Raw genomic sequence first — 52845 nt, 5'->3', positions numbered from 1 at the left:
GCGGCAGGGCGGTGAGGGTCCAGCTTGAGGACGAGGCCCAAACGGTGGTGATCATCGTGTCACCCACGGGGCGCGTCGTGAACAGCTCCATCCCGACCCAGGCCACGCCCATCAGGGCAAGACCGACCCAGACACCGGTGCCCAGAAGCAGGAACAGGACGAAGAGAAAAAGGATGATCGCGTAAATCTCGGTCATGGCGTCACTCCCCGTGCGACTGGTCGACGAGGTCGCGCACGATGCGGTGCTCGCCCTTTATCACGACCTGGATGAGGTTGTCGGTCAGCGCGATGGCCATCAGGCCGCCGCCCAGCACCATTACGGATTGCGGAATCCAGAGGTGGATGGCGTCCTGTCCCTGGCTGACTTCCTTGAACTTCCACGACCAGTAGACAAACCAGTAGGCGTAATAGGTGAAATACCAGGCGATGGCGGCAGCCAGCGCGAAGCACCAGATTTCGAGCAGGCGTTTCGGGCCGGGTGGCACCGCGTTGAGCAGGATCGACACGCGGATATGCGCGCCACGTTTCAGCGCATTGGCAAAGGCGAGGAAAGAGGCTGCGGCCATGGCATAGCCCGCGTAGTTCGGGGCGCCGGGAAAGATCTCGCCTGTCCAGCGGGCGATCATCTGTGCCACGATCAGCGACAGGATCGCGATCAGGCAAAGCGCGGCGAGCACCCCGGCCAGGACGTAAAGAAAATCAAAGAACTTGCGAACGGCACCCATGCCAACCCCCCAGCCTGCAAACAAGGGCGGCCCCCGGGAGGGGCCGCCCGGACTTCTTACTGCATCGCCTTGAAGCCATCGACGATGGCCTTGCCGTCCTCGCCCGCCGCTTCAAGCCATTCGGTGGTCATGGTCGCGCCGATCTCGCGCAGTTCGCCCATCAGCTGATCGCCTGCGGGCTGTACGGTCATACCGCCGTCACGCAGGCCGTCCATGGTGAACTGGGTGTAGTCCTTGGAGGCTTGCAGGCCGCGCGCGGCGGCTTCCTCGGCGCAGGTGGTGATGGCGGCCTTGTTCGCGTCGGAGACACCGGCCCAGACATCGTTGTTCACCATGACGTAGTTGTAGGGCAGCCATGCATCGACCTCGTAGAAATGCGTCAGGCTTTCCCAGACCTTGCGGTCATAGCCGGTGGCGCCGGAAGAGATCATCGACTCGGCCACGCCGGTGGCGAAAGCCTGAGAGATTTCCGCCGCCTCGATCGTCACGGGCAGCATGCCGGTCAGCTCGGCCAGACGCGAGGTGGCGTTGTTGTAGGAGCGGAACTTGACGCCCTTCATGTCCTCGACGCTGTTCACTTCCTTCTTGAAGTAGAGACCCTGTGGCGGCCATGGCACGGCATAGAGCATGGTCAGGTTCTGCTCGGCCAGGACTTCTTCCAGCTTCGGTTTGGCCGCCTCGAACAGCTTGGAGCTGTCATCGAAGGACGGCGCAAGGAACGGCACGCTGTCGAAGCCGAAGATGGCGTTCTCGTTCTGATGGCCCGACAGCAGACGCTCGCCGATCTGGACCTGCCCGGTCTGGATCGCGCGCTTGATGTCCGCACCGGCAAAGAGCGAACCGCCCGGATGCACGGTGATGTCGATCTCGCCGCCGGTGCCTTCGCGCACGCAGTCGGCAAAGGCAACGCCGTTTTCGGAATGGAAGTTGGAGGCGGAATAGGCCATGGGCATATCCCACTTCTCGGCTGCCATGGCGGGCAGCGCGCCGGTCACGGCGATGGCAATTGCCGCCGCGCCTGCCATCAGTTTCTGTGTCGTTTTCATCTTCTTTTTTCTCCCGGTTGGTTGTTGTGCAGCGCTCAGGAAAAGCGCTGCGGGTGATAGGGGGCAAGGTCGGTGTTGACCTGCGCCCCGGTGATCAATCCGGCCACCAGACGGCCCGTTTTCGGCCCACCGGTCAGCCCGATGTGATGATGTCCGAAGGCCGTGTAGACCCCGGTCTGCCCGATCTGTCCGATCAGGGGGAGGCTATCGCTGGGGGCGGGCCTGTGCCCCAGCCATTCGATTTCATTGGTGGCGGTCATGTTCGGGAAGGCCTTGGCAGCCTGTCGGCGCAACAGCGAGAAAGGTGCCTTGGACGGACCTGCGTCCAGCCCGCCGAATTCCACGATACCGGCGCAGCGTACGCCCTGATCCATCGGTGTCGCGACGAACTTGCCCGAGGCGACCATGATCGGGCGCGACGGTCCGCCCGTCGCGTTCTCGAAGACGATGTGATAGCCGCGCTCGGTTTCCAGCGGGATGTTGAGCCCGAGCTTCTGCATCATTGGTTTCGACCAGACGCCGGTGGCCAGCACCACGCTGTCGCAGGCGATGCTGCCCTGGCTGGTCTGAACCGCGCGCAACTTGCCGCCCGAGAGGTCGAAGTCCTTGACCTCGGCCTCCATCAGCGTGCCGCCCATGTCCTCGAAAGCACGCGCGAGGGCCTGCACGTAGCCACCGGGGCTGCGGATGAAGCCGTGGTGCTTGAGGATTGCCATGCAACTGATGTCGGGACCGAGTGCGGGTTCGTATTCCCGCACCGCTGGCCCCTCGATGATCTCGGGGACAAAGCCCGCCGCGCGGCGGATGGCCCAGGTGTAGCTTTCGCTGTCAAAGACCGAGCGGTCACGGTAGGCGAAGCAATAATCGCTCTCGTTCACCCAGGACCCAAGGCCGAGGTCGTCGCAGAGGCTTTTGTGCTGCTCTACGCTATCGGTGACAATCGGGATAAGTCCCTGCGCAATACGCCTCGTGTCCGTGTCATTGGCATGCGCAAGGTACTTGCGCAGCCAGGGCAGCAGCCGAGGCAGGTAGCTCCAGCGCAGAAACAGCGGGTAGTCGCGGTCCATCAGCATGCCCGGTGCCTTGGCGATGAGGCCGGGACCGGTGACCGGGACCATGGCGCAGGATGCCAGAACGCCCGCGTTGCCGTGCGAGGTGCCGGTGCCGGGCTTGCCGCGGTCCACGATGGTCACCTCAACACCCGCCCGCCGCAGCCAGATGGCGGCCGAGACGCCGACGATACCTGCGCCGATCGCGACGACATGGCGGGTCATGGACGACTTCCTTCCCTGATTCCGATCACCTTGGGTGATTCTTCTCCGGCATCATTGCACGAATAACAAAAACATCAACGAAATGTTTATAAATTGTCATCGTAAGGAGTGGGGTTGCCTAAAGCTATTGCGGTGGCAATGATTTTGCATGGTGCATGAGGCAGGGAACACGAAGAAGGCGCGGTTGGGCATCCTGATGCTCGACACCCGTTTTCCACGGGTGCCGGGGGATGTGGGCAATGCCGCGACCTGGCCCTTTCCGGTGCGCTTCGGCGTTGTGGCGGGGGCCACGCCGCAGGCCATCGTCTGCGAGGACATCTCGCCTTTTGTTGATGCCTTCGTTGCGAAGGGAAAGGAGCTGGTCGCCGAGGGGTGTACCGGGATCGCCACGACCTGCGGCTTCCTTGCGCCGATCCGACCACGGCTGGCCGATGCGCTGGGCGTGCCCGTTGCCGCCTCGGCACTGGAGCAATTTGCCCAGATATCCGCGAACCTGCCGCCGGGGGCATGCGTCGGCATCTTGACCATCTCCAAGACCAGCCTGACGGCGCAGCATCTGGAGGCTGCTGGCGTGGCGCCGGACGCACCCATCGCGGGGATGGAGGGCACAGGCTTTGCGGATGCGATCCTGAACAACCGTGAGAGCCTTGACGTCCCGGCGGCGCGGGCCGAGATGGTGGCAGTGGCGGAAGGACTGGTGCGCGCGCATCCAGAGGTCGGCGCGGTCCTGCTCGAATGCACGAACATGCCGCCCTACGCACCGGACATTGCCCATGCAACGGGACGGCCGGTGTTCTCGATCGTGAGCTATCTCAGGTGGTTTCAGGTGGGTCTTCTGCCCCCGCGGTTCGGCGACTGACCGTCGCGGCGGTGCTCATCGGCGAAGCCTCTTCGCGGTGACGCGCTGGGGGCACGGGGTTTGGGGTGGCTGGCGTTCAGGCTTCAGGCTCACCATCCCGGAGGGGCCGGACCCACCTTCGCTTGATCCCGTTCATGGCAGAAGGCCATCCGCTTCCCAAGAGAATTAGCCGTCTCCCGGCAGAGCCGGTTCCCTCGGCGAATTCTTTTGGCAACCGGCTGTCCTCCCGCTCTCACGTGCTCAAGCGAAGGCGGCTCCAGCCCGGAGGACGAGGTGTCTGCCGTGGGCCGGTGGTAGGGTTTTCAGCCGTTCCTCCAGCGGTCGAGGATGTAGAGCGCGGTCATCAGGTCGAGGTGTGCGCCGCCGCCGTTCTTGAAGAGGGTGATCTCGGTATCGCCTGCGCGGGTGAAGCGGTCGAGCGCGTAGTAATCGGCAATCAGGTGGTCGCGCGGGATCGTGCCAGCCTTGAGGGGGATGTCGATTTCGCCGATGTGGCCCACGGTCGTGTCGAAACTGTCGACGAAGACACGGGCGCGCAGCAGCGCGGTGTCGTCCACCTCGCGCATGTCTGGCCGGTAGGCGCCGATCAGGTCGATGTGCTGGCCGGGGCGCAGCCAGTCGCCCCGGATCAATGGGTCGGTGGACATGGTGGCGCAGGTGACGATGTCGGCTGCGCGGACGGCGTTTTCCAGATCGTCGGCGATCTGCAGTCCGGGGATTTCATCGGCCATCGCCTCGGCGTTGGCGCGGGTGCGGTTCCAGAGGGTGAAGCGGGCGTCGGGGAAGGCGGCGGAATATGCGGCATGGAGGGCGCGGCCCTGGTTGCCCGCGCCGACGATAAGGATATCTCGGCTGTCGGGCCGGGCCAGGCGACGGGCCGCCAGGAGGCTGTCGCCGGCGGTCTTCCACTTGGTGACGAGGTGGAAGTCGACGATGGCCGAGAGCGTGCCGTCCGCATCGTCGTATAGGTTGAGGCCGCCGTTGATCATCGGTGCGCCTTTCGAGGGATTGCCGGGAAAAACGGTGGCGGACTTCACCGCGATGCCCAGTCCGTCGATCCAGGCGGCGCGGCTCAGGAGCGTGTCGTCGCCCCGGTAGAGGAAAGTGTCGCCGATTTCGGCTTTCGGCAGATCGTGGCCCGCGGCGAGCGCGTCCGTGAGGCCGATCCAGTCGAGCAGAGCCTCACCTTCGGCAAAGGGGATCATGGGGATATCGGTCATTCTGCCTCGCTTTCCGTCAGGAGACCGGCGGAAACGAGGCGCGCCGCCCAGCCTTCGGGTCCGGTGAAGTGGTGGGTCTGCCAGCCGCGTTGCGCGGCGGCGGCGATGTTGTCGGGCCGGTCATCGGTAAAGAGGAGCGACGGGCCGGACAGGCCGCTGCCGTCTTCGAGTGTCGCGTAGATGGCAGGGTCCGGTTTGATCGCGCCGATGTGGCCCGAGATGAAGTCGCGGTCGAATTGTTTCAGGAAAGGATAGCGGGTCTCGGCGAGCGCATAGGTTTCCCGTCCGAAGTTGGTGAGCGAGAAGACAGGGATACCCCGGCGTTGCAGTGCGGCCATCAGGCGGACGGAACGGGGCACCTCGGGGCTGGCCATGTCGAGCCAGCGGTCGTGCCAGAGCAGGATTTCCGCGTGCCATCCCGGGGTGGCGGCGGCGGTCTCTTGAATGACATCGCGGAAGGGTTCGCCCCGGTCCACACGGTCGTTCATGGCGTGGAGATCCACGGCGGCAAACATGGCGCGGCGGCGCGCCTCGCCGATGACACTGTCGAAAAAGCGCTCGGGCTGCCATTCTATCAGCACGTTGCCGATGTCGAAGACGACGGCCTGGGGCGTCATGGCCGGACCTTTGCCGCTGCGCGCAACGCGCGTTCCAGTGCGTCGAGAAAGCGGGAGCGGTCGGCCTTGGTAAAGCCCTTGCCGCCGCCCTGGCGGAACGGGTCGGCTGCGCGCAGGTCTGCCATCAGGTCGCGGGTGGCGAGGACGTTGCCGATGTTGGCCTGGGTCAGCGCCTCGCCGTTGTGTTTGAGGACCTGCGCACCGGCCTCGACGCATTTCGCGGCCAGGGGAATGTCGCCCGTGATCACCACGTCGCCGGGGCCTGCGCGCTCCGCGATCCACATGTCGGCGACATCGGGGCCGTCGGGGACGATGACGGTCTCGACCAGCGGGTTCTGCGAGGGGCGCAGCCCGCCGTTGGAGACCACGTACATCCGGACGCGGTGGCGGGTGGCCACGCGTTCGGCCTCTGCTTTGACCGGGCAGGCGTCGGCATCGATGTAGAGCGCGGTCATCCGGCGTAGAGCGCTTCGGCGTGGAAGGCCACGTGGTCCTCCATGAAGGTGGAGACGAAGAAGTAGCTGTGATCGTAGCCCGGTTGCATGCGGAAGGTCGCTTGCTGACGGCGGGCGGCGATGGCTTCGGCGAGGGCTTCGGGTTTCAGCAGGTCGAGGAACTGGTCGGAGGCGCCCTGGTCGATGAGGATGGGGCCGTCGAAGCCTTTTTCGCGCATCAGCAGGGTGGCGTCGTGGGCTGTCCATTTGCTTTCGTCGTCGCCGAGGTAGGCAGAGAGTTGCTTGCGGCCCCAGTCGCTTTGCGTCGGGTGCGCGATGGGGGCGAAGGCGGAGACGGAGAGGAAGCGTTCGGGCAGGGTCATCGCGAGGGTCAGCGCGCCGTGGCCGCCCATGGAATGGCCGGTAATGCCCTGGCGTTCCTCGTCGATGGCGAAATTGGCGGTGAGGATGCGCGGCAGTTCCTCGGAGATATAGTCCCACATCTGGAAATGCTGCTTCCACGGGTCCTGCGTGGCGTTCACGTAGAAGCCCGCGCCTTTGCCGAGGTCATAGGCTTCGTCATCGGCCACGTCGTCGCCGCGCGGGGAGGTGTCTGGGAAGACGAGCGCGATGCCGTGCTCGGCCGCCCAGCCCTGTGCGCCCGCCTTGGTCATGGCGTTCTCATGCGTGCAGGTCAGGCCGGAGAGATACCAGAGCACCGGGACGGGGCCGTCCTTGGCCTCTTCGGGCAGGAACAGGCCAAAGGTCATCTCGCAGCTGCAGGCGTCGGAGGCGTGGGCGTAGACTCCCTGGGTGCCGCCGAAGCAGGCGTTCTCGGAAATTGTTTTCATCATCTGGTCCTTTCCATTTCGGGCCGTTCAGAAGGCAGAGACCCAGCCGACCACGAGGCTGACGCTGACGATGCTGATCGCGGTCGACATCAGGATCGCGGTGGAGACGCGGGCCGGGGCAACGCCGTAGTGCTGTGCCAGCATGTAGACATTCCCGGCGACGGGCAAGGCGGCGGCGGCGATGACCACGCCTGCCTTGAAAGGATCGACGACAAAAAGGAAGAGCGCAGCGAAGCCAACGAAGAGAGGATGCAGCACCAGTTTGCAGAAGGTAAGCCAGCCCGCGATGGGCAGGCGGTCGGGCTGGGTGAGGGCCAGCGATGCACCGATGGCGAAGAGCGCGCCGGGCGTGGCGGCGCCGCCGAGGATGGCGAGGAATTCGTTCATCGGTGCGGGGATGGGGATGGCGAGGCTGGACCAGAGGAAGCCCAGCGTGATGGCGACAATCATCGGGTTCTTGAGAAGGCCCAGTGCGATAGAGAGGAAGATGCGCAGGGAGGGCTGGCCGTCGCGGGCAACGGTGATCAGGATCACGATCAGGCTGGAGAAGACGATGAGGTCGGTGGAAAGGGCGAGGATGATGGGGCCGATGGCCTCTGGCCCGAGCAGCAGGGTCAGCATTGGGACGCCGAGAAAGCCCGCATTGCCGATCACGGCGCATTGCGCCTCGACCGCCGTGGTCTGCACGTCGAGGCCGCGCAGGAAGCCGACGAGGGTGGCGATGCCGTAGACGAAGGCGGTGCCCCAGAGGTAGGCTACGACGAGCCGGGTGTCCCAGACCTCGGCCAGCGACAGGTTTGCGGAAAAGCGGAAGAGCATCGCGGAGAGGGCGAAGTAGAAGACGAACTTGGTGAGATAGGCGGTGGCTTCGGCGCTGAAGAAACGCGACCGGCCCGCCCAGTAGCCAAGGCCGATCAGCGCAAAGAAAGGCAGCGTTTTCAGAAAGATCGGCAGCATGGGACAGGATTAGCCAGTCCCATGCGCCGGGGCAAGCCGCTATCCCGATCCGATCAGCACGCCCGCCGCAAAGACGAGCGCGCCGCCCAGCACCACTTGCAGCGTGGCGCGGAAGAAGGGGGTGTCCATGTACTTGTTCTGGATCCAGGCGATGGCCCAGAGTTCCACGAAGACGACGATGATGGCGGTGATCGTCGCGGTCCAGAAATCCGGGATCAGGTAGGGCAGGGCGTGGCCCAGACCGCCGACGGTGGTCATGATGCCCGAGGCGAAGCCGCGTTTCACCGGGGAGCCCCGGCCGGAGAGTTCGCCATCATCGGAGGCGGCTTCGGTGAAGCCCATGGAGATGCCCGCGCCCACGGAGGCGGCGAGGCCCACGAGGAAGGTGGTCCATGTGTCCTGCGTGGCAAAGGCGGTGGCGAAGATGGGTGCGAGGGTCGAAACGGAGCCGTCCATCAGGCCGGCAAGACCGGGCTGAACCCAGGTCAGGATGAACTGACGGTGCGCGCGGCTATCTTCCTCCGCCTGCGCGTCGCCGTCAAGGTGGGTTGCTGCGAGGTCGTCGGCGGTGCTTTGGTGGCCCGCCTCGGCGGCGGCGAGGTCGCCCAGAAGTTTGCGGGTCTCTGCGTCTGAGGTCCTGGCGGCGGCGGCGAGGTAGAAGCGTTCGGCATCCGCCTCCATCGCGGCGGCCTCGGCGCGGATGCGGTCGAGGCCGAGGTTCTCGATCAGCCAGACGGGGCGGCGGGCATAGTAGCCCGAGACATGTTCGCGCCGGATCAGGGGAATAGTTTCACCAAAGCGCTTCTGGTGCAGGTCGATGAGGCGCTTGCGGTGCTGGTCCTCTTCTGCGGCCATGCCGTCGAAGACAGCAGCACTCTTGGGAAATTCCGCGCGCAGGCGTTCAGCGTACATGCGATAAATCTGCGCGTCGTCCTCTTCGGACGAGATCGCAAGTGCCAGCACCTCTTGTTCGTTCAGGTCGCGGAACCGCTTTCTGTTGAGTGAAAATCGCATTGCTCACCTCTAGTTACTTAGAACGATTCTAAGCATTGGATTGCGGTATCGCAACCGGCATCCTGTTGCGTCAGTGTAATAATGTCTTGGAACTGAACGAAACGGTTTATATCCTGCTTGACGAATGTTGGAGCCTCTATGACCGCCACCGCCCAGAAGATCCGCAAGGGCCGCAAGTATGACCAGGTGCTGGAAGGCGCGCGGCAGGTGTTCATGGTCGATGGCTTCGAGGGGGCGAGCGTGGATGACATCGCGCGGGCGGCGGCGGTGTCCAAGGCGACGCTCTACAGCTATTTCCCCGACAAACGACTTTTGTTCATGGAGGTGGCCAACGCTGAATGCGCCCGGCAAAGCCAGGAAGCGCTAGACAGCATCGACATGGCTGCCCCGCCGCGCGAGGTTCTGTCCCAGGCGGGCCATCATTTCCTGCGCTTCATCACCTCGACCTTCGGGCAGCAGATTTTTCGGATTTGCGTGGCCGAGAGCGACCGTTTTCCCGAGATCGGGCAGCGTTTCTATGCGTCGGGTCCCGCGGTGATGCGGGCCGAGATGGCTCAGTATTTCAGCGAAGCTGTCGCGCGGGGGGAGCTGCAAATCGACGACTACGTGCTGGCCGCCGACCAGTTCGGCGAGTTGTGCAAGGCCGATATCTGGACGCGGCTGATCTTCGGGGTGAGCAAGAACGTCAGCGATGCCGAGATCGACAGGGTGGTCGAGGGTGCGGTCGAGATGTTCATGGCGCGATATGGTGTCGAGGACGCGTGCAAATGAGGTTTTTGATGATTCTGGGCGTGCTGGCATTGGCCGGGTGTGGCGGGCCGCGGGTGCTGCCGCTGACACCGGGGCCCGATACCTGCAACGCGGCGGCGTACCAGTACCTGCTGGGTCAGCCGCGCGCGGCGGCGGATGTTCTGCCGCAGCCGAAGCGGATCTATCACATCACCGATGCCATCACGATGGATCACCAACCGGAGCGGCTGAACGCGGTACTGGACGACAGCGGGACGATTGGGGCGATCACCTGCGGGTGAGGCGCCTCTTCGTGCCCCTTGCGGGACCTCATCGGCTGGGTTGGCCCATTGTTATCGTGTCTGCGCGGGATTTCTGATGGTGTCATGTGCGCGCAGATAACATGCTTCGCGCAGGCTGTGAGCGGGTATGAGTTGTATTTGAAAGATGAAGCTTGGGTGGTGCGCTGTCCCCCGTCTTCATCTTTCCAATACAACTCCTGCACCACGCCCGCACCAGATGCTACGAAAGGATGGCGCGCGTCCGATGCGCTTCAGGTCTTGGGGCGTTTGTCGACGATGCGTACCGCCTTGCCTTCGGAACGGGCGACACCGCCGACGTCATGAACCTCGACCTTCACGCTGATCCCAACCGTCTGCTTGATCCGGGCCGAGAGCGCTTTGGCGGCGCCTTCTCTCACGTCGACCGTGACGCTTGCGTCGGCGCATTCGCAGAGGACGCGCATCTGGTCCATGCGGTCCGGGCGCGAAAGCTCGATCTGGAAATGCGGGGCGAGGCCTTCGGTCGCCATCAGGGCTTCCTCGATCTGGGTGGGGAAGACGTTGACGCCGCGCAGGATGATCATGTCGTCGGAGCGACCGGTGACCTTTTCCATGCGGCGCATGGTGCGGGCGGTGCCCGGCAAGAGGCGGGTGAGGTCGCGGGTGCGGTAGCGGATGATGGGGAAGGCTTCCTTGGTGAGCGAGGTGAAGACCAGCTCGCCCTGTTCGCCTTCGGCGACGGGCTCGCCCGTCTCAGGATTGATGATCTCGGGGTAGAAGTGATCTTCCCAGATGTGGAGGCCGTCTTTCGATTCCACGCATTCCATGGACACGCCGGGGCCCATGACTTCGGAAAGGCCGTAGATGTCAACGGCGTGCATGTCGAAGGCTTGCTCGATCTCCTGCCGCATGGCGTTGGTCCAGGGTTCGGCGCCGAAGATGCCAACCTCGAGAGAACTGTCGCGCGGGTCGAGACCCTGCTTGGCGAATTCGTCGAGGATGGAGAGCGCGTAGGAGGGGGTGACGGTGATGCCCTTGGGTTTGAAATCCTCGATCAGACGCACCTGCCGGGGGGTCATGCCGCCGGAGATCGGGTAGGTGGTGAGCCCGAGTTCGTCCGCGCCGAGATGGATGCCGAGACCGCCAGTGAAGAGACCGTAGCCGTAGGCGTTGTGGAGCATGTCGCCGGGGCGCAGACCGGCGGCGCGCAGGCTGCGGGCGACGACGGTGGCCCAGTTCTGGAGGTCCGTTTTGGTATAGCCCACCACGGTGGGCTGGCCGGTAGTGCCCGAGGAGGCATGGATGCGGGCGACCTTTTCGCGGGGCACGGCGAACATCTTGAAGGGATAGTTGTCGCGCAGGTCGGTCTTAACCGTGAAGGGGAACTTCGCGAGGTCGGAGAGGTTCTGCAGGTCGTCCGGGTGTACGCCTGCGGCGTCGAAGCTTTGCCTGTAGAAGGGCACGTTTTCGTAGGCGTGGCGCAGGGACCATTTCATGCGCTCAAGCTGAAGCGCCGCGATCTCGTCCCGGCTGGCGATCTCGATGGGGTCGAGGTTGTCCTTGGGCGGTGTGAGATCCTTCATGTGGCGGTGTCCTCTTCTGGAAAATGCTGTCCCTTGATCGTCCGCGACAGACCCCGGAAGAGGGCAATCGTGCGGCCGTCTTCGCCAGTCACCGTGACATCATAGACGCCCGAACGGCCCGTGCGGGAGACCTCTTGCGCGGACGCCGTCAGCACCTCGCCCCCCTTGCCGGGGGAAAGATACGTGATCTGGTTCTGCTGCGCGACGGTGTTCTGGTTGTAGGTGTTGCAGGCAAAGGCAAAGGCGCTGTCGGCCAGGGCGAAGATGAAGCCGCCGTGGCAGATATGATGCCCGTTCAGCATATCGTCCCTGACGGACATGGTCAGAACGGCCCTTCCCGGAGCCACACTCTGGACCGCCATGCCGAGCCCGGGCGAGGCCCGGTCGGCGGCGAACATCACCTCTGCGCATCTGCGCGCGCGCTCGTCCGGTGTCATGGCCTCTGGCTTTCATGTTTCATAAATCGGGACGTTTACACTATCTTGTAACGCTTTCAATACGCATCATGCGCATCCACACTTGATTTGCGCGTGCAAGGGCGCAACTGTGAGGCCATGACGATGCACATCCCTCCGTCCGTCACACCCTTCGAGCGCCCGCCCGAGCAGGTGGCGTTCCACCGCACCGAGCTTTCGGTGATCCTGTCGCTTTACGGCCGCATGGTGGCGGCGGGCGAATGGCGGGACTACGGTATATCGTGCCTGCGGGAAGTCGCGGTGTTCTCGGTCTTTCGCCGCACGGCGGAAATGCCGCTGTACCGCATCGAGAAGCGCCCCAAGCTACGCAGCAAGCAGGGGATGTACGCGGTGATCGGCACCAACGGACAGGTCTTGCGCCGAGGGCATGAGTTGAAAGCGGTTCTGCGGGTGCTGGAGAGAAAGCTCATTCGGGCTGTCGAGTAGCGGGTACTACGCCGGGAAGCGGTCTCTGCCCCCCCCCTCTTATCGAGGCAATCGGCGACTGCCGGGCAATGGGCGGGCAATTGATCTAGCCAGAAAGCGAGGCAATGCGACGGTGGGCTGAGATTGGGCCGTCACCGCTGGCCTGGATGCGGTCGATGGCGTCGACAATGGGTTCATAGCAGGTTGACATCGTATGCGCGTTTGCGTGGATCAGCGTGTCAGCGTCGGTGACGAGGGCCACGTGGCCTTTCCAGAAGAGCAGGTCGTTACGGCGGTAGGGACCGGTGGCGTTCTGGCCGAGGCTCGCCTGCAGATCACTGTCGCCGGGGCAGGGGATGCCGCAGGTGAGCAGCGCGGCCTGGACAAGGCCCGAACAGTCGATGCCCCAGCGGGAATTGCCGCCCCAGAGATAGGGCGTGCCGAGGTAAAGCGCGGCGATGGCAGCGGGGTCGGCGGCGAGCTCGGTGACGGGGGTAAGGTGGACGCTCGGGATGTAGCCGAGTGATGTGCGCGCGAAGGTGCCTAGGGTTTCCGAAACCGTGATGCGACTGCCGTGGCTGAGGCCGAGGCGGTCGGGTGACTTGATGTCGGGGCGCGCATAGGCGTGGGTGGCGGGGGCGCTGACGCGGTGGGTCGGTGCAGCCAAGGGGCCAAGGTCGCCGCTGCGGATATGGCCGCAGTAGCCGTCCTTTTCCGCCTGGATGTAGGACCAGCCGTCTGCCTCCGAGAAGACCGTGACCGCGTCACCGTAGAGGAACTGACGGTCACGCGGGCCCTCGGGTGTGCGGCAGAGATCGGTCAGCGGAACGGCGATCTGTGCCGGGTCGCGGCGGACGACACGCGCCGGGTCCGGTGTGAGGCGGGGGTCGCTCACAGTTTCAGCAGCGGTCCGAGGGCGGCGTAGAGCGCGCGCGTGCCCTGGCCCACGCCACCTTTGGGTCGGGCGGGGGCATCCGTGGGCTGCCAGCCGTAGATGTCGAAATGCGCATAGGCGCTCTCCGTCACGAAGCGGCGCAGGAAGAGCGCGGCGGTGATCGACCCTGCAAACCCGCCCTTGGGCGCGTTGTCGAGGTCGGCGATGCCCGGTTCGATCATCGCCTCGTAAGGGTCGTGGAAGGGCATGCGCCAGACCGGATCGGCCTGCGCCGCTGCCGCCTTTTCCAGCGCGGCGACGAATGCGTCGTCGTCGCTGTAGTAGGGCGCAAGGTCCGGGCCGACGGCCACGCGCGCGGCACCGGTGAGCGTGGCCATGGAGATGATCTGATCGGGCTTGTCTTCGTCCGCGAGCGCCAGCGCATCGGCCAGCACCAGCCGCCCCTCGGCGTCGGTGTTATTGATCTCGACCGTCAGTCCCTTGCGCGAGATCAGGATGTCCTGCGGGCGGAAGGCATTGCCGGATACCGCGTTCTCGACCGCCGGGATCAGCACCCGCAAGCGCAGCTTGAGCCCGGTCGCCATGATCATATTGGCAAGGCCCAGCACGGCGGCGGCCCCGCCCATGTCCTTCTTCATCAGGCCCATGGAGGCCGCGGGCTTGAGGTTGAGCCCGCCCGTGTCGAAGCAGACGCCCTTGCCAACAAGCGTCAGTTTTGGCCCGCTGTCGCCCCAGCGCAGGTCGATGAGGCGTGGCGCGCGGTTGGCGGCGCGGCCCACGGTGTGGATCATCGGCAGGTTCTGGTCGAGCAGCGCGTCGCCGGTGATCACCTCGATGGCAGCACCGTGTTCCTTGGCCAGATCGCGGGCAGCTTTCTCGAGGTCCGGCGGCCCCATGTCCGATGCGGGTGTGTTGATCAGGTCACGGGTCAGCACCTCGCCCGCCGCAATCGCCTCGATCCGGGCCGCGTCGATCCCGTCCGGCGCCACAAGGCCTGCGACCAGCGGGGTCTGCTTGCGGTAGCGGTCGAAGCGGTAGCCTGCGAGCAGCCATCCCAGCGCCTCGCTTTCCAGACCGTCGACCGGCTGTGCCAGCCGGTAGCTTCCCTTGGGCAGTTTGGGCGCGGCGGCAGCGAGGTGGAAGCGCGCACGTTTGCGGCTGGCGGCGGTGCCATGGCCGACGGCGGCCAGTGCCGGGCGCCCGTTTGCGTCTGGTACCGCGACCGACTGACCGAGGGCACCGGTGAAACCCAAGGCGGTGATCCAGCTGCGCGCGGTTTCGGACTGCTCCGCGAGCCAGTCGGCGAGACGATCTTCGGCGACCACGTGCAGGGGGATGGCATCTTCGGAAGCGGGGGCGAAGGCAGGGGGCATGAGATGACCTGATAGGCTGGGAAAACTGCCCGCAGCCTAGCGGTTTCGCCGGGACCCGCAACTGCTCAGATCGAGAAGTCCTGAATGTCCCAGACCGCCGTGAGTGACCGTTCGCCGACCCGGATCAGCCGCGACAGGGTGGCTGCGGTTGCCGTGGCATCGCCCCGGTCGATGCAGCAGGTCACGTCGGCGGCCACCTGGCCGAGTGCCGACATGCCGATCTGCTCGGCGATGGCGATGAGCGAGCGGGTGTTCTTGCGCAGGTCGCTCCAGGCTCCTTCCCGGAACATCCGTTCCGCCTGCGAGAGCCTGAGCGCCAGTTCTTCCAGCGCGCGGCAGACGACATCCTCGGCCCCCGAAGCACCGAGCTGGGAATAGAGCGCGCCCAGCCGATCCTGGTCGAGCACCACGCGTTCCACCGGATTGATTTGCAGCACCTGCATGCACCTGCACCCCTTGATCCACCCCCACGGCCCGTGCGCACAATGGCCGGGCAGGGTGATGAAATGGTTGAAGGGGAGCGGTCTTTTCTCTCGAAACCGCCAGAAATTTGCGTTACCCCTGCCCCGCAACGCAACGGAGTGCGAGGGACAAGATGTACAGGGTGCGGCCTCTGCCGAATTATCTGGTGCAGCGGTACCATGGCTGGAAGGCCACGGGATATGCCGACAACAAGTCGTTCTACAAGCGCCTTGCGACCGAAGGTCAGCACCCGCGCGCCATGGTCATCGCCTGCTGCGACAGCCGGGTCAACGTGATCCCGATGTTTGGCGCGGACCAGGGTGAGTTGTTCATTCATCGCAACATCGCGAACCTCGTGCCGCCCTACGCGCCCGATGGCGACCATCACGGCACCTCGGCGGCGGTGGAATACGCCGTGCGGGTGCTGAAGGTGTCGAACCTCATCGTCATGGGTCATTCGCATTGCGGCGGAATCAAGGGCTGCATCGACATGTGCAAGGGCAAGGCCCCGGACCTCGAAGCGAAGGGCAGTTTCGTGGGCCGCTGGATGGATATCCTGCGCCCGCGCTACGACCGTGTGGCGGATATCGCGGACGAGGACGCGCAACAGCACGCGATGGAGAAACAGGCCATCGTTACCTCGCTCGAGAACCTGATGACCTTTCCCTGGATCGAGGAAGCGGTCAGCGCGGGTACGCTGACGCTGCACGGGCTCTGGAATGACATCGGCGAAGGCGAGTTGGAACATTACAACCCGCAGACCGATTCCTTTCACCCTGTCTAGGCAGGCCTGCGCATGGACCAACTTCTTTCGCTCGCCGGGGAGAACCTGATCTCGCCGATCATCCTTTCCTTCGTGCTGGGTGTGGCGGCATCGCTGGCGCGGTCAGACCTGAGCATTCCGGAGGCTGTGGCCAAGGGGCTGTCGATCTACCTGCTTTTCGCCATTGGTTTCAAGGGCGGGGTCAGCGTGGCCGCGCATGGCATCGACGGGACGCTTGGACTGGCACTTCTGTCGGGGGTGATCCTGTCCGCCGGCCTGCCGCTGATCGCCTTTGCGCTGCTGAGGGTCATGACGCGGATGGACCGGCTGGATGCAGCGGCGGTCGCGGCGCATTACGGCTCGATCTCGATTGTCACCTTTGTCGCCGCGACCTCGGTGCTGGAAAGCCAGGGGATCGGCTCCGAAGGCTACATGGTCGCCGTCGCGGCGGCGATGGAAGCACCAGCGATTCTGTCGGCACTGTGGCTGGTCGCGCGGGGTGGTTCAGGTTCCGATAGGGGCATGGACGGTGCCCTGATGCGGGAAATCATGCTGAACGGCTCCATCGTGTTGCTCATCGGGTCCTTTATCATCGGTTGGGCCACGGGTGAGGACGGCCTGCGGGAAATCGCACCCTTCATCGTGTCACCGTTCAAGGGCGCGCTTTGCCTCTTCCTGCTCGACATGGGTCTGGTCGCGGGCCGGGGCCTGCGCGAGGGCGGGCGCATCCTGCGTCCCGGCGTTCTGGCCTTCGGTGTGGTGATGCCGCTGATCGGGTCGGTCTGCGGGCTGGGCTTTGGGCTAATGCTGGGGCTGTCTGTGGGTGGCGTGGCGCTTTTCATGGTGCTGTCGGCCTCTGCCTCCTACATCGCGGTGCCCGCCGCGATGCGCGTGGCCCTGCCTGAGGCGAACCCGTCCCTCTATCTCACGCTCTCGCTTGGCGTGACCTTTCCGTTCAACCTGACCCTTGGCATCCCGCTTTATGTAGCGGTAGCGCAAGTGGCGAGTGGAGGCTGATCCATGCAGACACACAAGGCAAAACGCGTGGAAATCACCATCGAGGCGGTGATGGAATCGCGCCTGACCGATGCGCTTAAGAAGGCGGGCGTGACGGGCTATACGGTTCTGCCGGTCCTGGGCGGCTCCGGGCGGTCGGGGGCCTGGAACCGGTCGGGCCAGATCAGCCGGGCGAGCGGCATGGTGCAGGTGGTCTGCATCATCAAGCCTGAGCGGTTGGATGCGCTGCTTGATGGGGCCTTTGCGGTTGTGGAACGGCACATCGGCGTGGTTTCCGTGGTCGACTGCGAGGTTCTCAGGGCGGAACGGTTTTAAGGTCCCGTTAACCGATTCGCGCTCACGGTTCCGGGATGGAGACCGTGACGCTGAGATTGCCGGAAAAGCTGTTGCGCGATGCGGCACGGGTCGCTGCGGGTGACGCGGTGACCGTGGAACATATGGTGCGCTTTCTTTTGGCGAAAGAGGTGGCGGCGGCTTGATCCCAAGGCGCGGCAGGTGGCTGACGAGGGGCTCCTCGCTGCCTTGCAGGCGCTCCTCGCCCGGGACATGGCGGAGGCGGCAGGCTAGGAAGAACTGGCGGCGTGACTGCGGCGGCATGGGTACGAGCTTGTCCCGTCTGGCGGCGGTTTGGTGCTGGTCAAGGCGTCCCGCGGGACACGGGTGTGCAAGGGATCGGAACTGGGTTTTGCCTACCGCTCCCTGGTGGAACGTTTTCGCGAGGGCATGCCAGGACATCCACAGGGGGATCTTGGCTTGGGTCTTGCGCGGGCAGCTTCGGATGTGAAGCCGCTGACCTCGACAGAGAAGGGACGGATTCAGCGGGCGTTGGAGCCGGTATTCAAGACGGCGACCGACTGGGACAGCCTAATCGCGCGGCTGGCCCGACGGAAGTACGAGTTGCGGCCGATGGGGACGGAGCTGGCCATCTATGCGCTGTCGCAGGGGCGGCATGTCTGCAACACGGCGACGGTAGGGTACCGGTATCTCGCTTTGGTCAAGAGGTTCGGTGGACCGATGCCGGGGCATCCGCATGGGGCGGATTGGGCGAAGCCTGTGCCGCAAGAGCCGTTTGAGGTGATCGAAATGGACTGATCATGGAGGCGCTGCGGGCTCACCAAAACCAGCGAGGTTTCGGCCCCACCCTTGCGCGCCGCCTGCCTGACAGGACGCTGTCCGCTTTCCAAGGGAAATCAACGTATCCCCTGAAGGGGTCCCTCGTGGATTTCCCTTGGCAACCGGCCATCGTCCCGTCCGACCGGCCGCACGCAAGGGCGGCTCCGAAACCAGCGGATCGAGGGTGGATGTGCGCGTCGATGAAAGGACAAACCCCGGCGGTTGGCCGGGGTTTGTGCTTGGTGTGACGCCGTTCGTTCAGCCTTTTTTTAGGACTTCGCGCCCCAGAAGCTCCGCAATCTGAACGGCGTTCAGTGCTGCCCCCTTGCGCAGGTTGTCGCTGACGCACCAGAGGTTCAACCCGTTGTCGATCGTGCTGTCCTGGCGGATGCGGCTGATGAAGGTGGCGAAGTCGCCCACGCATTCCACCGGCGTGACGTAGCCACCGTCCTCGCGCTTGTCGATGACCATCACACCCGGAGCCTCGCGCAGGATATCGCGGGCCTCGTCCTCGTCGAGGTGGTCTTCGAACTCGATGTTCACGGCCTCGGAGTGGCCCACGAAGACCGGGACGCGCACGCAGGTCGCGGTGACCTTGATCTTGGGATCGACAATCTTTTTTGTCTCGGCGACCATCTTCCATTCTTCCTTGGTCTGGCCGTCCTCCATGAAGACGTCGATATGCGGGATCACGTTGAAGGCGATCTGCTTGGTGAATTTCTTGGCGGGCTTGTCATCGGTGGGGTTGTAGATCGACTTGGTCTGGTTCCAGAGCTCGTCGATGCCCTCCTTGCCCGCGCCGGAAACCGACTGGTAAGTCGAGACCACCACCCGCTTGATGGTCGCGCGGTCGTGCAGGGGCTTTAGCGCCACGACCATCTGCGCGGTGGAGCAGTTGGGATTGGCGATGATGTTGCGGTTCTTGACCTGGTGGATCGCCTGGGGGTTCACCTCGGGCACGATCAGCGGGATGTCGCTGTCGTAGCGGTAGAGCGAGGAGTTGTCGATCACGACGCAACCGGCCTTCGCGGCGGCAGGCGCATATTTCTTGGTCGCTTCGGAACCCACGGCCCAGAGCGAGAGGTCCCAGCCTTTGAAATCGAAAGCCTCGAGGTCCTTGCATTTGAGTGTCGTGTCCCCAAAGCTGACCTCCGTGCCCAGCGAACGGCGGCTGGCCAGAGCGACCACTTCGTCCACGGGAAACTGGCGCTCGGCCAGGATGTTCAGCATTTCGCGGCCCACATTGCCAGTGGCGCCCACGACGGCGACGCGATAACCCATCTGAATTCTCCAATCTGCATGGGGTGGTGCGGGCCCTTTAGCGCACCTGTGGGGCAAGGGAAAGGGCATGTGCGGCGTTGCTGGCCCGGCGGGCCTTGCGGGTGTAGGAAGGACTTCAGGGATGCGGGGGACTGGCGTGTCGGACGAGGACGGATTCTACGAAGGCCTGCCGCTTGTCGACAGTTTCGGTGCGCTGACCGAGCGCGCGCGCTTTGCCTCCCTGCCCGAAACCTGGTGGATCGGTGTTGCCGACATCATCGATTCCACGGCCCTGATCGAGGCTGGCCAGTACAAGACCGTGAACATGGTGGGTGCCGCCGTGATCTCGGCGATGATCAACGCGCTAAAGGGTCATGCCTTTCCATTTGTCTTTGGCGGGGACGGCGCGGGGTTTGCTGTGGCCCCCGGTGAGGTGGAGATCGCGCGCGACGTCTTGCCGAAAGTGGCGCGCTGGGCCGAGACGGAATTCGGGATCTTGCTGCGCGTGGCGCTGTTTTCCGTCTCGGATGTCCGCGCGGCCGGACATGATGTGCGGGTGGCACGGCTGAAGGTTTCCGATGGCGTGGATTACGCCATGTTCGACGGTGGCGGTCTGAACTGGGCCGAAAGCCGGATGAAGGCGGGCGAAGGAACGCTCGATCCCGCGCCGGAGGGCAGCCTGCCGGACCTGACGGGGCTGTCCTGCCGCTGGTCTCATATGCCCGCGCGCAACGGCACCATCCTGACCCTGCTTGCGGCGCCGCTGCCGGGGGCGCAGCCGGAGAAGGTGTCGCGGGTCTACGAACGGATCGTCACCCTGACCCAGCAGCTTGAGCGGGGCGGACACCCCGCGCCGGTATCCGGACCGGGAGCGGACTGGCCCCCTCGGGGGGCGCGGCTCGAGGCGCATGCGGCGCGGGGGCAGGGCTCGCTGAGCCGGGCGTGGGCGAAGGCGCTTTTCGAATCGCTTATCGCCTGGTTCCTGATTCGCACCGGTCTTCGGCCGGGTGGCTTCGATGCCCGCCGCTATGCCCGCGTCGTGGGCGAGAATGCCGATTTCCGCAAGCTCGACGACGGGCTGAAGATGACGCTGGACTGCGATCCGGACACGCAGGCCGAGATCGAAGCAATTCTGTCGGCCGCGGCGGAAGAGGGGCTCATGGGCTACGGTGTTTTCACGCAGGATGAAGCGATGATGACCTGTATCGTGCCCTCGATCCTGACGGACGATCATGTGCACTTCATCGACGGTGCTGCGGGTGGTTACACGCAGGCTGCGCGGAAGATGAAAGCGTCTCAGGCCTTCTGATCCCGGCTGAACAGGTAGATCGCGAAACCGACGGCGAGGGCCGCGGTGAACAGCACGAAGACGGCCACATATGGGGCGGATGCGGTCTCGGCGGGCAGTGCTGCGCGGTAGACGCGGCCGGACAGGAATTGCGCCACGCCGACGCCGCCGATGCTGAAAAGGTTCAGCATGGTCACGCCACGCCCGATCAGTTGCGGCGGCAGGAAACTGCGCCCGTGCGCCATGATCACCGGGTAGGTGGCGCCAAAGAAACCCACCGCGCAAAGGGCCGTAACGCTCAGCCCGTAGTTTGCGGCGGGCAGGACGATCAGCGTCAGCGCGGCGGCCAGCGTCAGGCCGGTGCCGCCTGCGATCAGCCACTTGCGCGAGGGGCTGGCCCTGTCCGCAGCACCGTAGGCCAATGCGCCCAGTACCATGGCGAGGCCCATCAGCAGGCTTGCCTGACCGATTGTCGCGGTGTCGGTATCAAAGACATCCGCGAGATAGGGACCGATCCAGAGACCACGTGCGGCACCCGGAAAGGCGTAGCTGGCCCCCATCAGCGAAAAGATGAACCAGAGCGCGCGGATGCGGAACAGCTCGAGCAGGGAGCCGCGGTTTTCACCGTCGACCTTCGCGGGGTCCCGGACCAGGGCGAGGGCGCCGAAGGCGACCAGGGCGGAGAGCGCCGACAGCCCCCAGAGGGACGCGCGCCAGCCGAAGGTTTCGGCGGCCAGGGCCATCGGGTAGGAGGCGACCAGATTGCCGAGCGAGCCAAGCCCTACCATGACCGAGGCGAGAACGCCGAATTGCGCGGGCGGATGGTCGCGCGCGAAGATGTAGTAGGAGGCCATCAGCACCGGTGCGCAGCCGACGCCGATCATGCCCATGGCCAGGCTGATCTGCCAGGCCGCATCTGCCGTGGCAAAGACCGCCGCCCCGCCCGCGCCGCCGAGGAGCAGGAGCCATCCTGCCGTGCGGCGCGGTCCGATGCTGTCCAGCGCGGCACCGATGGGGATCTGGCAGGCGGCGAAGGTCAGGAACCAAAGGCCCGAGGCGAAGGCGAGGTCGTCGGGTGTGGCGCCGATATCTGCCTTGAGGATTTCGGACAGCACCGCAAGGAAAGCGCGGAAGAACTGACTGAGCACATAGGCCAGCCCCAGAACCAGAATGCCGGTGTTCACGGTTGTTTCAGCCCATCCATTTCTGCGCCAGCGCCCGGGCAGCACCCACCAGCAGCAGGGAATCGGCGCCGACCGCGACGAATTGCGCGCCCGCATCGAACGCGTCTTTTGTCATCCCTTCCTGGGTCGCCAGGATGCCTGGGGCCTTGCCTGCCGCGCGGATACGGCGGATCGCGTCCATGATGGCTTTCTGGACGTCGGGATGGTGCATGTCGCCCATGTGGCCCATATCTGCGGCAAGATCGGCGGGGCCGATAAAGACGCCGTCGATGCCCTCGACGGCGAGGATCTCGTCGAGCGCGGCGAGACCGGCGCGGTTTTCCACCTGCACCAGCAGGCAGATCTCGGCATCTGCCGTCTGGCCGTAGTCCGGGATGCCGGAAAAGCGCGAGGCGCGTGCGAGCGAGTATCCGACACCGCGGCGACCCTTCGGGGGATAAGTGACGTCGCGCACGAGTTCGCGGGCCTGTTCGGCGGATTCGACCATGGGCACGAGGATGGATTGTGCGCCCGCGTCTAGCATCTGCTTGATGATCCAGGTCTCGCCCAGTGGCACACGCACGATGACATGGCTGTCGCTGGCTTCCAGTACCTGAAGCTGCTGCATGGTCGAGCGCAGGTCGTTGGGAGAGTGTTCGTTGTCGATGAGCAGCCAGTCGAACCCGGCAGTGCCCATCATCTCGGTCGTGTACGGGTTCGCGAGGCTGACCCAGCAGCCGATCTGTGTCTTGCCCTCCTTGAGGGCTTTCTTGAACGGGTTCGTGGGGGCGGGCATCGACGTTTTCCTTTGCGTGAGTCGCTGCACCCTAGACGCGGTTCCCTGCCCTTGACCAGAGGGAGGCGGGTTTCGCATCGCGGGGACCGCGGGCGTCATGGGGCGGGCCGGTGGCATGGCGCGTCGGAGGCGCCCGATGTGCGGGGTGGAGAGGGTGGATGAGTTGTATTGGAAAGATGAAGCCCGTGTGGGGGCGCGAGAAGGGCAAGCCGGGTTGTCGGGGCGGAAAACCTGAGGCTCGGTCCGGATCAGATGACCTTGATCACGTCCTTGTCGATGGCCAGCATATAGCCGCGCCGCGCAATGTTCTTGACCAGCAGCTCGCTGACGATCTGATTGCCGAGCGTGTCGCGCAGGCGCTTGATGCGGGTGGCGCCTGCGGCCTCATCGCAGTCGGCGGCATTGCGGCCCGATATGACGCCCTCGATCTCCGCACCTGAAAGCACGTCGTCATCCATCCGTGCCTCGGCCAGAACCGACATGGTTTCCATCGCGGCGGCTGTGAGCTTGAAGCCGAGGTTATTGAGATAGACGGTGTTTTCCTCGCGGCTGATCAGCAGCGAGTTCACCTGAATGCCCGCACGTTCGATCTGGGCCATGCGGCGGTTGAAGGTGATGAGCATGATCACGAAGACAAGCGCCGCGATCAGCATGGCGGCGGAAAAAACCAGCAGCACGAAGATCACCATGCGGTAGCTGGCGAGCGTGTCGGAAAAGGCCGTGCCGGATTGGGCGAGGATCTCCAGGAGCTTGATCTCGGCCCCTGAGGTGAGGTCGTCATTTTCGACGAATATGCGCGTGACCCGTTCGTTGAAGAGATTGGCGTCAGGCAGCGTCCAGAACAGGACAACCGCCCCGGTGACAAGCAGGGCGGCGATGGCGGCGATGCCGAAGCCGACGAAGCGGCGGATATCAGAAGCGGAGGTAATTTGGTCCGGCACTGTCTTTCCTTGAGGCAAGTCCGTCCTCTCCGAAAACGGAGACGACGTTGAGAAGGGTCCAGCCCTGGGCGGCGAGGCGCGGGGCCAGTTCGGCGGCGGCGCTGCGCGCGTCGCAGGGGCCGTTGATCTGCGCCACACCGTAATGGAGGCGCAGGGGATTGTCCTGTTTGGCCTTGTAGTCGGCGAAACAGCCCGCCGCCTGGGCGGGGAGGGCCAGCATGAGCGTCAGTGCGGCGGCGGTGAAGAGGCGTGCGTGTTTCATGCCAAATTCATGCGCCTTTGCCGCGGGTTATTCAATATCTGCCGGGGTCTGGCAGGGCTGCTATCGGATAACAGGGGGGTGTTATTGCCTGTCTCTCAGGGGTGGTCCGATGTTGATGGCATCAACGCCGCAACCGAAAGGATCACGCCATGCATCGCAAGTTCATCGCCACCATCGCCGCCGCCTCGATCGCCCTGACCGCCCTTGGGGCAGTCCCTGCCAGCGCGGGCGAGCGCGAGACCGCGCGCGCCATCGCCACGATTCTCGGCCTTGCCGTGGTGGGCAAGCTGATCCACGACCGGAACGAGCGCAAGAAAGAGCGTCGGCAGGAATACCATGCGCCGGTCTACGACAAGCATGGACCCAAGGTGCAGCACCACACACCCAGGTACACGCCCCCCGCCTATCACCATTTCGAACCGCGCCCGCTGCCGCAGCGGGTGAATCGCAAGCTTCTGCCGCAGGAGTGTTTCCGCAGTTTCGATACCCGGCGCGGCAAGGTGCGCATGTTCCCGGCCCGGTGCCTGCAGCGCAACTATGCCTTCGCCGACCGTCTGCCGCGCCAGTGTGAATATGTCTTCAGAACGCCCAATGGTGACCGCCGCGGGTACGAGGCACGCTGCCTGCGCGATCAGGGCTACCGTTTGGCGCGGGGATAACACCCGTGCCTGATCCGGGCGGTGCCCCCGCTGCCTGGAAACCTTGGGAGGATGTTCGGGCATCCTCCCTTTTTTCGTTTGCGCTTGGACAGGCTTTGCGGTCTGCAGGGGCCATGGGACCGGATTTCAGTTTGGAGCACGCCCTGCAGGCGCGTGGGTATCTGCGCATCGCGGGCGTTGACGAGGTGGGGCGGGGGCCGCTTGCCGGGCCGGTGACGGCGGCAGCGGTTGTGCTTGACCCCGCCCGCATTCCCGAAGGGCTGAACGATTCCAAGAAGCTGACCAAGCGGGCGCGCGAGAGGTTGCATGAAGAGATCATGCAGATGGCGGAGGTCAGTATCGCCCATGCGAGCGTCGAGGAGATCGACAATCTGAACATCCTGCGGGCAAGTCATCTGGCGATGATGCGGGCGCTAGAGGGACTGAAGGTGCCTTCCGACTATGCGCTGATCGACGGCAACATGCTGCCGCGTGATCTGACGCTTCCGGCGGAGGCAGTGATCAAGGGCGACGGGCGGTCGCAAAGCATCGCGGCGGCCTCAATCGTGGCGAAAATTTGTCGAGATTGTGTCATGTTGTCCCTCGCGCAACAGCATCCCGGCTACGGCTGGGAGACGAACATGGGATATGGATCAAAAAGCCACATGGAGGCGCTTCGAAATCTTGGGGTGACCCCACACCATAGACGTTCGTTCAAACCCGTACACAATATGTTGTGACAAGGTTTTTTCTTAACCGATTGATTCAAAAAAGAAATTGACCGCGAATCGCCTTTGACTCATCCTCAGTCCCAACCAACGAGCACAAAATGTGCCGGGGACAGAGGCAGACATAATGACGACCATGACGAAGAGCGCCGCGGCGCTTCCTTTGAATACTATTCTTGACGGTGATTGCATCGAAGTGATGAACGCGCTGCCCGAGGCGAGCGTTGACCTGATCTTTGCCGATCCGCCCTATAACCTGCAATTGCGTGGCGATCTGGTGCGCCCGGACAATTCCCGCGTCGATGCGGTGGATGACGAGTGGGATCAGTTTGCGAGCTTCAAGGCCTATGATGATTTCACCCGTGCCTGGCTCAAGGCCGCGCGGCGGCTATTGAAGCCGAACGGGGCGATCTGGGTCATAGGCAGCTATCACAACATCTTCCGCGTGGGTGCCGCGTTGCAGGATGCGGGCTTCTGGATTCTGAATGACGTGGTGTGGCGCAAGTCGAACCCGATGCCGAATTTCCGGGGCAAGCGGTTTACCAATGCCCATGAGACGATGATCTGGGCGGGCAAGGACGAGAATGCCAAATACACCTTCAATTACGAGGCGCTGAAGGCGCTGAACGAAGGTATCCAGATGCGCTCGGACTGGGTGCTGCCGATCTGCACGGGACATGAGCGGCTGAAGGACGAAAAGGGCGACAAGGCGCACCCGACGCAAAAGCCTGAAAGCCTGTTGCACAGGGTGCTGGTGGGATCGACCAATCCCGGCGATGTGATCCTTGATCCGTTCTTCGGTACCGGGACAACCGGTGCCGTTGCCAAGATGCTGGGCCGCGATTTCATCGGGATCGAGCGCGAGGAAGCCTATCGCAAGGTGGCAGAGAAGCGGATTTCCAAGGTGCGCAAGTTCGACAAGGAGGCGCTTGAGACGAGCGTATCAAAGCGTGCCGAGCCGCGCGTGCCCTTCGGCCAGCTGGTCGAGCGGGGGATGCTGCGGCCGGGCGAGGAGCTTTATTCCATGAACGGGCGTTTCAAGGCCAAGGTCCGTGCCGATGGCACGTTGATCGGGTCTGACGTCAAGGGCTCCATCCACCAGGTCGGCGCAGCCTATGAGAAGGCGCCGAGCTGTAATGGCTGGACCTACTGGTGCTTCAAGCGAGAGGGTAAGAAGGTGCCCATCGACATCCTGCGCCAGCAGATTCGCGCTGAAATGAATACATAGTTTTTCCGAACACCGCCGGTGCCTGCGGCCTTCCAGATGAAGGTTCGCCTTCAAGGGCACTTACCTATGCCCCGCCCTTGTGGCGGGGCCTTTTTTTGTTTGGCTTGATTGCGATTTCATAGCGCCCCCGACCGGTTCGAATAAGCAGACCTGTGTCACAAAGTTCCCGCAGTGCGCGGTAGCATGCCTCGTGCGTGAGGCCGATCCGATGGGCCATTTCGGTGACTGAGCCGGAAAGATAGCCGAGTGAGATCGCCGCGAAGGTGCGGTCGCGGGCGGAACGGATGGAAGTGAGTTCGATCGTCTGTCGGTAGCCCTGAACCTGCTGGGCAAGTAACCTATTAAAAGCGAGGGAAAAGCCCTGATCCGAAGCGAGACGGTCGAGGATATGCTTCTTGTCGAGACGTAGCACTGCCCCCGGCCGGACGCAGACCGCATCGCAATGGTAGCTGTCCGAGAACAGCGACGCCTCGGCAAAGAGCGTCCCGGCGCTCGCACGGTGCAGGGTGATGATGTGGCCCTCTGGAGTGATGCGCTGCAGGTTGACCTGGCCGGTCTCGACCCGAAAGAGACCGCGCGTCGGGTCGCCCTGCCGAAAAAGATGGTCGTCTTTTTGCATCCTGATATTGAGCAGGGCTGTGGGGGAAATCTGGCCGAGAAGATCGCTGATCATATGATCGAAATCATATATCAGGTTCGGTCTCTGCGCTATCCTTTTGCTTCAAATGGAGGTCATTCATCATGTTTCGCACAGTTTCACTTATCGCGGCGCTGCTCGTTTCATCGGGCGCAGCCGCGCAACATGCCCAACATCAGAGTGGGCATCATTCGGGCCATTCCGAACATCATCAAGGGGTGCAGCATGGACAGCACCAAAGCCCTGGAAACCTATCTGCCCCCAGAGAAACAGGTCAGGATGCGTTTGCTGCGCTGTCGGAGGTCGTGACCTTGCTGAGTAACGATCCGGATACGGACTGGAGCAAGGTGGACATGGATGGTCTGCGCGCGCATCTTCTGGACATGGACCGCCTGACAATGTCGGCACAGGCCGATACCCTGGTCGAACCTGACAGGGTGCGCTTTGTCGTAACGGGTGAGGGCGATGTGGCCGGGTCTGTGCAGCGAATGGTGAGCGCACACGGTGGCATGCTCGCGGAGGAGACCGGTTGGGAGGTTACGACAGAGATCACCGTGAACGGCGCAGAGATGGTCATCGTGCCCGGCGATGCGAGCGGTTTGGCACGCGTGAAGGCGCTTGGATTTTTTGGTGTGATGACAGTGGGCGCGCATCATCAGGTTCATCATCTGGCCATTGCACAAGGCAGGGACCCGCATCACTAGGCGGCCGCGGGAAACATCATGGGTCCCAAAAACTGTTCTCCCGGAAGTCGCGCCAGATTTTTTCGCCTACCATACAGTCGGTCGGATCGCGGCGCGATGACTGCGCCCTGATCAGTTGCGGCTGGGCGGGCAGTCCCGCGATTTCCAGGACGAGCTTGCGTTTGACGGCAGTCGCAAAGTCCGGCCAGTCATAGACAGGTATCACAAAGGCACCGGGACCGCCGATCACACAGCTGGTATAGTAAAGGTCCAGCCGGTCGAGATGGAAGAAAGTGCTGCTGCCTTCATCGGTCATCAGCGGCAGTCCGTTGATGGTGATACCCTTGGCGAGCGTGCGGTCACGGGCGCGGGTGACCAGGGGCCCAAGATTGTTCGGGCCGTCGCCCGATATGTCGATCACCCGCCGCAGCCCTGCGTAGCTGTTGTTCTTGATCAACGTCGCCGCGTAGTCGAGTGCGCCCGAGATTGAGGTGCGCCGCAGTGCGGGGTCGAAACGTGTGGTCAGCTGTTCCGCGAAGGCGTCGAGGTCCTCGCGCGTCTGGATCAGGCTCCAGTCCACGATGATCTGTTGCGTCCCCGCCCATTCGACGTAGGTGAGCGCGAGGGTCTGCAGAAGGCCGGATTGTACGGCCTGAAAGACCTCTTCTGACATCAGCGCCTCGGCGTATCCGCGCCTTTGTATCTCAAGTTCGTTCTCTGTCATTGAACGCGAGACATCGACAAGGAGCACCAGTTCGAGATCGACCTCGGTCACCTGTGTCTGCGCGGATGCGGTCGTCGCCCATGTGGTGAACACAAGGAAAAGGGCGAGAAGCGGATGGAAGAGGCGGGAGCGCAGGGGCAGGGGAGCGTCCTCGGGCTGGGAAAAGCGGGCAGGTTCAGACTAGGGCGGCGTAGGAGACCTGTAAATCCGGCAGCTTGGCTGTAGGCGGGATCAGGCCCTCACGATGCCGTGTCTGTGTTCAATTTAACTGCCTTGCGCGTTTGCCCTCCAGGGCGGCGCGCACGTAGCGGCCATCGAATTCTGTCTTACTGAGAACGTAGGCCACGCCCGCCGAGGCGGCCTTTTCCCACATGAAGGGGGAGGGCCAGTCGCTGACCATGATGACGGGAATCTTGCAGAGGTCAGGATCGCTTGCCAATTCCTGCGCGAAATCGGCACCCAGCCCGTCGGGCAGGTTGTTGTCCAGCAGGATCAGCGCGGTGCCCGCCCGTTCCAGCGCACGGCGCGCGGCGCGCAGGGTGGAGACCTGTTCGATCTTGAGGCCCTGACGGGTCTTGCGCATCACGCGGGAGAGTTTTTCGCGGTCAAACGCGCTGTCTTCAACGATCAGGCAGCGGGCCGCCTGCTCCGCAATCTGCTGTGCCATTCTTGGATGCCCCGTCCATTTGACGGGCTCTTGATGGCAGCAAAGGCTTAATTTTGGATGAGTTTCCTAGCGCGGCATCGGGGTGCGAAGCTTGTTGTAGTCGGACCACTCCGCAATCTCTGGGTAATGTGTGCGTCGCCACTGTCGGACACGGGCGTTCATGATCCGTCGCCAAAGGGGGGGGAACATGGCGGCCATGGTCATGACAGGGTAGCCGAAAGGCAGCTGAGGTGCCTCGTCGGGCCCATAGGTCTGCAACACCGGGAAGCGGCGGTCGGGCTTGTAGTGGTGATCCGAATGGCGCTGGAGATTGATCAGGAGCCAGTTGGAGGCCTTGTGCGCGGCGTTCCAAGAATGGCGCGGCTGGACGTGTTCATAGCGTCCGTCGCCGAGGTACTTCCGTGTCAGCCCGTAATGTTCGATGTAGTTGACGAGTTCGAGCTGCCAGATCGCGACACCGGCCTGTATGAGAAAGAGCGCGAGCCCCGACCAGCCACCGAGGGCCAGAGCCAGCGCGAGGCACGCGGCTTGCAATGCCCAATACTTGAAGAAGGGGTTTGACAAATGGGTCCAGTGCAGCCCCTTTCGTTTCAACATCTCGGCCTCGGCCCTGAAGGCGGAGCTGAGCGACTGGTGCAGCACGCGCGGATAGAAGCGGTGGAACCCTTCGTTGTACCGCGCGGTTGCAGGGTCACGCGGGGTGCCGACGTAGCGGTGATGAACCAGCAGGTGTTCCGACCGGAAGTGCGAGTAGAGCACCATGGCAAGAAGGAAATCCGCGAGCCAGCGTTCGATGCGGTTTTTCTGATGCATGAGTTCATGGGAGTAGTTGATGCCCACGGTGCCCGACAGCACCCCCATCCCGAAGAAGATAAAGACCCGCTCGATTGTCGAGAGATGCTCGGCCTGCGGCACGTACCACAGGAGCCCGAAAAGGGTCAGCGCCTGAACCGGTACCCAGACAAGCGTGACAAGACGGTACCAGAACAGATCGGACTCGGTTGCGCCGAGGTCCGCGTTCTCGAGATTGAGGCCAAGCGCGGCGTCGAGAAGCGAGTAGAGGAACCAGGTGCTCAGCGGGACCAGCGCAATCACCCATCCGCCGGTAAAGGCGCCGATCCACGCCAGCGGAATCAATGCCAATGACAACCAAAAGGGGAGCGCACGCGACAGGCGCGCGACTTCACTGGGTGCTACAGTGCTCTGCATCGACATGTTTCGGTCCTCGGAGCTGATTTCTTAAACCACCATAACGCGATCGGCGCTTTCGACAAAGCGGCGACATTGGGTCAGTTGGTCACAAGATCGAAAGCCTTGCGCATCACCGTGGGCAAGTCGGAGGGGCGAAAGTCCTGTCTTCGGACAAAGCTGCCCCGGGCCGGTTCGCTTTCTTGGGGTACCTGAGCGGTCAGCACGGTCAGCATGAGGTGGAAATGGGTGAAGGTGTGGCGCACTTCGCCCGGTATTTCGGTCCAGTCGGCGGGCAGGGGCGGCGGGCCTTGGGGTCGCTCCTGTGCCGTGTCGATCCAGTCCGAGCCGGGCCAGCCGAGCATCCCGCCCAACAGCCCCTTCTCGGGGCGGGTTTCGAGCAGCCATGCTCCGTCCGCACGTTGGGCAAGATAGACGGTGCCATGGCGCACGGGCTTGGCTTTCTTCGGGGATTTCATAGGCAGCTCGTTTTGGGTGCCTGCCGCCCGCGCGGCGCAGGGATGGCGCCAGGGGCAGATGCCGCAGGCGGGAGATTTGGGCGAACAGATCGTGGCGCCAAGGTCCATCACCGCCTGGGCATAATCGCCGGGGCGGGTTTCGGGCGTCAGCGCCTCGGCTTTTGTCATCAGTTCGGGCTTGGCGGCAGGCAGCGGCGTGTGAATGTCATGGAGCCGCGCCATGACACGCTCGACGTTCCCGTCGAGCACCGTGTGGGGCAGATCGAAGGCGATGGAGGAGACAGCGGCAGCGGTATAGGGGCCAATGCCGGGGAGTTTCAGGAGGGCTGCGTGATCGGCGGGGAATTCTCCGTCGTGCTCGGAGACCACCGCGCGGGCGCATTTCAGCAGGTTCCGCGCGCGGGCGTAGTAACCGAGGCCCGCCCATTCGCCCATGACGTCCGCATCCTCCGCCGCAGCGAGGTCGCGCACGCTGGGCCAGCGGGTCACGAAGCGCTGGAAGTAGTCGCGCACCGTGGCCACGGTGGTCTGCTGGAGCATGATTTCGCTCATCCAAACGCGGTAGGGGTCGGGACGCTCCCCCGCCTTCCGTGCGGCGGGGCCTACCCGCCAGGGCATCTCGCGGGCATGCACGTCGTACCACTCCAGCAGAAGGGCGGGCAGGGCGTCCTGTGAGGTTGTGTCACGCAATGTTTATGCTCTCGGTATGCTGCGCAGGCTGGTGATAGCGGGGCGAAACGCTATGTTACAGGGGGCGTTCCGGGGAAAGATAGTCATGCCGTCACGGCGTACCACCACAAAAGGGTTCAAGCGCACGGACAGCCTGCTGTCGGCGCAGATCAGGCAGGCGTCGGAGAGCCGTGGATTTGCCCAGTCGCGCCTCTTGACCCAATGGACCGAGATCGCCGGGCAGGACATCGCCGCCATCGCCCAGCCGGTCGAGATCGGGTATGGCCGGGGCGGCATGGGGGCAACGCTGACGCTGCTGACCACCGGGGCCAATGCGCCGATGCTCGAGATGCAGAAGGAAAAACTGCGTGAGAGGGTGAACGCGGTCTACGGCTATAACGCCATCGCGCGGGTGCGGATCACCCAGACGGCGGCAAAGGGTTTCGCCGAAGGCAAGGTTGCCTTTGGCCACAAGGGGAAGGGCGATGAGAAACCCATGCCGAACCCTGCTCTGCGGCAAAAGGCGGCAGAGGCCACAGCGCCGGTTTCGGACGAAGGGCTGCGGGATGCCCTTGCACGTCTGGGCGAGAACATATTGAAGAAGACCGAAAGCTGAAAAGCAGACAGAGGAACATGACATGCAACGCAGAAACCTGATTCTCGGTGGCTTTGCCGTCCTTGGCCTTGGTGGCTGGGCGCTGACCAGCCAGATGGGCGGCGGCAATGCCACAAGGATCGACCAGATGCCCGGCGGGGCCATCGCGCAGACGTCTTCCGGGGACATCGACACGTCAACCATTCAGGACATGGTGCAGGGCAATGCGGACGCGCCGGTGACGGTGATCGAATACGCGTCGTTCACCTGTCCGCATTGCGCGACCTTCCACAACGGGGCGTACAAGCAGCTCAAGGCCGACTACATCGACACCGGCAAGATCAAGTTCGTCTACCGCGAGGTCTATTTCGATCGCCCGGGTCTCTGGGCATCAATGGTGGCCCGCTGCGGGGGCGAGGCGCGGTATTTCGGGATTGCCGAGCTGATCTACAAGGGCCAGTCCGAATGGGCACGCGCGGGTGAGCCTGCGGCTATCGTCGAAGAGCTGCGCAAGATCGGACGGCTGGCCGGCATCGAGAACGAGACGCTGGACGCATGTCTGCAGGACGCCAGGATGGCCGAGACGCTGTATACCTGGTATCAGCAGAATGCCGATGCGGATGGCATCACCTCGACCCCGAGCTTTGTCATCGACGGCCAGAAGCATTCCAACATGCCATATCCGGAGATGAAGGAACTGATCGACGCGGCGCTGGCAGGCTGATGGCTGGACCGCTCGAAGGACTGAAGGTCGTCGAAATGGCGCGTATTCTGGCCGGCCCCTGGGCCGGTCAGACACTGTCGGACCTGGGTTGCGAAGTGATCAAGGTGGAAAGTCCCGCAGGCGACGATACCCGCCAATGGGGGCCGCCCTTCGTGGAGCGGGACGGGGATGTATCGGCCTCGTATTTCCATTCCACCAACCGGGGCAAGGCGAGCGTCACGATCGACTTCCGCACCGAGGAAGGTGTTGCGCGGCTCAAGGAGCTCTTGAAAGACGCCGACATTCTGATCGAGAATTTCAAGACTGGTGGACTGGCAAAGTACGGTCTGGATTACGAGAGCCTGAAGGACGAATTCCCGCAGTTGATTTATTGCTCGATCACCGGCTTTGGCCATACGGGACCGTATGCACATCGCGCAGGCTATGATTTCATCATCCAGGGCATGTGCGGGATCATGTCGATCACCGGGGAGCCCGACCGCCAGCCACAAAAGTCGGGGATGGCGATCACCGATATCTTTACCGGCATCTATGCCTCGACCGCGATTCTCGCGGCGGTGCACCAGCGCAGCCGGACGGGGCGCGGGCAGCATATCGACATGGCCTTGCTTGATTGCGCTGTGTCGATCATGGGCAATCAGGCGATGAATTACCTGACAACCGGGAAGGCGCCCACGCGGATGGGGAACGCGCATCCGAACCTCACGCCTTATGAGGTTTTCGAGACAAGCGACGGGCACATCATCATCGCGACCGGCAACGACGGGCAGTTCCAGCGGCTGTGCCGACTGCTCGGTCTCGACGACATGGCGACAGATCCCGCCTATGACAAGAACGCCGACAGGGTGGCAAACCGGCCGGAGATGATCCGGCGTTTGAACGGGGCGACGGGGCAGCGCACGCGGGATGAGCTCTTGGCGGCATGCGAGGCGCAGGGCGTGCCAGCAGGGCCGATCAACAACCTCGACGATGTGATGGCCGATCCTCAGGTCGTGGCGCGGGGCATGCAGATCGAGCTTGACGGTGTGCCGGGACTACGCTCGCCCTTCCGGTTTTCGGATGCGGAGCTGGCCTTGCACCGGCCTGCGCCCAAGCTGGGCGAGGACGACTGAGCGGGACTTCCGAAGTTTCAGGCCTACGCGGGTTTCGGGAGCGTGGCGAGTTTCTCGAAGAGCGCGTTTTCATCCGGTAGCTTCAGCCGCACCGGCAGGGTGATGACCTTGGTTCGGAAACTGGCGGGCAGGCGCACGGCGTCTTTCTCTGTCGTGACCAGTTGCGCGGCACGGGCCATGGCGTCTGCTTCCAGCCGGGCCATCAGCGCGGGCGTCAGCGGTTGATGATCATCCAGCGCCTCGGCATGCAGGATCGTCGCACCCAACCTGCGCAAGGTGGCGAAGAATTTCTCGGGATGGCCGATGCCCGCGAAGGCCAGTGCGCGGGTGTCCGTCCAGTCCATGCCGGTTTGCAGCGGTTCAAGTGACGCGCGTACGCGGAGCAGGCCCTTAGGCAGGGCGGTCGCATCGAAATGCGCCTGCGCGGCGCTGTCTCCGATCGACAGGAGCAGATCGGCGCGGGCGAGACCTGTGGCGACGGGTTCGCGCAGGGGACCTGCGGGCAGGCAAAGTCCGTTACCGAAGCCCTTCTCCGCATCTACCACGACGATGGCAAGATCGTAGGCTAGGGCTGGGTTCTGGAAACCGTCGTCCAGGACGATGACGCTGGCACCGGCCTCCTGCGCGGCACGGGCGCCCGCGGCGCGGTCGCGGGCCACCCAGACTTCGGCGAAGGCAGCGAGCAGCAGGGGTTCGTCCCCGACCTGCGCTGCGCTGTGGCGGGCGGGATCGACGCGCACCGGCCCTTCCAGCGTGCCGCCGTAGCCGCGAGAGACGATGTGCGGTTCGTGGTAGAGGCCGCGCAGGTGATCGACCACGGCGATCACTGTCGGCGTTTTGCCGGTACCGCCGGCGTTGATGTTGCCCACGCAGATCACCGGGACATCGAGGCTTTCGCGCGGACCAGCCGCCAACCGCCGCGCGGTCGCCCGCGCATAGAGCGCGCCCAGCGGGCGCAGCAGTTGCGCGCGCCAGTCGGGATTCGGCAGATCCCAGAAGGCGGGGGCGCGTGTCATGGGCGGCTCATTTCATGGTCGAGCGTATCCTGAACGAGATCGACCACCCGGTCGGTCAGCGCCGCGCCCTGGCTGATCACGTCCCATCCCGCATGGGCCATCGCCGCCGCATGATCCGGCGCGATCAAAGAGGAGACCGCGGCGCCAAGCGCGTCGGCGTCGTTCACGATCCGCGCGGCTCCTGCGGCGGCAAGGCGCGAATAGGATGCGACGTAGTGCCGGACGCGCGGGCCATAGAGAATAGCTGAACCGAGTGCCGCCGCATCCAGCGGGTCGCAGCCGTCCTCGCCCTGAACGAGGGTCGATCCCAGAAAGGACACCGGGGCAAGACGAAAGAAGAGGCCCCTGTCTTCGGTGTCTTCGCTGATGAGCACCTGGGTGTTTTCGTCGGGGAATTGGCCTTCGGCCCAGCGGGCCGTGTTGAGGTTCATTTCGGCTGTCTGCATGAGCACGTCGTCAAGCTGGCTGGCGGAAGCGGGTTGCAGGATCAGCAGCAGGCGATGTGACAGCCGCGACGCACGGGCATGCGCCGACAGGATGACGGGAATTTCCTTGGGCAGGGCGCGCGCGGCGAACCAGGCTGGCCGCCCCCCCATGGCCGCGGAAAGTTCCGTCAGATCAGACTCCGAACAGGGCAGCGCCTGACCTCCGGCCAGCAGGGGCGTGGTCTGTTCAAGCGTCTCGCGGGAGAGCCCCAGTTGCACCAGCTTCCTGTGTCCTGCAGCGGATCGCGCAAACACTTTTGAGAACCGAGACAGTACCTGCCGGGTCAGGTCGGGCAGCCATCGGTTCTGGCGCTTGTCGAGCCCCCCGACATCGGCGTCGATGAAATAGAGCGCACAGCCACGGTCGGTCGCTTCGAGAATCAGGTTGGGACGCAGATCGCCCCAAATCCATACGCCTGCGTTTGGTAGCCAATGATCCAGAAAGGCCGCTACGGCCGCGGGATGCTCGCTTGGCGCGACGATCTGCAATATCGGGCCATGCCGATCTGCGGTGCCGAGGCTCGACGCGATGCCGTCGTCATGGGGCAAGGTGACCAACACGTTCAGACCGCTCCGCGCCGCGACCAGCCGCACGGCGAGGTCACGGACGGCGAGAAGGTTCTTGATCTCGCCCGCGTGCAGCCAGACCAGTTCCCCCTTCGGGCGCGAAGCGGGCGGTTTATCCTGCGGCAGCTCGGCCCGGCGGGTCAGTGCCCGGTAGGCAGCAAGCCCCAGCGACCGTGCCATGGGAGATCAGTCCTTTTCCCGGTTTTGGGCCTCAGCCACTTCCTGCTCTTGCAGGCGATGCAGATGGGCGATGAAATAGCGCATGTGGGCGTTGTCCACCGTGCGCTGCGCCTCGCTTTTCCAGGCGTCATAGGCCGAGGCATAGTCTGGATAGATGCCCACGATATGGATATCCTCGACATCGCGGAACACGGTGTCGCCGGGATCGACCAGTTCGCCACCGTAGACGAGGTGCAGGCGTTGGGTCATGTCATTTCCTTCGCTAGCTGGGGCGAGATGCCTTTTGGGTATCCAGATGGGCGCGGTCACGCAAGGGCGTCGATCAGCGCCGCGCAGACAGGACCACCGCCCGCGACCACCCCGTTGAGGCGCGGATCGGCGTTGTTGAAGCGCAGGGGCTTGCCTGTTCGGTCGTGCGCGCAGCCGCCCGCCTCGGCGGCAATCAGCGCGCCTGCGGCGATGTCCCATTCCCAGCTGTCGCGCAGTGTCATCATCGCCTCGAAGCGCCCTTCCGCCACCAGTGCGAGGCGATAGGCCAGCGAGGGGCGGTAGCTGCGTTTGAAGGTGGGCGTTTCGCGCCCCTTCCAATGGTGCGCGACCAGCGCGGGGCGTGCGGCAAGGACAGTGGCCTCGTGGAGCGACTTCTTGCGCGATGTACGGATCGGCGCGCCGTTCAGTGTCGCCCCCTGACCGCTGGCCGCGGCGTAAAGCTTGTCGCGCATTGGCAGGTAGACCACGGCGGCGGTCACGATGCCATTCTCGGCGACGGCGATGGAATGGGCCCAGGTGCCGGAGCCCTCGACAAAGCTGCGCGTGCCGTCGATGGGATCCACGATGAAGACCCGGTCCCTGCCAAGGCGTTCGCCGGTGTCCTCGGATTCTTCAGAAAGCCAGCCGTAGTCCGGGCGGGCCTTGCGCAGGGTGGAGGACAGCAGATCGTTGACGGCGATGTCCGCTTCGGTCACCGGGCCTGCGCCGTCGGGCTTGTCCCAGCGCTGGGCGGTCTTGCCCACGAAACTGGTCGCGACCCGTCCGGCAATTCGCGCGGCGTCGATCAGGAGGGGCAGGTCATGCGCCGGCAAGGGTCATCCCCGGTACGAGAAGCGAAGGTACTACACGGCTAAGGTGGGTGCGGGCGTCATTGGCGGGCACGATGGCGCGAAGCATCTCGCGCAGGTTGCCCGCGATGGTGCATTCGTTGACGGCTTGGGTTATCTCGCCGTTCTCCACCCAGAAGCCGGATGCGCCGCGCGAATAATCCCCTGTGTTCGGGTTGATCGTGCTGCCGATCATGGAGGTGACCAGAAGGCCGGTGCCCATGTCGCGGATCAGATCTTCGCGGCTGTGCGTTCCTTGCGTCAGGGCGACGTTCCAGTTCGTTGGCGAGGGGCCGGATGAGGTGCTGCGCGCGGCATTGCCTGTCGGGGCAAGACCCAGCTTGCGGGCGTTGGCAAGATCGAGCGTCCAGCCCTTGAGGACACCATTCTCGATGATCATGCGCTTTTGTGTTGGCAGCCCTTCCGCATCGAAGGGGCGCGAGCCGCTGGCCCGGGGGCGGTGCGGGTCCTCGAGCAGCGACAGGTGATCGGGGAGGACCGCTTCGCCCATCGCGTCGCGCAGGAAGGACGCGCCGCGCGCAACGGCGCTCCCGTTCACGGCGGAAAGCAGATGGCCGATGAGGGTCGAGGCAATACGTTCGTCTAAAAGCACGGGATAGCTACCGGTGGGCGGCTTGCGGGCGCCAAGGCGTTCGATGGCGCGTTCGCCCGCCTTCTGGCCGATCTCCTCGGGGGTGCGCAGGTCGGACTGGAAAATCCGGCTGTCCCCGTCGTAGTCGCGCTCCATTCCGGTGCCGCTGCCCGCGATGGCGACGCAGCTGATACCACGGTCGCTGCGGCGATAACCGCCCTCGAACCCGTTGGACATGGCGCAGAAGACCTCGTGCGCGCCGTAGCCGCCGCTGGCCGATTGCACCTGGCTGACACCCTTAACAGCAAGCGCCGCCGCTTCGGCACGGGCAGCGTCCTCTTGCAGGCTTTCGGGTAATGGCTCGGGGGTTTCGTCGAAGAGTTCAAGCGCAGCCAGATCCCAGTCTTTTGCCAACTGGTCCGGGCTGGCAAGGCCAGCGTGCGGGTCCTCCGGCGCCTCGCGGGCCATGGCGACGGCGCGTTGCGCCATCTCCTCGACCGTGCGGTCGGAGGTGTCTGAGGCCGAAACGGTCGCCGAACGCTGGCCTACGAAGACGCGCAAGCCGATATCGACGCCCTCGGACCGTTCCGCCTGTTCCAGCGTGCCGCCGCGCACGTCGACGGAAATCGAGGTCGATTGCACCGCGCGCGCGTCCGCCGCATCGGCCCCGGCCTTGGCGGCAGCCTGCAAAAGCGATCTGGTCAGCACGTCGAGGGGCTGGGACATGTGTTGGCTCCTTCGGGAATTACCGGAGACGTAACCTCACACTTGTCCGAGAACAAGTGTAGCGCGAAAAAAGGGCGCCCGACGGGCGCCCTCGTGATCTAGCCTTGTGGGGCAATCAGCGGATGCGCTGACCGTTGGCGAGTATCTGTCCATCCTGGGTGAACTGGATGTTGGATTTGAGCGTGTCGGGCGCGTCGCCCGGCACCGCGAACAGCCCCATCATCATGCGTGCGCCCATGGCCTGATCCTGTGGCAGCAGACCCATGGCTACAAGCTTGTCCAGCAGGGCATTGCCGCCCGCCAGCGACATGTTCACCTCGCCCACGGGGTTGGCCATGCCCGGCATCATGCTGGGCCCAGTGCCATCGAACGTCACGGCGCCCGCCCCTTCAAGCCGCGCGCCTGCGGCATCGACAACGAGATTGTTCAGGGTCAATTCCTCAAGCGCACCCGGAGGGCCAGACATCTGCGCGGCGGCTTCGGGGTTCATCCAGTCGACCAGCAGTTTCGCCTTGCCCGCGAGGTCGAGGATCACCGTCGCCGGATCGCGCGGCAACTGACCGGCAGGATCGAACGTGCTCCAGATCATGTCGGACATGGTGAAATCGCCGAAGTTCAGCCCGAGGGCGAAATCCTGTGGTTCTTCAGACGCGCTCACCGGCATGGCGAGGTTGAAGCCGGATTGCGCCATCGCAATCTCGAAGGGGAAGGGCATGCCCGCAACGGTCACACCCATGTTCACGTTCTGCTGGGAGCCCGCGTAGGCCAATCCGTCACTTCCCATATCGACCGAAAGCTGACCGCCCGAGGAGGTGGTGGCCATCACATAGTCGCCGTTCTCCGGGTCCTTGATGTCGAAGTTCGAGGCGCCACCGGTGTAGGCGAAAGAACCAGTCACGTCGAAGCCGGCGGCCAGCATCTGCGACATATCCGCGGCATTGGGCAAGTCGCGCGGGATGGTGCCGGTGCCGTTCATCGTCACACCGCTGACATTGCCCGTGATCGCGGCCTGCATGGCGGGATTTTCCGGGTCGATAAAGAAGATGTCGTAGTTGGCACCGTCGATACTGCCCGACTGCGTATAGCCGCGGGCGTCGCCGATGGTCATCGTGGTCGTTGCGTCGATGTTGCTGGCGTTCACCGCGATGCGCGCCCTGTCACGGCCAATGACCTCGTCGCCGACCTGAAGGCTGTCGAGGTTCAGGGCAACCGCGTCCGCTGTATAAAGATAGGTCATCTCGTTCGGATCGCCGCTGGCCGTGAGCGCGTGACCGGTCTGTGTATAGATCATGGTCATCGTGGTCTCTTCGGCCCCCGGGCCGCTGTCGCGGCCCTGCATTGTGATCGGCATGGTATCCGGCATCACGATGGCAACGGTCCCGTCGCGGTTCTGGTCGAAGCGGATCGTGCCAAGTCCCATGGACATGTCGCCGTCCTCGGGCAGGGCAAAGCTGAGGTTGATATCGCTGACGGTAAGCGAGCCGCCGCTCTCCGCCTCGGTCGCGGTGATCTGGTAGCCCATTCCTTCGAGATAGCTGCGCCAATCGCCCCAGACCTGGGCAGGGGTCAGATCGGCGAAAGCCACGGAGGAAAACAGCGAGATCGGCAGGGCAAGGCCAAGCGCGCGGGGGGAAATCGGGATCATGAACAAAGTCCTTTTTGGCAACGTGGAAATACCGTCCGACAAAGCCGGTGCGGCGTCAAGTCAATGCAACAGGGGTGGACCCGCAGTCGGCGGCAGACTACCACAACGCTGTGAACAGATGCAAAAACAGGGCTTTTCGTAGGAGATCGGCAGATGGACATGCAGGGCAAGACGGTGATGATCACCGGGGCTAGCCGGGGGATCGGGGCCGAGGCCGCGCGGGTATTCGCGCAGGCTGGCGCGCAGGTGGCGCTGCTGGCCCGCTCGCAAGAGGCCATCGCGGAACTGGCGGGCGAGATCGGTCAGCAGGCCATTGCCATTCCCTGCAACGTGGCCCGCTATGCCGAGGTCTCGGCGGCGGTCGAGACCACCGTGGGTGCTTTCGGCAGCCTTGACGTTCTGATCAACAACGCAGGTGTGATCGAGCCGATTTCGCACTTGGCGGAGGCCGATCCCGCCGACTGGAGCCAGGTGATCGACGCGAACCTCAAGGGGGTATTCTACGGCATGCGTGCGGCGGTGCCGGTGATGCGGCATCAGGGGGGCGGGACCGTCCTGACCATCTCCTCGGGCGCGGCCCACGGCCCGGTCGAAGCCTGGAGCCACTACTGTGCCTCGAAGGCCGGGGTGCACATGCTGACCCGATGTCTGGACAAGGAAGAGGCGTCAAACGGCATCCGCGCCATGGGCCTGTCACCCGGCACGGTTGCTACGCAGATGCAGCGCGAGATCAAGGCGTCGGGCATCAACCCGGTCAGCCAACTTGACTGGTCCGATCACATTCCCGCCGACTGGCCGGCGAAATGCCTGCTGTGGATGTGCGGCCCGGACGCCGACGCATTCAAAGGTCAGGAAGTGTCGCTGAGGGACGAGGACATCCGCCGTGCGGTTGGGCTGACATGATCGATCTCGAGAAGGAAGGCGAGGTCTGGACCGTCACGCTCAACCGGCCGGACAAGGCCAATTCGCTGACCCACGACATGCTGAGCGAGCTGGCCGATATCATGGAAAGCGCGCGGTCGGCGCGGGCGGTGATCCTGACTGGCAAGGGCAAGGTATTCAGTGCCGGGGCGGACCTTGACGAGGCGCGCGCGGGTCTTGCGCGGTCGGACGTCTGGGAAAGGCTGTCGGGGACCATCGTCGCCCTGCCGGGGCTTACGATTGCAGCGCTTAACGGCACGCTTGCGGGCGGGGCGATGGGCATGGCATTGGCCTGTGATCTGCGCATCGCGGTGCCAGGGGCGAAATTCTTCTACCCGGTGATGAAACTGGGCTTTCTGCCGCAGCCGTCGGACCCGGCGCGCATGGCGGCGCTGATCGGGCCCGCGCGCACCAAGCTGATCCTGATGGGCGGCCAGCGGATCGACGCGGAAGAGGCGCTGCGCTTTGGCCTGATCGACCGGATCGTCGAAGGGGACGAACTGGTGGACCATGCCCGGATGCTGACCGAGCTGACCGTCGCGGCCCGTCCTGAGATCGCCAATGCCATCAAGGAGATGTGCGGTGTTACTCCAGAAGCTCCGGTGGCGGCGCTGACCTGATCACACCAGCGGCACGAAGGGGACGTCACAGGCGGCGAGCAGCGTCAGGGCGGTAAGCGTGATCAGGATGCGCATGGCGTGCCTCGGTTCGTTCTCGTTGCGCGGCAGGGTCGGTGTTGGGCAAGGCACTGTCAAGCGGCCTGGAGCGCGACTAACGGGGTACGCGAGCTATCGCCCAAGTGTGCAGACGCCGACACGTTGAAGCATACCCGCATCGCGTCTGACAACGGTGAGCTCGCGTATCGTTGCGCAAATCGGAAAGGCGCCGAGGGCGGAGGTGTCCAGCTTCGCGATTGCACGCCGGTCCTCATGCGTCGCGACGGTCATGTGTGGCTCATAAGGGATGTCGGGGCTCAACTCCGCCCGCTGCGGTCCGTCATATAGCAGGTCGTGAAGCGCGGTCAGGCTTTCCCTGCCGGTCTCGCACATGAGGAAGAGTTTGTAGGTATCCTCGAACGGATCGTGTCCCAGTCTGGTCTCCGTGAACTCGACCGGGATCGGAGAGAAACGCGGGGCGGTCTTCTCGCATCTGGCCAGAACGTCCTGCGAAGAGCTCTTTGAAAGACCGAAAACCAAGGTGATATGCGCCGCAACAAGTCTGGCCCGGGCGGGTTCGTGGAGGGCGCGGAAATGCGCGATCCGCCGGGCCGTGTCGGCGGAGAACTCGGGGTATGCCAGAACATAGATCACCTTGGAAGACTGGGTGATGCAAAAGCCCTTGGCAATCCGGATTTATCGCGGTCCTTAGTCTCCTCTAGGACAATCCCCAGACGGTCAGCGGCGGTACGTTACCGTTACCGAGGCGAGCTATTTGATCAACGCACCACGTAGACCGACATCGGCGCATGGGCGGCGACATACCCGGCATTGGACGAGATGAAGTGTTCCTTCAGCCCCGGCAGATGGCTGGCCATGACGATTAGGTCGCACTTGGCCTCTTCGGCGGCCTTGATCACGTCCGGCCCGACGTTGAGATGCAGATCGCCGCGCAGGGCGACGTGTTCGGTTGTCTTGATGCCATGGGCGCGGGCCTGTTCCTCGGAAAAGGCCCTGAGACGGTCTGCGGCGCGCTCTCCCTCGGTCCGGGCGGTGGTGGTTGGCACGGCATCGACAACACCCGCGTAGACCAGCGTCGCGCCGCTGTCGCTGGCGATCTTGGCCGAAACGTCGAGCGCCTTTTTCAGCTTGTCCACGTTTTCCAGATCGACGGGAACGAGAATTCGGTTTTGCATGGGGTCCTCCTCTGGCTGGCGTCAGGGTAGCCGAGAAGGCCCATTTGCCGTTTGATGTACCTCAATCGCCATCTTCTAGCGTGGAGGGGTCGGAATTTCCGGGCCGCCTGATATGCTGGAACCATGGCAGGTTCCGACACCATGCGCGCGGCGACGATCGACCGCTACGGTCCTCCTGGCACCATCAGGCTGCGCGACGTTCCAAAGCCAAATCCCGGGGCGGGAGAGGTTCGCGTGCGGGTTTGCGCGGGAACGGTGAACCGCACGGACACCGCCACCCTGCGTGGACATCCCTTCTTTGTCCGTGCCATGACCGGATTGCTGCGCCCCAAGATGCACATCCTCGGCATGGATTTCGCGGGCGTGATCGACGCGCTGGGTGCGGATGTGGCGCGGTTCACGGTCGGGGAGCGCGTCTTCGGGCTTCTTCCCGAGCGCTTTGGCGGCCATGCGGAGTACGTTTGCCTGCCTGCGGATGCGGCCATCGCGCGCATCCCGGATGGGTTGGCCTTCGACAAGGCGGCCGTCGGGGAGGGCGCGTGGTACGCCCATTCCACCACAAAAAGGCTGGAGGCGGGACAGCGGTGCCTGATCTACGGTGCCTCGGGCGCGATCGGTACGGCGGCTGTGCAATTGGCCAAGATGCGCGGGGCTCAGGTGACGGCGGTGGTTGGTGAAAGGCACATCGCGCTGGCGCATTCCCTAGGGGCAGATCGGGTGGTGAACTACGAGGCTGAGGAGTTCACGGCGATCGGCGAGACCTTCGATCTTGTCTTCGACGCGGTGGGCAAGACCTCTTGGTTCGCGTGCCGACCGCTTCTCAAGAAGGGCGGGATATTCGCCGCAACCGATCTTGGCCCATATTGGTCGAACATTTTTCTCGGGGCATGGTTCGGCCTGACCGGAAGCCGCCGGGTGGGCGTGCCCTTTCCCGAGGATGCGCCGGGATTTCTGCGAGAGCTTGCCGGGTTGATGGCCAAGGGAAGATTTCGGGGAGTCTTTGACCGGTGTTACCGGCTTTCCGAGATTGTCGAGGCGTTCCGTTATGTCGAGAAAGGGCAAAAGACGGGGATCGTCGTTCTGGATATCGCAAGCAGAGACGCCGGTTCCGGCTCCGCGTGACGGCATGGCCATGCCCGGCGGCGTCCAATGCCCTTACCGCTTTCGGCGTTTACCCGGCACCTTCGAGTGAAACCCCGGCGGGCGCTTGGCCACCCAGGCCGCGAATTTTGCGAGCCGCGGATGCGATCGGAGCGTTTCGGGCGTGGCGTAGTCACGGGCGAGTTCCGCCTCGCTCAGTGTCGCGTGGATTTCGCGATGGCAGATGTGGTGCATCAGCACGGTCGGCCCGCCCTTGCCGCCTTTCAGCTTGGGGACCAGATGATGCAGGCTTTGCGGCACGCCCGGCGGGATCGGGCGGCGGCAGAGCGGGCAGATCGGGTCCGACATCGGCAAAAACCTTGAACAAGCGGGGCGGGACGGGCAAGAGAATGCGGCAATGGCGGACAAAGGCAAGGCAGGCACATGCAGCTCGATCTTTCCCAACAGCCGGAAATCGTGCAGCAGGCCTTTGGCTATGTGGTGCAGGGATGGGAACTGGCGCGCAGCTGGCTTCTGAGCCCCGAGGCATGGTCGCAGTTCGGCCTGCTGGTGCTGGCCTGGCTTTTGGCCGTGCTGATCGCGCGGCGTTTGCTGCCCGCATTGGCGCGGGTGATCGATCCGGGTGAGAGCCGGAACATCTTTGCCACTCCGCGCCGTTTCGTCCTGCAGTTCATTCCGTTGCTCCTGCCGCTTCTTGCCTATGCGCTGACGGGGATCGGCGAGGGCATCGTGCGCTCGCTTTTCGACAGCGGGGCGGTGATCGCCTTCGGAAAGCGGGTCTTCCTGTTCCTCGCCGCGCGGGCGCTGGTGCGGGATATCATCACTGATCCGTTTCTTAAGCTGCTGGGCCGGTATCTGCTGTTGCCGATCATGGCGATCTACGCGGTCGGGCTGCTGGACGTGGTGAGCCTGTATCTGAGCGAGACAATTGTTGGCGTCGGCAACATCCGCTTTTCGCTTATGACACTTGTGCGGGGGGTCATTGCGGGTTCGCTCCTGTTTTGGCTGGGCCAGTGGTCAAACAGCCAGACCTCCGCCTTGATCGAGCAGAAAAAGGAGATGCGCCCCTCGATCCGCCAATTGCTGATCAAGACAGCGGAATTCGCGATCTTCGGCATCGCCTTCCTGCTCTTGATGAACATTCTCGGGATTGACCTGACGACGCTTGCCGTCCTGGGCGGCGCCATCGGCGTTGGCCTTGGCTTTGGTCTGCAAAAGATCGCGTCGAACTTCATCTCGGGCGTGATCCTGCTGGTCGAAGGGCAGGCGACCGTCGGCGACCACGTCGAGCTTGATGGCGGCGAGCAGGGCAAGATCGTCAAGATGATGGCGCGGGCGGCGATCCTGGAGACGTTTGACGGCCGCTGGATCGTTGTCCCGAACGAGGATTTCATCACGACGCGGGTGGTGAACTATTCCGATGCCGGATCGGCAAACCGCTACGAGGCCCCGTTTTCGGTGAGCTACGACACGGATATCAACATGATCCCGCCGCTGATCGAGGCAGCGGTGGCCACGCATCCGGACGTGCTGGACAAGCCCTATCCGCCCGATTGCGAACTGCGGGGGTTTGGCGACAGCGGGATCGATTTTGCTGTGGAGTTCTGGGTCAACGGGCTGGATGACGGGCCAAACAAGTACACGTCGGACGTGCTCTTCCTGATCTGGAACGCGCTGAAGGATGCCGGCGTGGAAATCCCCTATCCGCAGCGGGTGGTCGAGATCAAAGGCGGGATGCCGAAAGCGAACCTGTGAGCCATGCGGTTGTCATTGGCGCGGGTCCGGCGGGGTTGATGGCGGCGGAGGTGATGGCCGCGTCCGGGCTGCGGGTGACGGTCTGCGAGACGAAGCCCTCGGTGGGGCGGAAGTTCCTGATGGCCGGGAAGTCGGGGTTGAACCTGACCAAGGACGAGGCGTTGGGGCCGTTCATGGAAGCCTTTGCCGAGGCGGCGGGACCGCTCGCGCCGATGATCCGGGATTTCGACGCACGGGCGGTCCAAGACTGGGCGCGGGGGTTGGAGCAGGAGGTTTTCACCGGCACGACGGGACGCGTCTTTCCGGTGGCGATGAAGGCGTCGCCGTTGCTCAGGGCCTGGATGGGACGGCTGGTCGACGCTGGCGTCGACGTGCGCACGCGCTGGGCGTGGCGGGGGTGGCGTGAGGGCGCGCTATTGTTTGACACCACTGAGGGACAGCAGACGCTCTCCGCCGATGTGACAGTCCTGGCGCTGGGCGGCGCAAGCTGGTCGCGGCTCGGGGCGACGGGGGAATGGGCAGGGCTGCTCGCCGAGAGGGGGATCAGCATCGCGCCCTTCGCCCCGGCGAATGCGGCGGTTGCCGTTGACTGGTCGGATCACATGACCAAGCATTTCGGTGCACCGATCAAAGGTGTGGCATGGCATGCCGGTCCATGTGTGTCGCGCGGAGAGGCGACGTTGTCGATGCGGGGGCTGGAAGGCGGCGGCATCTATGCCGTTTCCCGCGGGGTGCGGGAGGGGCATCCGCTGACGCTCGACCTGCTGCCCGATCTGACGGTGCCGGAGATCACCGCGCGGCTCAGCAAACCGCGTGGCAAGGCGAGCCTCTCCAACCATCTGCGCAAGGTGCTCAGGCTGAGCCCCGCGCAGATCGCGCTGCTGCAGGAAATGGCGCGGCCGCTGCCGGACGGGCTGCGGGCCACGGCGCGCCTCTTGAAGGCGGTGCCGATCCGCCACGCGGGGCTCAGGCCGATGGACGAGGCGATTTCGACGGCGGGCGGCGTACCGTTTGCGGAACTCGACGAGGGGCTGATGCTGCGCAAGCTGCCGGGGGTCTTTGCGGCAGGCGAGATGCTGGACTGGGAGGCACCGACGGGCGGCTACCTGATCAGCGCCTGTCTTGCGACAGGGCGCTGGGCGGGGCTGCGGGCTGTGGAATGGGTGCGTAAGGTGGGGTGAACCCCACCCTACCCCGGCTGCTTGGCCTGCGCCGCCTTGAAAGCGTCGCGTTCGCGCATGGACTTGGCCCATTCGCCCAGGCGGTCGTTTACGCGCGGAAAGCCCGCGCCAATGGACCAGTTGATGCAGTGCACGGCGAGAATATCGGCGTGGGTCATCTGATCCCCCATCAGGAACGGCCCTTCAAGGCGGTCGGCCAGCACGTCCGCCGAGCGGGTGAATTCCTCTTTCAGCACGTCCTTGACGGCTGGCACGCGCTTTTCCTCGGGCAAGACAAAGCTGTGCTTGGCAGCGGCCCAGAGGATCGCGTCAAACTCGTCGATCAGCCAGAAGGTCATCGCGTCCTGCCGCGCGCGCGCGGGGGTACCTGCCGGGGCGGTCAGCTTGCCATGCTTGTCGCCGAGGTAGGTCATGATGGCGACGCTGTCGGTCAGCACGTCCTCGCCGTCGACCAGCGCGGGGATCTTGCCAAGTGCGTTGTATTTCTTGGCTTCTTCCGAGCGCGGTCCGGCGTCGATCTGGATGTAGTCTTCGCCCATTTCCTCAAGCATCCACATGACGCGGAAGGCGCGGGATTTGGTGGCTCCGATGACGGTATACATGGCGGTTCCTTTCGGTGGGTTATCTCTGGGCGCCCAGAATCGCGAGGCGGATGAAGGCGCGTTCGACGAGGGCGAGGCCGGGGGCGGTTTTTGCGGCCGAGCGCAGGGTGAGGTCGGTGTCGACCAGCACGGAAAGCGCGGTTTCCAGCTTGGCCGCGCCCCAGCTATTGGCCTGCCGCGCCACGCGGTCCCGGTCGCGCACGCCGTAGATCGGGGCGCCGGGGCTGGCCGCAACACGGTAAAGCGTGCGGAAATGGCGGATGGCCATGATCGTGAGCGTCACGGCGGTCACACCCTGCGCCTGCAGCTTGCTCATCACCGGACCGATGTCGCCCGCGCGGGCTTCGGCCACGACGTGCAGGATGTCGTCGACGTCAGCCTCGGTCGAGGTGGGGGCACAGGCGGCGATGTCATCGGTCGTCAGTGGGCTGTCGTCGTGCAGTTTGTAGAGCGAGACCTTCTCGATGGTCTGGCGGAAATCGCCGGGATCGAGCGCGCGCGCCAGATCGGTCAGCGCAGCCATGGCGTCGCCGTCCGGTTGCAGGTTCGCTTCCGTCAGCATCCGTTCGATCTCGGCCCGGTCGGGTGGATTGTCGTAGATCGCGGCGGCATAGGCAGCGGGGTGGGTCTCGAAGGCCTTGCGGATTTTCGAGGTTTTCTTGAGATCGCCGCCTGTGACGATGATCTGCGCATCGCCCGGCTGCCAGTCGGCCAAAGCGTCCATCACCGGTTTGGCGACGGTGTCATTGGCGTCTTCGACAAAGGCTGCGCGGGGGCCGGGGAAGAAACCGACGGCCTTGATCGCGTCCATCAGCATCGCGGGGTCGCGGCGCAGTTCGGATGCGGGAATCCGGGTCAGACGCATTTCTTCCTCGGCATTGGGGCCAAGCAGGGCCTTGAGAAATTCCTGCCGTTTCAGCGCGACGCGCATCGCGTCCGCGCCAAAGATCAACAGCCCCGTCTTGTCCGGATCTGGCCGCGCGAAATAGGCGTTTGCGTCGCGGGTGTTCAGCTTCATCGGTCGAGCGTTGCGGCGTAGAGGCGGGTGACGATCTGGTCGGCGATCACGACCATCAGACGCTGTTGTGCGTCCAGCTCGCCCGCGAGGGTCTCGACCGTGGTGCCGGTAGCGGAATAGCCGACGAAGTTCTCGACCACGCCTGATGTCACGACACGCCCTGTATCAAGGTCGCGCAGGCTGTACTGTACCTTGCCGATGCGGTTGAAGCGGCCTGTGTCCCCCTCGCGGTCGATGGCGAGGCGGGCCTCGGAAATCTCGAGAATCATCGAAAGCGCGAAGTCGGGATCGCTGCTGCGGCCCAGCCGTTCCTCAAGTTCGCGCACCAGAAGATAACTGTCCTGCGAGCCGGGCGGGTCCACCAGCACGCGGTTTTGCAGGATTTGTCCATTGCCGCCAGGACCATAAACCGGGCTGAACCCGCAGGCGGCCAGCGCCAGCGGGGCCAGAAGTACCAGTCTGCGGTTAGGCAACGACATTCACGATCCGTCCGGGGACGACGATGACCTTCTTGGGGGTGGCACCGTCGAGGGTTCGGATGACAGCTTCGTGGGCGAGGGCGATCTTTTCAACCTCTTCCTTGGCCATGTCGGCAGGCACGTTGATTTCCGCGCGCCGCTTGCCGTTGACCTGGATCGGCATGGTGATCGTGTCGTCGATCAGCATCGCCTCGTCGGCCTTTGGCCAAGGGGCGTTCACGATCATGCCGCCGCCGCCCTGCGCGGCCCAGATGTCTTCGGACAGATGAGGTGTCATCGGAGACATGAGTTGTGCAAGCGTCATGATCGCCTGACGCTGCGCGGCATGACCTGCCTTGGATTTGCCGAGCGTTGCGGTGAAGGCATAGAGCTTGGCGATGGCAGCATTGAAGCCAAAACTCTCGATACCCATCGTGACGTCATGGATCGTCTTGTGCATGGCGCGCAGGAGGTCCTCGTCGCCTTCGCCCTCCGCATTCTTGTCCATCTGCGCGATCTTGTCCGACAGGTTCCAGACGCGGGAGAGATGCTTGAACGCGGCCTCGGCCCCGGCGGCGGTCCATTCCACGTCACGCTCGGGGGGCGAATCGCTCAGCACGAACCAGCGGGCGGTGTCGGCGCCGTAGTTCGAGATGATGTTGAGCGGGTCGACCACGTTCTTCTTGGATTTGGACATCTTGGCGGAAGGAATGATCTCGACCTTTGTACCATCTGCGAGTTTTCCGTCGGTCACATCCTCCGGCAGGTGATAGACCGGGCGGCCTTTGTCATCCCGGGTGAGGTAGATTTCGTGCGTCACCATGCCCTGCGTGAAGAGCGCGTCGAAGGGTTCGACCGCCGACGCTGGCAGGTGGCCGCAGATGTGCATCGCGCGGGCAAAGAAGCGGGCGTAAAGCAGGTGAAGAATCGCGTGCTCGATGCCGCCGATGTATTGATCGACGTTCATCCAGTAGGCCGCGTCTTCCATGTTCGTCGGTGCCTCGGCGCGGGGCGCGGTGAAGCGGGCGAAGTACCAGGACGAATCGACAAAGGTATCCATCGTATCCGTCTCGCGCCTGGCTGGCGCGCCGCAGGCGGGGCAGGCGCAGTCGCGCCACGTCGGGTGGCGGTCGAGCGGGTTGCCCGGCGTGTCGAAGGTCACGTCGTAGGGCAATTCGATGGGCAGGTTTTCCTTCTTCTCGGGCACCACGCCGCAGGCGTCGCAATGCACAACCGGGATCGGGCAGCCCCAGTAGCGCTGGCGGGAAAGGCCCCAGTCGCGCAGACGGTACTTGGTCACGCCCTGGCCAACGCCGGCTCGCTCGCAGAAGTCGATGGCGGCGTCGATGGCCTGTTCACCGGTTTGCCACTGAGCGCCCGCGAAGCCGCGGTTGTAGAAAACCTTTTCGGTCTTGGGCGGCACATAGGCCGCGTCCAGCTCTTCCGCGCTGTCCTCGGCGGGCAGAAAGGTCGAGATGATGGGCAGCCCGTACTTGGTGGCGAATTCGAAATCGCGCTCGTCATGGGCGGGGCAGCCGAAGATCGCGCCTGTCCCGTAATCCATGAGGATGAAGTTGGCGATATAGACCGGCATCTCATGCGCGGTATCGAAGGGATGGCGGACACGGATACCCGTGTCGAAGCCCTTTTTCTCAGCCGTTTCAATCGCTTCCTCGGTTGTGCCGCCGGTACGGCATTCGGCGCAGAAGGCGGCGACATCCGCGTTTTCCCGCTCAAGCGCCTTTGCGAGCGGGTGATCGGGCGAGATGCCGACAAAGGACGCGCCCAGCAGCGTGTCGGGGCGGGTGGTATAGACCTCGATCCGGTCATGGCCGTCAGGCGCATCAACGGTTGAGAAGGCGAATTGGAGGCCGCGCGATTTGCCGATCCAGTTCGCCTGCATCAGCTTGACCTTGGCGGGCCAGTTGTCGAGCCGGTCGAGCGCCGAGAGAAGCTCTTCGGAGTGTTCGGAAATCTTGAAGAACCACTGCGTCAGCTCGCGCCGTTCCACCAGCGCACCGGAACGCCAGCCGCGCCCGTTCTCGACCTGCTCATTGGCGAGAACGGTCATGTCGACGGGGTCCCAGTTGACCACGGCGTTCTTGCGGTAGACGAGATCCTTTTCGAGGAAGTCGAGGAACAGCGCCTGCTGCTGGCCGTAGTATTCGGGATCACAGGTTGCGAATTCGCGGGACCAGTCGATGGAAAGGCCCAGCGGCTTCATCTGGCCACGCATGTCGGCGATGTTGCCATAGGTCCAGTCCTTGGGGTGGCCGCCGATGGCCATGGCGGCGTTCTCGGCAGGCATGCCGAAGGCGTCCCAGCCCATGGGATGCAACACGTTGTGGCCCGTGGCGATCTTATAGCGGGCTATCACGTCGCCCATCGTGTAGTTGCGCACGTGGCCCATGTGGATGCGGCCCGACGGGTAGGGAAACATTTCGAGCACATAGTACTTGGGCTTGTCCGCCGTGCGGACAGCCTTAAACGTTTCGTTCTCTTCCCAGGCTTGCTGCCAACGGGCTTCGATTTCAGCAGGGGTGTATCGGGACATCGGGTCGGACCTTTGAGAATTGAAAACGCCGGGCTGTTCTGGTCACAGGGCCCGGCGTGGAAAGGATGAGGAGAGAGCGGGCTCTAGAGACGGTTATCTGCGATCCTTAGCTCGCGCGCGCGGCTGAGAATCGCATCCTCGACCGCACGGGACGTCGCACGGTTCACAGCGCGCCCGCCGCGGGTCTGCAAGGCCACGTTGAGCGAGCGGGCATCCAGCGCCGGATCGTCGATCAGGACGGTGGCGCGGTAGGATTGCCCGCCGCCCGGCGGCGTGCCGTAACCGGTGACGATAACACCTGTGAAGGGATCGACCGATTGCACCGGCAGGAAGCTGAGCACTTCGAGGGAGGCCGACCAAAGGTACTTGTTCACCGCGACGTTATTCTCGGCGCTCTTGCGGTTGAAGATCGACCAGATGGTATTGTTGGGATCGGTCTCGATGTTGTTGGGGTTGTTGACATTGGTGTAGGTGTCGGGCCGCGCGGTCGCCTCGCTGCCTACGTTGCCAAGGCTGCGGAGGGTGCCGCAGGCGCCCAAGAAGCCCAACAGCATGATGCCGATTCCGATTCTCCGGGCGGTGTGACGGACCATTGCAGCCTTCCTTTGCCTGTTTGGCCATTGGTCTATCCAAGCGACGCTGCCTGAGCAAGGCATATGTAGCGGGGCGATTCCGTCATCAATCCCTTGTGCACATGGTTATTTGTACCGTGAGTGGGACCCCCCTGTGGTGAAACTGTGGCAAAGCTGCACCATTGCACGGGCCAATGGCGGTGCGTGATTTGTGCTTCTTGCAAAGCGAGGGGCAAAGGATGCAAAAGCCCTCATGTACCCTTTCCGGATTCCCCGGTCTGGGCATGTGAATTCAAACCGAGGGAAAACTCATGAAAAAAGTTCTCTTCGCTACAACGGCTCTGGTTGCGACCGCCGGCGTTGCAGCAGCAGACGTTACTTTCGGCGGCTACGGTCGCTTTGGTATCCTTTACATCTCCGACGATGGCACCGGTGACAGCGACACCAACGTGACGTCCCGTTTCCGTCTGCAGATCGACGCAACCGCGGAATCTGACGCAGGCGTTACTTTCGGTGCTCGCGTTCGCCTCGAGGGCGAAGAGCGTGACGCAGCCGTTGGCACCCGCGCACAGTTCAACGGTGTGCGTTACTTCGCACGTTCCGGCGGCCTGGAAGTCGGCGTCGGCAACATCTTCGGCGCTCTGGAA

At 63.9% G+C, this 52845-nt stretch carries 62 protein-coding genes (2 of these 62 running past the window's edge); 22 read left to right on the top strand and 40 right to left on the bottom strand.

The features are described 5' to 3' along the window. The 4 genes in view from AB2B41_RS10250 to AB2B41_RS10235 are tightly spaced (at most 56 nt apart) and all read right to left on the bottom strand, a layout consistent with a single transcriptional unit that may run on beyond the window. Positions 1-196, bottom strand: the beginning of a protein-coding gene (locus AB2B41_RS10250; RefSeq protein WP_367877689.1) for a TRAP transporter large permease. Its footprint begins 1115 nt before the window's first position; 196 of the gene's 1311 nt are visible here — the first part of the coding sequence; the start codon lies at positions 194-196; its stop codon lies beyond the left edge, outside the window. A 4-nt stretch (positions 197-200) separates the two neighbouring features. Beyond that, positions 201-725 (bottom strand): TRAP transporter small permease, encoded by a 525-nt coding sequence (locus tag AB2B41_RS10245; RefSeq protein WP_367877688.1) that lies wholly within the window; start codon positions 723-725, stop codon positions 201-203. Positions 726-781: 56 nt separating this feature from the next. Beyond that, a complete protein-coding gene (locus tag AB2B41_RS10240) occupies positions 782-1771 on the bottom strand; it encodes a TRAP transporter substrate-binding protein (RefSeq protein ID WP_367877687.1) in 990 nt (329 codons plus the stop codon). Positions 1772-1806: 35 nt separating this feature from the next. After that, complete coding sequence (locus AB2B41_RS10235; protein WP_367877686.1) at positions 1807-3045, bottom strand: NAD(P)/FAD-dependent oxidoreductase; 1239 nt, start codon at positions 3043-3045, stop codon at positions 1807-1809. A 148-nt stretch (positions 3046-3193) separates the two neighbouring features. Here AB2B41_RS10235 and AB2B41_RS10230 point away from each other — a divergent pair, with 148 nt between their 5' ends. Continuing rightward, complete coding sequence (locus AB2B41_RS10230) at positions 3194-3904, top strand: aspartate/glutamate racemase family protein (RefSeq protein WP_367877685.1); 711 nt, start codon at positions 3194-3196, stop codon at positions 3902-3904. A gap of 302 nt (positions 3905-4206) precedes the next feature. Here AB2B41_RS10230 and AB2B41_RS10225 read toward each other — a convergent pair whose 3' ends face one another. The 6 genes from AB2B41_RS10225 to mbfA are packed head-to-tail and all read right to left on the bottom strand — an operon-like array spanning position 4207 to position 8997. Then, positions 4207-5124, bottom strand: coding sequence for an ornithine cyclodeaminase family protein (locus AB2B41_RS10225; RefSeq protein WP_367877684.1), 918 nt, complete (start codon positions 5122-5124; stop codon positions 4207-4209). Then, a complete protein-coding gene (locus AB2B41_RS10220; protein ID WP_367877683.1) occupies positions 5121-5741 on the bottom strand; it encodes an HAD family hydrolase in 621 nt (206 codons plus the stop codon). The genes AB2B41_RS10225 and AB2B41_RS10220 overlap by 4 nt, the downstream gene beginning before the upstream one ends. Further along, positions 5738-6196: a YaiI/YqxD family protein gene (locus tag AB2B41_RS10215; RefSeq protein ID WP_367877682.1), complete on the bottom strand. Its 459-nt coding sequence runs from the start codon at positions 6194-6196 to the stop codon at positions 5738-5740. The genes AB2B41_RS10220 and AB2B41_RS10215 overlap by 4 nt, the downstream gene beginning before the upstream one ends. Next, positions 6193-7026, bottom strand: a complete 834-nt coding sequence (gene fghA, locus AB2B41_RS10210) for an S-formylglutathione hydrolase (RefSeq protein WP_367877681.1) — start codon at positions 7024-7026, stop codon at positions 6193-6195. The genes AB2B41_RS10215 and fghA overlap by 4 nt, the downstream gene beginning before the upstream one ends. Positions 7027-7053: 27 nt before the next feature. Further along, positions 7054-7983 (bottom strand): AEC family transporter, encoded by a 930-nt coding sequence (locus AB2B41_RS10205; RefSeq protein WP_367877680.1) that lies wholly within the window; start codon positions 7981-7983, stop codon positions 7054-7056. A 39-nt stretch (positions 7984-8022) separates the two neighbouring features. Next, a complete protein-coding gene (mbfA, locus tag AB2B41_RS10200) occupies positions 8023-8997 on the bottom strand; it encodes an iron exporter MbfA (protein WP_367877679.1) in 975 nt (324 codons plus the stop codon). Between the two features lie 138 nt (positions 8998-9135). On the opposite strand from mbfA, the gene AB2B41_RS10195 reads away from it, so the two are divergent. Both AB2B41_RS10195 and AB2B41_RS10190 read left to right on the top strand, forming a co-directional pair. Beyond that, positions 9136-9768, top strand: coding sequence for a TetR/AcrR family transcriptional regulator (locus AB2B41_RS10195; RefSeq protein WP_367877678.1), 633 nt, complete (start codon positions 9136-9138; stop codon positions 9766-9768). Further along, positions 9765-10028: an I78 family peptidase inhibitor gene (locus AB2B41_RS10190; protein WP_367877677.1), complete on the top strand. Its 264-nt coding sequence runs from the start codon at positions 9765-9767 to the stop codon at positions 10026-10028. The genes AB2B41_RS10195 and AB2B41_RS10190 overlap by 4 nt, the downstream gene beginning before the upstream one ends. A 251-nt stretch (positions 10029-10279) precedes the next feature. On the opposite strand, the gene paaK is transcribed toward AB2B41_RS10190, so the two are convergent. Together paaK and paaI are read right to left on the bottom strand one after the other, a co-directional pair. Continuing rightward, on the bottom strand, positions 10280-11590 hold the full coding sequence (gene paaK / locus AB2B41_RS10185) for a phenylacetate--CoA ligase PaaK (RefSeq protein ID WP_367877676.1): 1311 nt from the start codon (positions 11588-11590) through the stop codon (positions 10280-10282). Beyond that, positions 11587-12027, bottom strand: a complete 441-nt coding sequence (gene paaI, locus AB2B41_RS10180) for a hydroxyphenylacetyl-CoA thioesterase PaaI (protein ID WP_367877675.1) — start codon at positions 12025-12027, stop codon at positions 11587-11589. Before paaI ends, paaK begins: the two co-directional genes overlap by 4 nt. Before the next feature lie 117 nt (positions 12028-12144). Here paaI and AB2B41_RS10175 point away from each other — a divergent pair, with 117 nt between their 5' ends. Further along, complete coding sequence (locus AB2B41_RS10175) at positions 12145-12492, top strand: DUF2794 domain-containing protein (protein WP_367877674.1); 348 nt, start codon at positions 12145-12147, stop codon at positions 12490-12492. A gap of 85 nt (positions 12493-12577) precedes the next feature. Here the strand turns inward: AB2B41_RS10175 and AB2B41_RS10170 are convergent, their stop codons facing one another. From AB2B41_RS10170 to AB2B41_RS10160, 3 genes are all read right to left on the bottom strand, one after another. Next, positions 12578-13366: a C40 family peptidase gene (locus tag AB2B41_RS10170; protein ID WP_367877673.1), complete on the bottom strand. Its 789-nt coding sequence runs from the start codon at positions 13364-13366 to the stop codon at positions 12578-12580. Continuing rightward, on the bottom strand, positions 13363-14739 hold the full coding sequence (locus AB2B41_RS10165) for a leucyl aminopeptidase family protein (RefSeq protein ID WP_367877672.1): 1377 nt from the start codon (positions 14737-14739) through the stop codon (positions 13363-13365). Before AB2B41_RS10165 ends, AB2B41_RS10170 begins: the two co-directional genes overlap by 4 nt. Positions 14740-14804: 65 nt before the next feature. Further along, positions 14805-15182: a hypothetical protein gene (locus tag AB2B41_RS10160; protein WP_367877671.1), complete on the bottom strand. Its 378-nt coding sequence runs from the start codon at positions 15180-15182 to the stop codon at positions 14805-14807. 152 nt (positions 15183-15334) lie between these two features. On the opposite strand from AB2B41_RS10160, the gene AB2B41_RS10155 reads away from it, so the two are divergent. From AB2B41_RS10155 to AB2B41_RS10140, 4 genes are all read left to right on the top strand, one after another. Further along, positions 15335-15985 (top strand): carbonic anhydrase, encoded by a 651-nt coding sequence (locus AB2B41_RS10155; RefSeq protein WP_367877670.1) that lies wholly within the window; start codon positions 15335-15337, stop codon positions 15983-15985. 12 nt (positions 15986-15997) lie between these two features. Beyond that, the gene (locus tag AB2B41_RS10150; RefSeq protein WP_367877669.1) at positions 15998-16981 is read left to right on the top strand and encodes a sodium-dependent bicarbonate transport family permease; all 984 of its coding nucleotides are present in this window, start codon (positions 15998-16000) and stop codon (positions 16979-16981) included. A gap of 3 nt (positions 16982-16984) precedes the next feature. Next, positions 16985-17296, top strand: a complete 312-nt coding sequence (locus AB2B41_RS10145) for a P-II family nitrogen regulator (protein WP_367877668.1) — start codon at positions 16985-16987, stop codon at positions 17294-17296. Positions 17297-17683: 387 nt separating this feature from the next. Then, positions 17684-18073, top strand: a complete 390-nt coding sequence (locus AB2B41_RS10140) for a hypothetical protein (protein WP_367877667.1) — start codon at positions 17684-17686, stop codon at positions 18071-18073. A 279-nt stretch (positions 18074-18352) separates the two neighbouring features. Here the strand turns inward: AB2B41_RS10140 and AB2B41_RS10135 are convergent, their stop codons facing one another. After that, positions 18353-19375, bottom strand: coding sequence for an aspartate-semialdehyde dehydrogenase (locus AB2B41_RS10135; protein WP_367877666.1), 1023 nt, complete (start codon positions 19373-19375; stop codon positions 18353-18355). 121 nt (positions 19376-19496) lie between these two features. Between AB2B41_RS10135 and AB2B41_RS10130 the strand changes: the two genes are divergently transcribed. Continuing rightward, the gene (locus tag AB2B41_RS10130) at positions 19497-20663 is read left to right on the top strand and encodes a DUF3095 domain-containing protein (RefSeq protein WP_367877665.1); all 1167 of its coding nucleotides are present in this window, start codon (positions 19497-19499) and stop codon (positions 20661-20663) included. Here the strand turns inward: AB2B41_RS10130 and AB2B41_RS10125 are convergent. The 4 genes from AB2B41_RS10125 to AB2B41_RS10110 form a co-directional block, all read right to left on the bottom strand. Continuing rightward, entirely contained in the window at positions 20651-21826 is a 1176-nt protein-coding gene (locus AB2B41_RS10125; protein WP_367877664.1) for an MFS transporter, read from the bottom strand. The genes AB2B41_RS10130 and AB2B41_RS10125 overlap by 13 nt on opposite strands. Before the next feature lie 7 nt (positions 21827-21833). Beyond that, the gene (locus AB2B41_RS10120; RefSeq protein WP_367877663.1) at positions 21834-22601 is read right to left on the bottom strand and encodes an aldolase/citrate lyase family protein; all 768 of its coding nucleotides are present in this window, start codon (positions 22599-22601) and stop codon (positions 21834-21836) included. A 248-nt stretch (positions 22602-22849) separates the two neighbouring features. Continuing rightward, entirely contained in the window at positions 22850-23542 is a 693-nt protein-coding gene (locus AB2B41_RS10115; protein ID WP_367877662.1) for a winged helix-turn-helix domain-containing protein, read from the bottom strand. Then, complete coding sequence (locus AB2B41_RS10110; RefSeq protein WP_367877661.1) at positions 23514-23804, bottom strand: hypothetical protein; 291 nt, start codon at positions 23802-23804, stop codon at positions 23514-23516. Before AB2B41_RS10110 ends, AB2B41_RS10115 begins: the two co-directional genes overlap by 29 nt. Positions 23805-23953: 149 nt before the next feature. Here AB2B41_RS10110 and AB2B41_RS10105 point away from each other — a divergent pair, with 149 nt between their 5' ends. From AB2B41_RS10105 to AB2B41_RS10095, 3 genes are all read left to right on the top strand, one after another. Beyond that, positions 23954-24463, top strand: coding sequence for a hypothetical protein (locus tag AB2B41_RS10105; RefSeq protein WP_367877660.1), 510 nt, complete (start codon positions 23954-23956; stop codon positions 24461-24463). Positions 24464-24576: 113 nt separating this feature from the next. Continuing rightward, positions 24577-25182, top strand: coding sequence for a ribonuclease HII (locus tag AB2B41_RS10100; RefSeq protein WP_367877659.1), 606 nt, complete (start codon positions 24577-24579; stop codon positions 25180-25182). Positions 25183-25297: 115 nt separating this feature from the next. Further along, the gene (locus AB2B41_RS10095; protein ID WP_367877658.1) at positions 25298-26398 is read left to right on the top strand and encodes a site-specific DNA-methyltransferase; all 1101 of its coding nucleotides are present in this window, start codon (positions 25298-25300) and stop codon (positions 26396-26398) included. Between the two features lie 64 nt (positions 26399-26462). On the opposite strand, the gene AB2B41_RS10090 is transcribed toward AB2B41_RS10095, so the two are convergent. Further along, positions 26463-27017, bottom strand: coding sequence for a Crp/Fnr family transcriptional regulator (locus AB2B41_RS10090; protein WP_367877657.1), 555 nt, complete (start codon positions 27015-27017; stop codon positions 26463-26465). Positions 27018-27139: 122 nt separating this feature from the next. Here AB2B41_RS10090 and AB2B41_RS10085 point away from each other — a divergent pair, with 122 nt between their 5' ends. Then, complete coding sequence (locus AB2B41_RS10085) at positions 27140-27739, top strand: hypothetical protein (protein WP_367877656.1); 600 nt, start codon at positions 27140-27142, stop codon at positions 27737-27739. Between the two features lie 16 nt (positions 27740-27755). On the opposite strand, the gene AB2B41_RS10080 is transcribed toward AB2B41_RS10085, so the two are convergent. The 4 genes from AB2B41_RS10080 to mutY all read right to left on the bottom strand — a co-directional run bounded on the left by AB2B41_RS10080 (position 27756) and on the right by mutY (position 31466). Further along, entirely contained in the window at positions 27756-28535 is a 780-nt protein-coding gene (locus AB2B41_RS10080; RefSeq protein WP_367877655.1) for a DUF1194 domain-containing protein, read from the bottom strand. A 166-nt stretch (positions 28536-28701) separates the two neighbouring features. Further along, positions 28702-29109: a response regulator gene (locus tag AB2B41_RS10075; RefSeq protein WP_367877654.1), complete on the bottom strand. Its 408-nt coding sequence runs from the start codon at positions 29107-29109 to the stop codon at positions 28702-28704. A 66-nt stretch (positions 29110-29175) separates the two neighbouring features. Beyond that, entirely contained in the window at positions 29176-30324 is a 1149-nt protein-coding gene (locus tag AB2B41_RS10070) for an alkane 1-monooxygenase (protein ID WP_367877653.1), read from the bottom strand. A gap of 74 nt (positions 30325-30398) precedes the next feature. Then, the gene (gene mutY / locus AB2B41_RS10065; protein WP_367877652.1) at positions 30399-31466 is read right to left on the bottom strand and encodes an A/G-specific adenine glycosylase; all 1068 of its coding nucleotides are present in this window, start codon (positions 31464-31466) and stop codon (positions 30399-30401) included. Between the two features lie 85 nt (positions 31467-31551). On the opposite strand from mutY, the gene AB2B41_RS10060 reads away from it, so the two are divergent. The 3 genes from AB2B41_RS10060 to AB2B41_RS10050 are packed head-to-tail and all read left to right on the top strand — an operon-like array spanning position 31552 to position 33876. Then, positions 31552-32061 carry a DUF721 domain-containing protein gene (locus AB2B41_RS10060; RefSeq protein WP_367877651.1) on the top strand — a complete coding sequence of 170 codons (510 nt, stop codon included), beginning with the start codon at positions 31552-31554 and terminating at the stop codon, positions 32059-32061. 22 nt (positions 32062-32083) lie between these two features. After that, the gene (locus AB2B41_RS10055) at positions 32084-32764 is read left to right on the top strand and encodes a DsbA family protein (protein ID WP_367877650.1); all 681 of its coding nucleotides are present in this window, start codon (positions 32084-32086) and stop codon (positions 32762-32764) included. Beyond that, positions 32764-33876 (top strand): CaiB/BaiF CoA transferase family protein, encoded by a 1113-nt coding sequence (locus AB2B41_RS10050; RefSeq protein ID WP_367877649.1) that lies wholly within the window; start codon positions 32764-32766, stop codon positions 33874-33876. The genes AB2B41_RS10055 and AB2B41_RS10050 overlap by 1 nt, the downstream gene beginning before the upstream one ends. Before the next feature lie 23 nt (positions 33877-33899). On the opposite strand, the gene lpxK is transcribed toward AB2B41_RS10050, so the two are convergent. From lpxK to AB2B41_RS10020, 6 genes are all read right to left on the bottom strand, one after another. Beyond that, the gene (gene lpxK / locus AB2B41_RS10045) at positions 33900-34892 is read right to left on the bottom strand and encodes a tetraacyldisaccharide 4'-kinase (protein ID WP_367877648.1); all 993 of its coding nucleotides are present in this window, start codon (positions 34890-34892) and stop codon (positions 33900-33902) included. Next, positions 34889-36124 carry a 3-deoxy-D-manno-octulosonic acid transferase gene (locus AB2B41_RS10040; RefSeq protein WP_367877647.1) on the bottom strand — a complete coding sequence of 412 codons (1236 nt, stop codon included), beginning with the start codon at positions 36122-36124 and terminating at the stop codon, positions 34889-34891. The genes lpxK and AB2B41_RS10040 overlap by 4 nt, the downstream gene beginning before the upstream one ends. Before the next feature lie 6 nt (positions 36125-36130). Further along, positions 36131-36373 carry a DUF4170 domain-containing protein gene (locus tag AB2B41_RS10035; RefSeq protein ID WP_367877646.1) on the bottom strand — a complete coding sequence of 81 codons (243 nt, stop codon included), beginning with the start codon at positions 36371-36373 and terminating at the stop codon, positions 36131-36133. Positions 36374-36429: 56 nt separating this feature from the next. Further along, positions 36430-37206, bottom strand: coding sequence for a 3'(2'),5'-bisphosphate nucleotidase CysQ (locus AB2B41_RS10030; RefSeq protein WP_367877645.1), 777 nt, complete (start codon positions 37204-37206; stop codon positions 36430-36432). Continuing rightward, on the bottom strand, positions 37193-38539 hold the full coding sequence (locus AB2B41_RS10025; RefSeq protein WP_367877644.1) for a TldD/PmbA family protein: 1347 nt from the start codon (positions 38537-38539) through the stop codon (positions 37193-37195). Before AB2B41_RS10025 ends, AB2B41_RS10030 begins: the two co-directional genes overlap by 14 nt. A gap of 115 nt (positions 38540-38654) precedes the next feature. Then, the gene (locus tag AB2B41_RS10020) at positions 38655-40184 is read right to left on the bottom strand and encodes a DUF2125 domain-containing protein (RefSeq protein WP_367877643.1); all 1530 of its coding nucleotides are present in this window, start codon (positions 40182-40184) and stop codon (positions 38655-38657) included. Between the two features lie 153 nt (positions 40185-40337). On the opposite strand from AB2B41_RS10020, the gene AB2B41_RS10015 reads away from it, so the two are divergent. Next, the gene (locus AB2B41_RS10015) at positions 40338-41087 is read left to right on the top strand and encodes an SDR family oxidoreductase (protein WP_367877642.1); all 750 of its coding nucleotides are present in this window, start codon (positions 40338-40340) and stop codon (positions 41085-41087) included. Beyond that, positions 41084-41725 (top strand): enoyl-CoA hydratase/isomerase family protein, encoded by a 642-nt coding sequence (locus tag AB2B41_RS10010; protein WP_367877641.1) that lies wholly within the window; start codon positions 41084-41086, stop codon positions 41723-41725. Before AB2B41_RS10015 ends, AB2B41_RS10010 begins: the two co-directional genes overlap by 4 nt. On the opposite strand, the gene AB2B41_RS10005 is transcribed toward AB2B41_RS10010, so the two are convergent. The 3 genes from AB2B41_RS10005 to AB2B41_RS09995 all read right to left on the bottom strand — a co-directional run bounded on the left by AB2B41_RS10005 (position 41726) and on the right by AB2B41_RS09995 (position 42957). After that, entirely contained in the window at positions 41726-41860 is a 135-nt protein-coding gene (locus AB2B41_RS10005) for a hypothetical protein (RefSeq protein WP_367877802.1), read from the bottom strand. It lies immediately after the preceding gene. A 33-nt stretch (positions 41861-41893) separates the two neighbouring features. Further along, a complete protein-coding gene (locus AB2B41_RS10000) occupies positions 41894-42415 on the bottom strand; it encodes a 2'-5' RNA ligase family protein (protein WP_367877640.1) in 522 nt (173 codons plus the stop codon). Positions 42416-42540: 125 nt separating this feature from the next. Beyond that, the gene (locus tag AB2B41_RS09995) at positions 42541-42957 is read right to left on the bottom strand and encodes a universal stress protein (protein WP_367877639.1); all 417 of its coding nucleotides are present in this window, start codon (positions 42955-42957) and stop codon (positions 42541-42543) included. A gap of 123 nt (positions 42958-43080) precedes the next feature. On the opposite strand from AB2B41_RS09995, the gene AB2B41_RS09990 reads away from it, so the two are divergent. Next, on the top strand, positions 43081-44079 hold the full coding sequence (locus AB2B41_RS09990) for an NAD(P)-dependent alcohol dehydrogenase (protein WP_367877638.1): 999 nt from the start codon (positions 43081-43083) through the stop codon (positions 44077-44079). 33 nt (positions 44080-44112) lie between these two features. On the opposite strand, the gene AB2B41_RS09985 is transcribed toward AB2B41_RS09990, so the two are convergent. After that, positions 44113-44406, bottom strand: a complete 294-nt coding sequence (locus tag AB2B41_RS09985; RefSeq protein ID WP_367877637.1) for an HNH endonuclease — start codon at positions 44404-44406, stop codon at positions 44113-44115. A gap of 75 nt (positions 44407-44481) precedes the next feature. Between AB2B41_RS09985 and AB2B41_RS09980 the strand changes: the two genes are divergently transcribed. Both AB2B41_RS09980 and AB2B41_RS09975 read left to right on the top strand, forming a co-directional pair. Next, positions 44482-45813: a mechanosensitive ion channel family protein gene (locus AB2B41_RS09980; RefSeq protein WP_367877636.1), complete on the top strand. Its 1332-nt coding sequence runs from the start codon at positions 44482-44484 to the stop codon at positions 45811-45813. Further along, on the top strand, positions 45810-46994 hold the full coding sequence (locus tag AB2B41_RS09975) for a TIGR03862 family flavoprotein (RefSeq protein WP_367877635.1): 1185 nt from the start codon (positions 45810-45812) through the stop codon (positions 46992-46994). The genes AB2B41_RS09980 and AB2B41_RS09975 overlap by 4 nt, the downstream gene beginning before the upstream one ends. 8 nt (positions 46995-47002) lie before the next feature. Here the strand turns inward: AB2B41_RS09975 and AB2B41_RS09970 are convergent, their stop codons facing one another. The 5 genes from AB2B41_RS09970 to AB2B41_RS09950 all read right to left on the bottom strand — a co-directional run bounded on the left by AB2B41_RS09970 (position 47003) and on the right by AB2B41_RS09950 (position 52219). Continuing rightward, complete coding sequence (locus AB2B41_RS09970; protein ID WP_367877634.1) at positions 47003-47596, bottom strand: glutathione S-transferase family protein; 594 nt, start codon at positions 47594-47596, stop codon at positions 47003-47005. A gap of 19 nt (positions 47597-47615) precedes the next feature. After that, complete coding sequence (holA, locus tag AB2B41_RS09965; RefSeq protein WP_367877633.1) at positions 47616-48614, bottom strand: DNA polymerase III subunit delta; 999 nt, start codon at positions 48612-48614, stop codon at positions 47616-47618. Beyond that, entirely contained in the window at positions 48611-49093 is a 483-nt protein-coding gene (gene lptE / locus AB2B41_RS09960; protein WP_367877632.1) for an LPS assembly lipoprotein LptE, read from the bottom strand. The genes holA and lptE overlap by 4 nt, the downstream gene beginning before the upstream one ends. Beyond that, a complete protein-coding gene (leuS, locus tag AB2B41_RS09955; RefSeq protein WP_367877631.1) occupies positions 49080-51626 on the bottom strand; it encodes a leucine--tRNA ligase in 2547 nt (848 codons plus the stop codon). Before leuS ends, lptE begins: the two co-directional genes overlap by 14 nt. 83 nt (positions 51627-51709) lie before the next feature. Beyond that, complete coding sequence (locus AB2B41_RS09950; protein ID WP_367877630.1) at positions 51710-52219, bottom strand: DUF3576 domain-containing protein; 510 nt, start codon at positions 52217-52219, stop codon at positions 51710-51712. A 290-nt stretch (positions 52220-52509) separates the two neighbouring features. Between AB2B41_RS09950 and AB2B41_RS09945 the strand changes: the two genes are divergently transcribed. Beyond that, positions 52510-52845 carry the start of a porin gene (locus tag AB2B41_RS09945; RefSeq protein WP_367877629.1) on the top strand. The gene runs 561 nt beyond the window's last position, so 336 of the gene's 897 nt are visible here — the first part of the coding sequence; its start codon is at positions 52510-52512; its stop codon lies off the right edge, out of view.

The sequence above is a fragment of the Sulfitobacter sediminis genome, from assembly GCF_040811725.1.
Classification (GTDB): domain Bacteria; phylum Pseudomonadota; class Alphaproteobacteria; order Rhodobacterales; family Rhodobacteraceae; genus Sulfitobacter; species Sulfitobacter sediminis.
This window is presented reverse-complemented; position numbering and strand designations above follow the sequence as displayed.

Excerpts from the sequence above, each read along its gene's own strand:
- AB2B41_RS10245 (WP_367877688.1), bottom strand. The coding sequence starts at position 725 with ATGGGTGCCGTTCGCAAGTTCTTTGATTTTCTTTACGTCCTGGCCGGG.
- AB2B41_RS10240 (WP_367877687.1), bottom strand. The coding sequence starts at position 1,771 with ATGAAAACGACACAGAAACTGATGGCAGGCGCGGCGGCAATTGCCATC.
- AB2B41_RS10235 (WP_367877686.1), bottom strand. The coding sequence starts at position 3,045 with ATGACCCGCCATGTCGTCGCGATCGGCGCAGGTATCGTCGGCGTCTCG.
- AB2B41_RS10230 (WP_367877685.1), top strand. The coding sequence starts at position 3,194 with ATGGTGCATGAGGCAGGGAACACGAAGAAGGCGCGGTTGGGCATCCTG.
- AB2B41_RS10225 (WP_367877684.1), bottom strand. The coding sequence starts at position 5,124 with ATGACCGATATCCCCATGATCCCCTTTGCCGAAGGTGAGGCTCTGCTC.
- AB2B41_RS10220 (WP_367877683.1), bottom strand. The coding sequence starts at position 5,741 with ATGACGCCCCAGGCCGTCGTCTTCGACATCGGCAACGTGCTGATAGAA.
- AB2B41_RS10215 (WP_367877682.1), bottom strand. The coding sequence starts at position 6,196 with ATGACCGCGCTCTACATCGATGCCGACGCCTGCCCGGTCAAAGCAGAG.
- fghA (WP_367877681.1), bottom strand. The coding sequence starts at position 7,026 with ATGAAAACAATTTCCGAGAACGCCTGCTTCGGCGGCACCCAGGGAGTC.
- AB2B41_RS10205 (WP_367877680.1), bottom strand. The coding sequence starts at position 7,983 with ATGCTGCCGATCTTTCTGAAAACGCTGCCTTTCTTTGCGCTGATCGGC.
- mbfA (WP_367877679.1), bottom strand. The coding sequence starts at position 8,997 with ATGCGATTTTCACTCAACAGAAAGCGGTTCCGCGACCTGAACGAACAA.
- AB2B41_RS10195 (WP_367877678.1), top strand. The coding sequence starts at position 9,136 with ATGACCGCCACCGCCCAGAAGATCCGCAAGGGCCGCAAGTATGACCAG.
- AB2B41_RS10190 (WP_367877677.1), top strand. The coding sequence starts at position 9,765 with ATGAGGTTTTTGATGATTCTGGGCGTGCTGGCATTGGCCGGGTGTGGC.
- paaK (WP_367877676.1), bottom strand. The coding sequence starts at position 11,590 with ATGAAGGATCTCACACCGCCCAAGGACAACCTCGACCCCATCGAGATC.
- paaI (WP_367877675.1), bottom strand. The coding sequence starts at position 12,027 with ATGACACCGGACGAGCGCGCGCGCAGATGCGCAGAGGTGATGTTCGCC.
- AB2B41_RS10175 (WP_367877674.1), top strand. The coding sequence starts at position 12,145 with ATGACGATGCACATCCCTCCGTCCGTCACACCCTTCGAGCGCCCGCCC.
- AB2B41_RS10165 (WP_367877672.1), bottom strand. The coding sequence starts at position 14,739 with ATGCCCCCTGCCTTCGCCCCCGCTTCCGAAGATGCCATCCCCCTGCAC.
- AB2B41_RS10160 (WP_367877671.1), bottom strand. The coding sequence starts at position 15,182 with ATGCAGGTGCTGCAAATCAATCCGGTGGAACGCGTGGTGCTCGACCAG.
- AB2B41_RS10155 (WP_367877670.1), top strand. The coding sequence starts at position 15,335 with ATGTACAGGGTGCGGCCTCTGCCGAATTATCTGGTGCAGCGGTACCAT.
- AB2B41_RS10150 (WP_367877669.1), top strand. The coding sequence starts at position 15,998 with ATGGACCAACTTCTTTCGCTCGCCGGGGAGAACCTGATCTCGCCGATC.
- AB2B41_RS10145 (WP_367877668.1), top strand. The coding sequence starts at position 16,985 with ATGCAGACACACAAGGCAAAACGCGTGGAAATCACCATCGAGGCGGTG.
- AB2B41_RS10135 (WP_367877666.1), bottom strand. The coding sequence starts at position 19,375 with ATGGGTTATCGCGTCGCCGTCGTGGGCGCCACTGGCAATGTGGGCCGC.
- AB2B41_RS10130 (WP_367877665.1), top strand. The coding sequence starts at position 19,497 with ATGCGGGGGACTGGCGTGTCGGACGAGGACGGATTCTACGAAGGCCTG.
- AB2B41_RS10120 (WP_367877663.1), bottom strand. The coding sequence starts at position 22,601 with ATGCCCGCCCCCACGAACCCGTTCAAGAAAGCCCTCAAGGAGGGCAAG.
- AB2B41_RS10110 (WP_367877661.1), bottom strand. The coding sequence starts at position 23,804 with ATGAAACACGCACGCCTCTTCACCGCCGCCGCACTGACGCTCATGCTG.
- AB2B41_RS10105 (WP_367877660.1), top strand. The coding sequence starts at position 23,954 with ATGCATCGCAAGTTCATCGCCACCATCGCCGCCGCCTCGATCGCCCTG.
- AB2B41_RS10100 (WP_367877659.1), top strand. The coding sequence starts at position 24,577 with ATGGGACCGGATTTCAGTTTGGAGCACGCCCTGCAGGCGCGTGGGTAT.
- AB2B41_RS10095 (WP_367877658.1), top strand. The coding sequence starts at position 25,298 with ATGACGACCATGACGAAGAGCGCCGCGGCGCTTCCTTTGAATACTATT.
- AB2B41_RS10090 (WP_367877657.1), bottom strand. The coding sequence starts at position 27,017 with ATGCAAAAAGACGACCATCTTTTTCGGCAGGGCGACCCGACGCGCGGT.
- AB2B41_RS10085 (WP_367877656.1), top strand. The coding sequence starts at position 27,140 with ATGTTTCGCACAGTTTCACTTATCGCGGCGCTGCTCGTTTCATCGGGC.
- AB2B41_RS10075 (WP_367877654.1), bottom strand. The coding sequence starts at position 29,109 with ATGGCACAGCAGATTGCGGAGCAGGCGGCCCGCTGCCTGATCGTTGAA.
- AB2B41_RS10070 (WP_367877653.1), bottom strand. The coding sequence starts at position 30,324 with ATGTCGATGCAGAGCACTGTAGCACCCAGTGAAGTCGCGCGCCTGTCG.
- AB2B41_RS10060 (WP_367877651.1), top strand. The coding sequence starts at position 31,552 with ATGCCGTCACGGCGTACCACCACAAAAGGGTTCAAGCGCACGGACAGC.
- AB2B41_RS10055 (WP_367877650.1), top strand. The coding sequence starts at position 32,084 with ATGCAACGCAGAAACCTGATTCTCGGTGGCTTTGCCGTCCTTGGCCTT.
- AB2B41_RS10050 (WP_367877649.1), top strand. The coding sequence starts at position 32,764 with ATGGCTGGACCGCTCGAAGGACTGAAGGTCGTCGAAATGGCGCGTATT.
- lpxK (WP_367877648.1), bottom strand. The coding sequence starts at position 34,892 with ATGACACGCGCCCCCGCCTTCTGGGATCTGCCGAATCCCGACTGGCGC.
- AB2B41_RS10040 (WP_367877647.1), bottom strand. The coding sequence starts at position 36,124 with ATGGCACGGTCGCTGGGGCTTGCTGCCTACCGGGCACTGACCCGCCGG.
- AB2B41_RS10035 (WP_367877646.1), bottom strand. The coding sequence starts at position 36,373 with ATGACCCAACGCCTGCACCTCGTCTACGGTGGCGAACTGGTCGATCCC.
- AB2B41_RS10025 (WP_367877644.1), bottom strand. The coding sequence starts at position 38,539 with ATGTCCCAGCCCCTCGACGTGCTGACCAGATCGCTTTTGCAGGCTGCC.
- AB2B41_RS10020 (WP_367877643.1), bottom strand. The coding sequence starts at position 40,184 with ATGATCCCGATTTCCCCCCGCGCGCTTGGCCTTGCCCTGCCGATCTCG.
- AB2B41_RS10015 (WP_367877642.1), top strand. The coding sequence starts at position 40,338 with ATGGACATGCAGGGCAAGACGGTGATGATCACCGGGGCTAGCCGGGGG.
- AB2B41_RS10010 (WP_367877641.1), top strand. The coding sequence starts at position 41,084 with ATGATCGATCTCGAGAAGGAAGGCGAGGTCTGGACCGTCACGCTCAAC.
- AB2B41_RS09995 (WP_367877639.1), bottom strand. The coding sequence starts at position 42,957 with ATGCAAAACCGAATTCTCGTTCCCGTCGATCTGGAAAACGTGGACAAG.
- AB2B41_RS09990 (WP_367877638.1), top strand. The coding sequence starts at position 43,081 with ATGGCAGGTTCCGACACCATGCGCGCGGCGACGATCGACCGCTACGGT.
- AB2B41_RS09985 (WP_367877637.1), bottom strand. The coding sequence starts at position 44,406 with ATGTCGGACCCGATCTGCCCGCTCTGCCGCCGCCCGATCCCGCCGGGC.
- AB2B41_RS09980 (WP_367877636.1), top strand. The coding sequence starts at position 44,482 with ATGCAGCTCGATCTTTCCCAACAGCCGGAAATCGTGCAGCAGGCCTTT.
- AB2B41_RS09970 (WP_367877634.1), bottom strand. The coding sequence starts at position 47,596 with ATGTATACCGTCATCGGAGCCACCAAATCCCGCGCCTTCCGCGTCATG.
- holA (WP_367877633.1), bottom strand. The coding sequence starts at position 48,614 with ATGAAGCTGAACACCCGCGACGCAAACGCCTATTTCGCGCGGCCAGAT.
- lptE (WP_367877632.1), bottom strand. The coding sequence starts at position 49,093 with ATGTCGTTGCCTAACCGCAGACTGGTACTTCTGGCCCCGCTGGCGCTG.
- leuS (WP_367877631.1), bottom strand. The coding sequence starts at position 51,626 with ATGTCCCGATACACCCCTGCTGAAATCGAAGCCCGTTGGCAGCAAGCC.
- AB2B41_RS09950 (WP_367877630.1), bottom strand. The coding sequence starts at position 52,219 with ATGGTCCGTCACACCGCCCGGAGAATCGGAATCGGCATCATGCTGTTG.